This is a genomic window from Lactococcus cremoris subsp. cremoris KW2, from assembly GCF_000468955.1.
Taxonomy (GTDB): Bacteria; Bacillota; Bacilli; order Lactobacillales; family Streptococcaceae; genus Lactococcus; species Lactococcus cremoris.
Genome location: NC_022369.1, coordinates 1,557,126 through 1,614,796 on the forward strand (window position 1 = coordinate 1,557,126; position 57,671 = coordinate 1,614,796).

Below are 57,671 nucleotides of genomic sequence, written 5' to 3' on the forward strand. Positions count from 1 at the left end.
CCCAGTGGAAAAAGATGATTGCAATTCCTGAGAATAGCATCGCAACGATTCCCGTATAAACAAAATAAATCTGATGGAAACCATTATCATAAAGTAATTTTGTATCATTATTTAACCAGGAATTATAATCTTCTTTACTATTTTTTTCAAAATCAGAATAAGAAATTTCCGTCAGAGGTTCAATGATATCCCGGCGTACAGCATTAAGCTGCTTTTGTATGGCAATTTCTTTCCAAACATCACGCGCTCCCTGAACAAAACTATCGACCACCCAGAGGACAATGTCAATAGCCAACCATAAGAAAAATTGATTCATTTCTCTAGCAATCAAAGAATTGAGTACATTGGCCAAAAAGACCGAACTCAAGACCGCAAGAGCAATGTCAATCGTGATAAGTAAGAAAACCATAAAATTTTCAAATTTGAATTCTTTAAGATACTTTACCATTTTTCCTTCTCTTATTTTACTTAAGATTATGTTACCACTACATTGTAGCATTTAAATTTCAAAAGTAAATAGCGCTTACAAAAGTTTTTTAGATGTTTTATTTTCTTAAAAGAACTGAAAATTTTCTCTTATTTTTATCTTTTTTAAGCCTCATTTCTCATTTATTAATAGCCAAATAAAAAAACTTCATCATTGCTGATGAAGTATAATTTGACGAACAACTTCTGGATAGAGTTTATGTTCAGCTTCATGAACTCGCTTTTCATAAACTTCCAAACTTTCGTGATAAGCCACAGGCATTTGCGCGATAATTTCGCCAGTATCCACGCCCTCATCAACATAATGAATTGTAATTCCTAGACCATATTTTGCTTCATGTGACTCCTCAATTGCATGAGGAGAACCAGCAAAATCAGGCAGAAAAGAAGGATGAACATTAATAATCTTTCCTTTATATCTTGCCAACATCGTCGAACCGATGATTTTCATATAACCAGCCAAGAGAATTAAATCAATTTCTTGTGCTTCTAAAATTTCCACCAAAGCCTTCTCATAGTCAACTTTTGAAGTAAACTCTTTTAACTCCAAACTTGCATTTGCTACCCCTAATTTATCAGCACGTTCAAGTACATAAGCATCATGATGATCTGAAAAAACAAATTTCACTTCCTTAGGAAATTGTTCAGCTAGTGTTTGAAAGTTAGAGCCATTTCCTGATGCAAATACTGCAATTTTCATTCTATCCCCTATTCTTAATGAAAAAAGATTATTTTTTAATAACTACTGGTGCCTCTTGTCGATTAACCATTTGACCAATCTCAAAAGCATTCAACTCTTTTTTGAGAGCAGCAGCATTTTCAGGAGCAACAGCGATAACCATTCCAATCCCCATATTGAAAATTTCATACATTTCTTCGTGTTTGATGTTGCCATATTTTTCAAGAGCCTTGAAAATTGGTAAAACATCCCAAGAACCTTCGACAATTTCGGCTGACAAGCTATTTCCGAACATTCTTGGTAAGTTTTCATGGAATCCTCCACCCGTAATATGAGCAATTCCTTTTATTTTATTTTGCTTAATCAAAGGCAAGAGCTCTTTGACATAAATTTTGGTCGGAGTTAAAAGAGTATCAATCAAAGATTGGTCGAGTTCAGGTAATGTTTCATTCAAATCAAAGTCAGCAAAAACTTTCCGAACCAAAGAGTATCCATTAGAATGAATCCCAGACGAAGCTAGACCAAGCAAAATGTCTCCTGCTTCCACATCTTTTTCGCCATCAATTAATTGTGATTTTTCAGCCACGCCAACGGAAAAACCGGCCAAATCATAATCATCTTCATCATACATTCCGGGCATTTCAGCTGTTTCTCCACCAATCAGCGCTGCTCCTGCTTGCAAGCAACCTTCGGCCACTCCAGCTACGACTTGCTCCAATTTTTCAGGAACATTTTTCCCTGTGGCAATATAATCCAAAAAATACAACGGCTCGGCCCCAGCAGCAATAATATCGTTAACGCACATGGCCACGCAATCAATTCCAATCGTATCATGTTTGTCTGCTTGAATGGCTAACATCAATTTTGTTCCCACACCATCTGTCCCTGAAATCAATACAGGCTCTTTGACATCAAGCACAGATAAGTCAAAACTTCCACCAAAACCACCCAGTGCCCCAAGCACTCCTAAACGTTCGGTTTTAGCAACGTGCTTCTTAATACGAGAAACCACCTCATATCCTGCTTCTACATCTACCCCAGATTTTGCATACGCATTCTCAGCCATCTTCATCTCCATTCATAAGAAAGTTTATCTACCTCTATGTTAAAGTATTTGTTCGGAAATAAAAAGTTCTAGCAGAAGTTGCTAGAACTTTTTGGTAGGATTGTTCGGAAAAATCCATAATTTTTTTACTATAAAATATAATCAAATAAATATTGAAAAAGTTTATTTGCGAAATAAGAGGTAGCAATAACAATTATGACAAAAGCAAATATTACCCCTACAGAAAACATCTGTTGCATTTGGCCACTATCTTTTATACCAATGCTGATTAAAAATGATTCCATTGATTTTAATTTTAAATCTTTAGCAGTAACCCCTACTATTCCCATAATGAAAGAAAATGCTGTAACAGGAATTAATGAAGCTTTTGTAAAATCAGAATGCTTGTTCAATAATTTTTGATACTTTTCATTTATATTTTCTTTTGCTTTTTTATTTAGGAGTCTCCTCATCATGCCTACGTTAATTAATACAACATAAAGAATAATAGCAAAAATAATTTCAAAAATTCCATCCAAATTTTGAATCAAATGATTGCCAAAATAATAGTTTTTCGAGAAAAATGATTGTATTGCCGCCCAAAATAACATAATTCTAAAAAAAGATAAGAAATACATAAGAGCAGGTGAGCTATAGGGAAATAAGTCAAATTTTTTAGTTAAAAACCAGTAGCTAACTTTATCTTCTACCAAATTTGGAATAAATAGATCTAACGAATAGGGAATTCCAAAAAGCAATAAAAGTAAAAGTGAATCCAAACTTGAAGAAATAACAACTGGTAATATCATTTCTATTCTAAGATAGCAAATAAATATCAATAAAAAAGCAAATGTAATCACTCCTGATTTATGATTGATTATAAAATTTTTAACTAACCCAAGTCCTATTCTAAATCCACTTTCCATATAGCTCCTTTAATATTTTTGTAATGTAGTATTTCTTGAAAATAAAGAATTACCTAAAAATTTTTAAATAAGAAATCATGCTATTTAACCTTAAAGTTTTACACTGTACCGCCAATTCCCTTAAATTTCTCAACAAAAGCACTTATCTTTTCAAAAACTGTTTGTTTTTTCGTATGATAAGCTGGATTTAAAGGACTCATTTTTGGCAATGTTTCATTAAGTTCATTCCCATTTTCACTCGCATACTCTCGTTTAAGAGAAACCTTAATATAGCGTTTTGCACTTTTTTCATTTAATCCTTCTTCTTCAATGAGCTGAGCCATTTCTTTTTGCTGCTCTTTTTGCGCAAAAGTATAAAACTTCTCAAGAATTTCAGGACGATTTTTAATCGCATTGATATTCGTGTTCCTGATAAAATCTACAATTAGACTTTCTTTCGCTCGATTTCCAACGCTTGCACGGATTGTCCGAATAATTTCATCAATCAGCTGGTCCTTATCCGAAACTTTCTTATTTGTTTCAAAAATCAATTCTAAAATATAATCTAAATTGATTTCTTGCGATTTCAAAAGTTCCACTTCAAAAGTAACAGAATCCCAATCTACTGTTGATTCTTCTTGCTTTTGGTTCCGTCGTTCATTCGTGTACCATTCTCGAATATCGTTATAGGTCGAGCGATAGTCTTGAATTTCTCGAACATTTGGAATTTCTAGCTGTTCAAGTTCCTGAATCTTTTCATCATCTAAATAAAATTTTGTTTTTAGCTCCTCAACCGCCTGCTCATCTGACAAATCAATTTCTTGTAAAGCCTGCAATCCTGCAAATTCATCATAGTTTTGCAAAATGTTATCCAGCTTCAAAAATTCCCCGAAGAGTTTAACAAATTGCTTCTTATCTGCTTCTTTATCAATTTTATCTGGTTCTGGGAATTTCTCTTTTAGCTCATGAACAACATCTAAATAACCTCGTCTAGCTTCATCTGTTTCATCATCTTTAAAACCATTCATGTATTCATTATAGGGACGTTCAAGGAGCACTTCTGCAGTTTGAGATTTTCCAAATAAAGTAATCGCCGCTTTTGTTTTACTTTCCAAATCACGGAAGGTCACAATATTACCAAAAGATTTTGTCGCATCATAAATTCGGTTAGTCCGTGAAAAGGCTTGAATCAAACCATGATATTGCAAATTTTTATCCACGAATAAGGTATTTAATGTCGGTGCATCAAAACCTGTCAAGAACATTCCTACAACAATTAGTAAGTCAACTTCTTTATTTTTAACACGTTTGGCTAAATCTTTATAATAATTTTGGAAGCTCTTTCCCTCGACAGAAAAAGAACCATTAAATTTCTTATTATAGTCGTTAATTGCACGCGTTAAAAACTCTTTCGCACTATAATCTAAGGCTGTGGGTTCAAAACTTTCATCTTCAATGTCACCAATCGCATTTTGGTTTTCATTTGCTGCAAAAGAAAAGATGGTTGCAATCGTCAGTTTCTTCTCAGCTTTTTCTTGCAATTTTTGGAGTTCTTCATAATAAAGTTTTGCTGCTTCGACACTTGACACAGCAAACATACCATTAAACCCTTTTCCTGCTGTTCGGTGCGTTTTCTGCGCAAAATGATTTAAGATATAGTCTGAAATTTCATGAATTCGGGTGGGATGAAGTAAGGCTTGCCGATTTTCAGCCGCTGATAATTTTTGCTCATCTGTTTCAGCTTCTAGCCTTGCAAACTGCGGACGAACATCGTTATAATCCACCATAAATTTGAGGACTTTTTGGTCGCGAATGGCATCCGTAATCACATAAGCATGTAATTCCCGCCCAAAGACAGAAGCTGTTGTTTCACTCCCCAAAGCATTCTCAGGAAAAATTGGTGTCCCTGTAAAGCCAAATTGGTAATAATGCTTAAACTTCTTTTTCAGATTTTTTTGTGCCTCACCAAATTGACTACGGTGGCATTCATCAAAGATAAAGACCACTTGCTTCTCATAAATCTCGTGTGCCTCTGTCGTTTTCATGAGATTATTGAGCTTTTGAATAGTTGTGACAATGATTTTATTGTCTTCTTTTTCAATATTTCGTTTCAAACCAGCCGTGCTATCAGAACCATTCACACTGTCTGGTGAAAAACGTTGATATTCTTTCATGGTCTGATAGTCGAGGTCTTTTCGATCTACCACAAAGAAAACTTTGTCAACAAATTCCAGTTCCGTCGCAAGCCGAGCAGCTTTAAACGAGGTCAACGTTTTACCAGAGCCTGTAGTATGCCAGATATAGCCACCTGTCTCAGTCCCCGCTTTTAACTTTGAATCATGAGCAGACTTGATTTTCCAAAGAATACGCTCCGTTGCAGCAATCTGATAAGGACGCATGATTAAAAGGGTGTTGCTTGAATCAAACACCGAATAGTTCATCAAAACATTGAGTAATGTCCGTTTACTCAAAAAAGTCGCCGTGAAATCTTTCAGGTCTTTAATCGGTTCATTGTCTTTACGCGCCCAATTCATGGTAAAATCAAAGGAATTTTTATCCCGCTTTGTGGTATTCGCAAAATAACGGGTGTCTGTCCCGTTTGAAATCACAAAAATTTGTAAATATTTGAAAAGGGAATTTTCTCCGTTAAAACTTTCTTTACTATAACGATGAATTTGATTAAAGGCTTCACGGATAGAAACTCCACGTTTTTTCAGCTCAATCTGTACCAAAGGCAAACCATTTACTAAAATCGTCACATCATAACGATTCGCATGACTCCCTTTTTGTTTCATCTGGTTGATGACTTGCACTTTATTACGCGCAATATTTTTCTTATCCAATAGATAAATATTTTGAATATGTCCATCATCAAAAATAAAGTCATAGACATGGTCATCATGAATTTTACGTGTGCATTCGACAATGCCATCACTTGCTTTATTGAGATACTCTGATAAAAGGCGCTCCCACTCATTATCAGAAAATTGAACAGCATTCAATTCTTCTAGTTGAACACGTAAATTTCCAAATAACGCTTCTGGCGTTACTAAATAATTAGCATAATCATAGCCTTGCTGCTGTAAATCTGAAATCATCTCATGTTCAAGATCTGACTCGGATTGGAAGTTCCCTTTTTGTTCAAGTTTTGTCCATTTATCTAAGACGATGAAGTTATTGGATTCGATGATAGATTGTGTGTCCGTTATTTCTTGCATATTGGTTCTATCCTAATTCTTTATCTCTAAAAAATGATAAAGTTGAATAATCGGTTATTGATGAGTGCAATTTAGTTTTCATAAAAGCTGAAAGAGTATATGCACTGTTCATGATTCTCCTTATTGTATCTTCACTTACTTTTTTTCTTGTTGACTTATTATTTAAATCTCTTAAGATTTCTATAAAATCATGCCCTTGTGTTAGATTTAATAATTCACCCTCAGTTCTATCTTCTCTAGCTTCTAGCCTAGCTTTCATATATATCTTCTCCTTTTTATTAAAATCTACTTTCGGGGTACACGAATCAATCATCTTAATAAGTTCATCCAGAATGATTTTTCTCTCTTCACTACTAATGAGTTTTGACAGAGTTACCCCCTTAAAATTCAAGCCACTTCCGTTCTCAAAGTTACATTTTCTCAATATAGTTATACTTTCAAATCTATGTAAAACTTTACACCTAGAGTTCTCATCGACATCAACATCAATTTGTTCGAGAACTTTTTTATACACCCCATCGTTTGAGAACACCATCATCTCCAAACAAGAATAATCATAATAAAATATATTTTCTTGTTCTGAATTTTTTTGTACGTCAAAATCTCTATCGCAAATTCCTATCACGTTCCTATTAATAACCCTTTCGCATTTTTCAATGATTTCAAAAACCCCTGACTTCCCTGTTGATGATTCCAGAATTATTGTTTGTTCTGACTTTACAGTTTTAAGTAAATTTATGTCATCTATCCCCTCAACAACAATAATTGGTGTTTTGGGCTTTGCATTCAAAGTCATTATTATTTCATTGGCGATTGAGTCTGATGTAACTGCATCAAAAACTGAGTTACTGCTCATTGTTATAGAGTCCTCCTAAATCTACTTGTATATCCCGGTGATTTCCTATGATCTGAGGAGAATGTGTAGCAATAATTACTTTCAAATCATTCATGTGAGTAACTTTTAATAAATCATCTAAAAACTTTTGTTGCCAAATAATATGTAAAGATAGCTCTGGTTCATCAATTAGCAATAGGTCATAATTATCTGTATTAAAAATTAAATCAAAAAATAACACAATTTCTTGTTTTTCTCCTGAGGATAATTTATTTAATTCAAGCTCTCGATCATTATCTCTTATTATTAAACCCACCTCCCGTGAAATTTCAAGTTTTTTAAAAGTCAAACGACTATTGATTATATTAGTAAATAAATCTAACTGATTAATCAATTTTTCAAAAACTTTGTATTTTTCAGAGAAATCATCAAAGTATATTTTCAGAGCGGTTGCATATTTTTCATCAAAAATTCCCTCTTCTAGTAATGATATCGTTGTCAGATTATATTCTTTTAATTTTTCAAATTTTAAACGAGCTTCTGATAAATTTTTTTCATACTCTGATTTACTAATTCCATCTACTGATTTTAGTAATCTGCTAGGATAGGTACTATCAAGTTTATTTGCTTCAGTTGAATACTGACTTGATACTTTTTCTATGATTTCCCTCAATAATTTTGGAAGTTCAACAACGGCATCAGAGTTATCCTCTTCTCTCCCCCTTCTATCATAAGTACGTTTTATTAATCTCTGGTCTGAAACTAATCTTGTTTTACCACTTAATTCTGTCATTTGAGTTAAAATCTGAACAATTTCATGTAATCTAGTTTTTTCTGGATCCATTTCAACACTACTGTTCATGATATCAAACATATTTTCAACATCATCTTCATCAAAAAAATCATATACTGACATAATCCTATCATTTCTTATATCAATAATCTCTGTATCGCTAAATTGTCGATAATAAGGCGCTCTATGCCTTATATTAAAAAATAACTTTCGAAACCCAGGGTCTTTAGGAGTAAAAGGAATAGCGTTAAAAAATATTTCCCCTTTCTTTTTCGAGATTTCAAATTTCTTTTTATCTTCAAAATAAATTCTTATTTTTGAAAATTCTAGTTTAAAGAAAAATCCTATTTTTTTATTGCTGATAGCATCTATTATATTAAGAATAGTCGATTTCCCATAACCGTTCGGTCCCGTAATAATAGTTACTCCTCCTTGTTCCATTCGAATAACATATTCAAATCTCCCAAACAAATTTTCAATTTCTAATTTTTTTATCATTTAATTTCCCTTTTTCTTTTTTAATATGTTTAAAATTCAACAACTGTTCACGGTAATAGGCATATTGTTTCTGACGAAGAGTGATTTCCTCAGGCAAAAGTCCTGACACGTTCTCTGTCAGAGCTTGGAATTTGTCGAGGATTTCGACGATTTTGGACTGGAGTTTGAGAGAGGGTAGAGGAATTTCGATTTTATTCAAATTTTCTTGCGTTAATTTTGGCTGTGCAGCTGTTGAGATATATTTGCTAATATCAATTTTACTAAAATAATATTCTACAAATTTTCGAGTTGCATAATTATCAAACTTGACAACATGAACATGATTATTTACCCACATTCTACCACTTGCTGAAAATGCAATCGGTGTTGAACGCGCAAGTAAATTCGCACCATCTTCCGAAATCAAAAGATAGTCTCCGTCAAAAATATAATCTTTAACATAATCTACAATGCCAGAAGCTCCATAATATGGATATTCTCCAGCTTCACGATTATTCTTAGTAATTGGCTTTCTTTTAGAGTCAAGATTTTCACCAATTTCCCCCAATGTCGTCCAACGAACCATGAGTGACTCATCAGAGTCACTCTGACTTGGGAAAGTCAGTAGCTGGTCGCGATAGTAAGAATATTGCTTTTGACGTAACGTCAGCTCCGCCGTCAGCTCCGCCGTCAGCTCCGTAACATAATCTGTCATTTTGTCAAGTATTTCGACCACTTTTTGCTGGATTTCGAGGGAGGGGATGGGGATTTTAATTTTTGACATGTCAGTTGCGGAAACATCTATTACCTTTGTTCCTTTAGCCAATTTTCGTTTTTCTTTTTGAAAATCGTTAGTTTTTGTAAGATAAACAAGATATTTCCCGTCTAAGATTTCTCTATTTGGACTGATAACCGTTGCGTGTCCGCCAGTTGCAATTTCATAATCGCCCAGCCAGCCGACAGCAGTTCCTACATCTTCATAGTTTTCAGAGGTATTTGTAATAATCACATCGCCTTTTTCCGCTTTGACAAGTTTGTCAAAAAGCTCGGACTTCACATACGAAATTACAGAATCTGCAAAATTCCCATAGTGTGTATAAATTTGACCATAATGAATTACTGGTTTACCAATTTCCACAAAATCTTTCTTTTGTAAACCATTGCCACGTTTTAGTTCTGCTATTTCTCCCAAAGGTTTCCATTCCACATCAGCACCTTGTATCAGTTCCAAAAGACTACTGTTCATTTTGCACCTCTTTCCAATGAGTCTTGAAATGGTCCTCAGCATTATTGTCAATGAAAAGTTGTTTGAAAAGTTGCTTTAATTCCTCTGCAGACTCCGTAAAAGATTCTGCAGAGATATTTTCAATCGCTAAATGTGAATTTACATTAAAGAGCTTCAAATATTGCTCCTTTCCTTTATAAAATTCATCTCGATTCAAAGAATTGAAACCAATATAAGTTTCAATAATTCTCCTCATTGAATTAAGCATTGAGTTTCGTAAATCATTATCAACTAAGGACTGTAATTCGTACCAAATTGCATCATAATTAGTCTTGAAATCATCTGTTTCAGTTTTTATCAACTTAAATTTTCCGTCTTGTAGTCGATAAAAATTGTTTTTATCATATTTTGAAGTTTCTATTAATTTTGGCTTTCCAGCTCCATTTAATTTAAGAGAACCATCTTCATTTTTATCTATTTTATTCTCTTTATAATATCCTTGGGGTTGAACATTCAAGTAGAAATGAACATTGTGAGTTAAAATAATCAAATGGTCTCTTTGTAGATTAAACTTAGTCTTATACCCATCTTTTGTCGATTGATACAACTTTTGAAGTTCTGTGATAATCAAATATTGCATCGTATCATCATTAGAGTTCATTGGGTCATCAAAAATAATAATTTTGGGCTTACCATTCTGTTCTTCTTTTACTTCTTCCAACTTTTCAACGAAATAAAGAAAGGCAATAATATTTTTCTCTCCCGTAGAAAGAAGCTTAACACTTCTTTCTTTAGCATCTTGGAGAACATTATAGTAACCCTCATCTTCGCTTCCAGCAAAATGCAGTTCCCACGGAACACTCTGTCTCAGCTTCTCATTAATATGGTCTATTGCCTGTTGCTCAGCCTTGGGTTTCAGTTGCTCAATTTCAGCTTGCAAAGTTGAAATTTCTAATTCGAGCGCTTTTGCCTTTGCGGTTTGATCATCTACTGCTTTTTGAGCTGCATCTTGTGAGCTTTTAAGGTTTGCTAATTTAGAAATTTCGACTGCATAATTTTCATTATCAAGTAAAACCTTTATTTCATGGTAACGCAATTCGTTTCTTGCTTTAATTTGTTCATCAGTAAAATTTTGGGTAAATGTATCATTCTCATCAACTAAATCATTATAATCATCAAAATTTAGGTTTTCAGGTAGAGAAATAAGTAAATCATCTGAAACCTCAAATAAATTCTTTTCCTTATCATCCAGTGCTTTAGATAATATATCCCAAAAATTATTTAGTTGTTCTCGCTTAAGTGTATCAATATTAGCTTTCTGCTCACTTGCTTTGCCTTTAAGTGATGGGTAGAAGTCAGATACTACAATATTAACCTGATTTAATTTTTCAATTTCTTGACTTATTATAGACTTTCCATTTATAATTCTATCCTTCAACGCTTTAACTTTATCTGCATCAAAGTAACGTTTTAATTCCTCAAGTTTGGTATCTTCAATGACATTGCCACAAAACGCACAAATTTCATTATGAGTATCTTTATATATCGCTAGTCCCTGTTCAGCAAAATGGCGTTTAGCTTGATTGTCGCTGATTCGTTCTATAGCAATTTCTTCCTCAACTTTACTTGCAAGGATTTCATTCACAGACTTCAAATACTTGTCGAAATCAGGACTATGATAAATTATTTTATTTGCCGTTTTTTCTTCCGTTTTTAGCGTTTGTTTGAATTGTTCAATCTCAGTATTTTGGAGGAGTTTCGCTTTTGATATTTCACCTTTAAACTTGGGAGCCTGATAGCTTCTAGCATTTTCAACGATTACAGGATTATGTTTCTCACTAATTTGTTTAGCTGCACGAGTACGGAAAAATTTTATTGTTTCATCTTTGTTTTTGAAAACTTTTTGTGCCTTTTCAAGTTTCGTAAACAAATTTTCGCCATCAGCTTCAGGTTTAGTGATTTGCTCATTTATAGAATTCCACTCTTTTGTCTTTTCCTCAACTTGCTGAGATTTTTCTTTGATTTTTTCTTCATTTTCCCCAGCATTCACAGCTAATGCAAAAGCATCAAGATTTTCATTTTCTCCAATCAATGATGAAAAGCCATTAAAAATCTGTACATCAAAATCTGCTTGTTTCTGTGCTTTGATAATCTTTGACAACGTTGATTTCCCCGAGCCATTCTTAGCAAAAATAAAATTTTTATTTTTCAGACAAATATCTGCATCAGAAAATATTTTACTTCCATCATCAAACTGATGTTGAGCCAAATTTATTGTTAATTCACTCATTTTTTCCACCTTCGTTCGTTCCAATCTCCGGATAAAAATACTCCACCCACTCTTTATAAACGTCTTGCGCCACCAAACAAGTTTCAATCAAATAGCCTGGCTGAGTCGCAAACTCAAGTAAACCGCGATAATAAAACAACTTCTTATCATTATCAATCACAAAAGGCACAATGTTCTGCTTCAAACATTCCCGAAAAAGAATCAAACGTCCAACACGTCCATTTCCGTCTTGAAAAGGATGAATCCGCTCAAAATGCTCATGAAAAGCAATTAAATCATTGAAAGTGGTTGCTGACTTTGCCAAATAATCATCAAGAAGACTTGAAATGTCCTGCTCCACATTTTCTGGCAGACTGGTTTTAATATCGCCCACTTCATTAGGAATTTTCTTCCAGTCGCCAACATTAAAATAAGCTTTGTGACTGTCGCTCGTGCCTTCTTTTAGAATTTTATGAAAAGTCTTAATGATTTTCTTGCTCAAACCTTCGTCAATCGTGTCAAGTAGATAGTCAAATGCTCGAAAGTGATTGCTGGTTTCGATGATATCATCGACTGGCAAACCGTCCGCATCAAAACCAATCGTCTTCGTCTCAAAGACGTAGCGCGTCTGTTCTTCGGTCAGCTTACTACCTTCAATTCGGTTAGAATTGTAAGTCAAGCTGACTTGCGTTTTGTGATAGAGCCCACCTTTAAGCCCATTTTTTCGTTCTTCTAGCAATTTCTCTAAAATCTGATTTTTCATTTGCTCAACTCCTGCACAATCTCATCAATCTCAGACCGGAGTTTTGTTATTTTCTCAACAGTCGTCTTAATCTCTTGATTAAGCACGTCAATATCAATCTTCTCTGTCAAATCCTCTGCTTCCACATAGCTAGAAACTGAGAGATTATAGTTGTTTTCGACAATCGCATCAAATTTGACAGCTTTTGAGAAATAACCTAACTCCTCTTTTTTATCAAAATGAGTAAGGATTTTACCAATATTATCTGGCGTTAAGATGTTATTATTGGTTTCTTTTTTGAACTCTTTACTGGCATCAATAAAAAAAGTATCAGTATTCGGCTTATTCTTTGCCAAAATCAAGATACAAGTGGCGATACTTGTTCCAAAGAAAAGATTGGCGGGTAATTGGATAACGGCTTCCACAAAGTTATTATCAATCAGATATTTACGAATCTTTTGCTCAGCCCCCCCACGATAAAAAATCCCTGGGAAAGTGACAATAGCTGCCCGTCCTTTCGCTGACAAATAACTTAAGGCGTGCATGATAAAAGCAAAATCTGCTTTTGATTTGGGTGCTAAAACACCTGCTGGACTAAAGCGGTCATCATTAATCAAAGTCGGATCATCTGAGCCAATCCATTTGATGGAGTAAGGAGGGTTTGACACAATCGCATCAAAGGGTTTGTCATCACTATGCAGCGGATTGATAAGCGTATCCCCACGTTTAATATCAAATTTATCATAGTTGATATTATGTAAAAACATATTCATCCGTGCAAGGTTATAAGTGGTCATATTGATTTCTTGACCAAAGAACCCTTCTTCAATGATGTGTTCTGAGAATTGTTTTCTGGCTTGGAGCAAAAGAGAGCCTGAACCACAGGCAGGGTCATAGATTTTATTAATTTTATTGTTTTCATCTTTACCCAGCATGACAATTTTAGCGAGGAGTGCTGAGACAGATTGAGGGGTAAAAAACTCCCCACCTGATTTACCTGCATTTGAGGCATAGTTTGAAATCAAAAATTCATAAGCATCACCAAAAAGATCGATTTGATTATCTTCAAAACGACCAAAATTTAGTTTAGCGATTCCTTCAAGAACATCAGCTAAGCGTTTATTCTTCTCTGCAACCGTATTTCCTAAGCGATTACTTGTCGTGTCCAAATCATCAAACAAGCCTTTAATATCATTTTCAGAAGCATAGCCCACCGCACTTGCTTCAATGGCGGCGAAAATTTCTTTTAGCTTTGTATTTAAATCATCATTTTCACGTGCAGTCTTAACAACATTTGAGAAAAGCTGACTGGGTGCAATGTAATAACCTTTCGTTTTTACTGCGTCATCAATAATCTCAGTGCTAATCGCTTCATCTGGGTAATCCGCATAGTGAACTTCTGGGTCACCTGCTTCTATATAATTTTGAAAGTTTTCACTGATAAAACGGTAGAACAAAATCCCTAGAATGTACTGCTTAAAGTCCCAGCCGTCCACAGCACCGCGGACTTGGTCAGCAATAGACCAGATATTTCGTTGTAGTTCTTGTCTTTGATTTTGTGTGGTCATGTTTTTCTCCAGATTTCTTATACTGCTCTTATTTTACCATTTTATCAAATATTAGTCAGCTTGAAAAAGAACCAAAAAACCGCCAGCATCAGCTAACGGTTTGAAATATTTATTCAGCAATCGTTTGAATATCAAAGTCAATTTTGCCATCTACAAGCCTTACAATAACTTTTGATTTTGGTGGAATTTTTCCACCGATAATCAATTTGGCTAATGGATTTTCGATGACTTTTGTCAAATAACGTTTGAGTGGACGTGCACCATAAGCAGGTTCATAAGCATTTTCAGCAATCCAAGTTTTTACTTCTTCACTCAACTCAAGTTGAACGTCCATTTCTTCAAGACGATGTGAGAGTTGACTGGTCATTTTAAGGATAATGTTCTTGATATCTTCAAGCGCCAATGGTTTGAAAAGGATGGTATCATCAATCCGGTTCAAAAACTCTGGTTTGAAATGCGCGCGAAGTTGAGACATCACATTTTCTGTTGTTTCTTCAGAAATTTCACCATTTTCTCCAACATTATCGAGCAGATATTGAGAACCGACATTTGAAGTCATGATCAACACTGTGTTCTTAAAATCGACCAAAACACCCTTAGAGTCGGTCAAACGTCCGTCATCTAAAACTTGCAACAAGATATTGAAGACATCTGGATGTGCTTTTTCGATTTCATCAAGCAAGATGATGGTATAAGGATTACGGCGAACGGCTTCGGTCAATTGACCTCCTTCATCGTAGCCGACATATCCTGGAGGAGCTCCGACTAAACGTGACACGCTGTGTTTTTCCATATATTCACTCATGTCAATCCGAACCATATGTTCTTCTGAATCAAAGAGATTTTCAGCCAATGCTTTCGCAAGTTCGGTCTTACCTACCCCAGTTGGTCCAAGAAAGAGGAATGAGCCAAGTGGACGGTTAGGGTCTTGAATTCCTGCACGCGCACGGATAATGGCATCAGATACGGCTTCAACAGCTTCATCTTGTCCGACAACTCTTTGATGAAGTGTTTCTGGTAAGTGAAGTAATTTTTCACGTTCACCTTCAACCAATTTGGTAATTGGAATACCAGTCATCCGTCCAACCACTTCGGCGATTTGTTCTTCAGTGACTGATTCTTGAACTAAAGATAAATCATCTGATTTTGCTTTTTCTTCAATGGCTTTGAGTTCTTTTTCAATTTCAGGAATTTTACCATAACGAAGAGCTGCTGCTTTTTCTAAGTTTCCTTCATTTTGGGCTTCTTCCAATTCGTGACGAGCATGTTCTAATTCATTTCGTTTATCAGAAATATTACCCACTTCTTTTTTCTCAGCCTCCCATTGGGCTTTGAGTTGATTATTTTCTTCTCGAAGTTCAGCAATTTCACCACGTATAATTTCAAGACGTTTCTTAGAAGCATCATCACGTTCTTTTTTGAGGGCTGCTTCTTCAATTTCTAATTGCATCAAGCGACGATTGGCTTGGTCAAGTTCAGTTGGCAGTGAATTCATTTCTACACGAATTGTTGCACTGGCTTCATCAATTAAGTCGATGGCTTTATCTGGTAAGAAACGGTCTGTAATATAACGATTTGACAATGTGGCTGCTGCAACTAAAGCATTATCATGAATGGTCACCCCATGGTGAATTTCAAAACGTTCTTTTAGACCACGCAAGATTGAAATTGTATCTTCAACGGTAGGTTCAGTAACCAATACTTTTTGGAAACGACGTTCAAGGGCTTTATCCGTTTCCATGTATTTACGATATTCATCAAGGGTAGTTGCCCCAATCAAATGGAGTTCCCCGCGCGCAAGCATTGGTTTTAAAAGGTTACCAGCGTCCATTGAACCTTCTGTTTTACCAGCACCGACAATGGTATGAAGTTCATCAATGAAAAGGATAATTTGTCCATCAGCTTTTTTTACTTCATTGAGAACAGCTTTCAAGCGTTCTTCAAATTCACCACGATATTTTGCACCTGCAATCAAGGCACCCATATCCAGTGAAAAGATTGTTTTATCTTTTAGATTTTCAGGAACGTCTTTTCTGACAATCCTTTGTGCCAATCCTTCGACAATGGCCGTTTTACCAACCCCAGGTTCACCAATAAGAACGGGGTTATTTTTTGTTTTACGAGAGAGCACTCGAATGACATCACGAATTTCTTCATCACGTCCAATGACGGGATCTTGATTGCCTGATTTAACTTGAGCAACGAGATCAACCCCATATTTTTCAAGTGCTTTGTATGTTTCTTCTGCATTTTGACTGGTCACTTTATCACCTCCACGTAATTTTTCAATCGCAGCTTGCGCTTTTGCTTTTGTTAGTCCATGGTTGACCAAATACTCGGTCAATGGATTTTGTTTTAATTCAAATAGGGCAAGGAGAATAATCTCAGTTGATAGGTATTCATCGCCCATTTTTTGCGCAATTTTATCTGCTTCAGTAAATACTTGGAACAAATCTGGACTTAGGTTTTGGCCATAAGTAATATTTGAACCTTCTACTGAATTAATTTTATCAATTTCTTTTTCAATTAAATTTGTAAAGTCATCTAGGTCAATCCCTAAATCTTTATAAAAGTTCGCCCCAAAACTATTAGGTTGAACAAAAATTCGCCATAAATGTGGAACTTCAATCACTTGGTGATGACGAACTTGCGCAATTTGTTGCGCTGAACCAAGTGCTTCTTGCATCGTTGTTGTCATTTTTTCGATGTCCATAAAAACACCTCATTTCGATTTCATAGTTGGTAGTGATTGTTATCTTTTTCTCACTACATTCTAATTATAATACATTGGTCAGTAATGGTCAAACTTTTTGACTCGTTTTTTGGCTTTTATTATAGACAAAAACTACTGACAGAATTTTTGTCAGTAGTTTTAATATTTATAAGTAAAATAAGTTGTTTTAAGGATAAACAATGCTTGCAACAAGGCTTCCATCAGGGTTTCTGAAATTATACTTAATTGATAAATTGGAAATCCCCGCATTTTGGAAAATTGATTGATTTTCAGTAAGTAAAGGGGTTAATTGTTTTTTCAAATCTTGAATTTTATCAGGACTGAGTGAACCAAGATTTCGAGAAAAAGTAAAATCGACAACAAGCATGTTACCGCTAGCGCTAACATTCACCTTGTTAAATATTCCCCCACTTTCATTCACAATGTTTGAACTTGCTGTGTTCAGTGCATCAGCAATTTCCTGCAAAGAATTATTTGAAGGATTTACTGACAAACTGACAGCATTCCAAGCGACTGCTTTATATTTCCAACCAATATTAATTAAGTTATTTTCTTCATATAAATTTCCCGTGTAATTATGAGCTCCAGATTGAGCATTGGGGTTGTAAGCAACATATATCGGCAAATTTCCACCTGAATAAAAAACTGCTTTTCCTTGATTATCCCACTTCCAGCCTTTATTTACTAAAGACTGCGCTTCATACTTACTTTTAGTGTAGTAATGGTCTCCACCCGCAGCATTGGGATTATAAAGGCGATAAACGGTTATCCCTTTATCTGGTGCTACCCAACCCAATCCTTCATCAGTCCAACCAGCACTAATATCAACTGCTCGCTCAGTTGCACTCGTAGTATAAAAATGCTCTCCGGTATTATGATTATAGAGACGATAGACCATACTATCGGCACTCACTCGAAATCCTACTGCGAGGGTGGTTCCAACTATTAATAAAGTCAATAATATTTTTTTCATAATCTACTTCCTCCTTAGAAAGCGCTTTTATTATGTTGCTAATATTATATTCTTTTATAAATTTTTTGTCAATTTAATTTTTTTATTTTACAAAAAACTGGGAGACGTCACTTATTTTTTTTATATAAAAAAGTGAAGCTGTCTTTTTAATACATTTTGCCCTATAATGGACTTAGATGTCATATTTAACAAAGAAAAGATAGGAGAAAAATGACTCAACAACTAAATTCTTTGGGAAAGTCTGCCCTCTTAATACTAAGTAATACGATTATTGTTCTTCCATTCATGATTTTTATTCAAATTGCCAAAGGAATCTCACTTCTTGCTCTACTTCCTTTTCTGCTCTTTTATACTTTCAGAATGACTGGCATATTCTTTATAAGGGGAATAAAAACAAGAATCAACAGCTATAGTCTTTTAAAAATTTCATTGTACGCCGGTTTATTGGGTTGTTTACTTGGATTTATTGGTTCTTTTTACTTTCCTTTCTATACTTTGGCCGGTATTTTTCTAGGAGTAAGTGCAGCTTGGTTGCCGATGTCAAACACTTCCGTAAACTATTATCTAAAAAATACTAACCAGCTTATCAAAGGAAAGACCTTAATTAGTTTACTTTTGTTTTTAGCCCTTGGCTTTTCTTTTGTCTTCCCGCCTTCTCTAAAATATCCCCTGTTCTTTGTCTTCTATGGAATAGTTTATCTTCTCTCCTTCCAATTAGTTGGAAATTTGGACAATTACAAAGTTGATCCAAATGACTTAGAAAAAGCCTCCTATAAATATCTTATTTTATTTGCTTTATTTTTTGTTTGCCTCTTTCTATTACGCTCAAGTCGACTACTTGCCAATAGTTTAGAATTTGATTATTTCATTTTCGGATTTTTCTTTTTGGTCACCCTCTATATTGTCGCTACGAATTTTTTCAAAAATAAAATTCAAAGAAATATTCCACGTAAATTATCATATTTGACAGCTATTAATGGGGCAGTGGGAAATTATTTATTTCTTTTTTGTTCTTTGTATGTCGCTGGCTTTTATGGTCATCAGCATTTATTTTTACAGTTTTATCTCCCTTATGTTTTAGGAATTATCTTCACCTCTAAGATCAAAAAGTCGCTTGGAAAAAATGTCAAAACCTATTCTTTAATCGGAATTTTTCTAGGGTTACTTTTGATTGTTTTTAGTCCTCTATTTGCTCTAGGTTTATTTCTTACCAGCTTATTTAAAGGAAGTTTAAATTCAAGCTTAACTCAAGACTATGAAAGTACTGTTAACATCGTTGAAGATAAACGCATCTGGGTAAAATATACCATTCAAAATATCGGAAGTATTCTTCACCAATTTTTGTTAATGCTTTTAGGTTCACTTATCATCATGAAAAACGGCTTATCTATCAAGAGTTTGTTCGTTATTACTTCAACTCCTATTCCTACAGCTCGAAGTATTGAACTAATGAAATCATGGAATCTTATTGCTACATCATTGATTATCTTAATTATCATCGCTTATCTTATTTATCCAAAAATAGTTCCACTTCTTAAAAAATCAAAGTAAATTAGAAAAAACTCATGTCTAAGCATGAGTTTTTTATTTAATACGAGTGGTCAATTCACTTTCTTTTCCTTCGATAATTTTATGAATCTCTTTAGCAAATTGGCTTCTCTTAATCGGACGATAGCTTTTTAAGAAAGAAAAAATCGGAATTTTCACGAGCAGCTCCAATAGGCGTGCTGGAAAATAACTGCTTTTTCGCGAAGCATCATAAACAATTCCTGGAAAAACCGAAATAAATCTTGAATTTAAATATTTTTGACCATAAGCTTCCACTTCTTTTTTGGCTTTCATATAGTCATTCATAAAAAATGGACCATCGTTTGCTGAAATAAAAAGACACTGATTTTTTGAGTCAACTATTGTATCAATAATTATTTTTGCTGGTTGAAGGCTATTCTTTTCATAAGTTGTTCCCTTTGATTTGCTAGGAAATAGAATTCCTACCGCATCAATCACCCAATCTGATTTTTGTAAAAGTTCTTGCCAATCACCGGTTTCATTTAGATTAGCAGCATGGTAAATGACTGGCTCAACTAGATTCTCTTTAGATTTACCATGTCTTGATAAACTGTGTAATTCATAAGCTGCAACTTGGGCAAGTTCCTTGAAAATACCTTGACCGACCAGTCCAGTTCCTCCAACAATCGTAATAATCATTTGCTCACCTCACTTGCTTTTATTTCTTATCCTAACATATTAAGGAAACTAATAAAAAATAATCGCTTTATGGATTTGACCAAATTAAAAACTAGAGAAAATACTCTAGTTTTTATTTCAGACCATTTTTTGCCAAAGATTCCAAATAGTCAGCTTCATAATCATAAAGCGGCGTTGGATATTCGCCATCAAAATATGACAAGCAAAGTTTATCATGACCAATCGCCTCGACAAGTCCTGTCTGGCTGAGATAGGTCAGACTATCCGCTCCGATAGCTTCTCTGATTTCATCAGTCGTGTGTGTGGCTGCGATGAGTTCGTCACGGTCTTGAATGTCAATGCCATAAAAACAAGGATATTTGAGAGCGGGACTGGCAATTGCCACATGAACCTCGGCTGCGCCTGCATCTTTAAGGAGCTTGACAATGCGACGGCTAGTTGTTCCACGCACAATGCTGTCATCAACCATGATGACACGTTTCCCTTCTACAACACCTCGAACAGCACTCAATTTCATGCGAACGCCTTGTTCACGAAGTTCTTGAGTCGGTTGAATAAATGTTCTTGCCACGTATTGATTTTTAATCAGCCCCATTTCGTAAGGCAAACCAGATTCTTCAGCGTAGCCTGAAGCAGCACTGAGTGATGAATTGGGTACACCGATGACAATATCAGCGTCAATTTGAGCTTCTTGGGCTAAAATTTTTCCTGAACGTTTTCTGGCAGTATGAACATTAACTCCAGCGATATTACTGTCAGGACGGGCAAAATAGATGTATTCCATTGAACAAATGGTCATGTTGGTGCTGTCAGTAAATTGGTCCACATGAATGCCATCGTCATTAATTTCAATGATTTCACCGGGTTGGACATCTTGAATCCAAGTGGCACCAACGACATCAAAAGCACAAGTTTCTGATGCCACAACAAGCGCACCATTGCTCATTTTACCGATTGAAAGTGGCCGAAATCCATTAGGGTCAAGGGCTGCGACAATTGATGTCTCAGTCATAATGAGATATGCAAAGCCACCTTTTACTGTGTTAAGTGCTTCTTTGACCCTGCCCATAAATTCTGGATGATGACTACGACGAATCAAGTGCATGAGGATTTCTGTGTCTGAATTACTAGAAAATATTGCTCCAGATTTTTCAAGTTCACAGCGCAAGGATTGAGCGTTAGTTAAATTTCCATTGTGGGCAAGTCCAAGTGATCCGTCATGAAATTCAAACTGGAAAGGCTGAATATTATTAATATTTGCCGAGCCAGCCGTCGCATAGCGGACATGACCAATGGCAGATGAACCTGTCAGTTCTTCCAAATCTTTTTCGTCACGAAAAACTTCGGTGACCAAACCTAAACCACGATGACGATTGAGCTTGCCGTTGTTATTGACCAGAATTCCTGCGCCTTCTTGCCCGCGATGTTGCAAAGCGTGAAGACCAAAATAGGTCAGACGAGCGGCATCAGGATGTCCCCAAACGCCGAAAAGTCCACATTCCTCATTTAATGTCTTCGATTCAAACCGCGACCAGTCTTGTTCAGTAAATGTTACACTTGTCATTTCATCAGACATGGGAGGGCTCCTTCATAAATGCTGACAGCTTCGTCAGTAGAAATAGAAAGTTCATTGATTTTCAAAATTCCGTTGTCAGTAACTTTTCCGATGACTTCGCTACTAGCAGAACTTTCTGTCAGTAATTTTTCAAAAGCAGCTTGATTTTCTGGTGAAATTGAGATTACAAAGCGACCTTGCGTTTCTGAGAATAATTGAGCATTGCTTAAATCAACTTTCACATCAACGCCTAAGCCATTTGCAAAAGCCGACTCAGCTAAGGCAATCGCTAATCCACCTTCTGACAAATCGTGCGCTGAATTGATTAATCCGTCAGTAATTGCTTTTAAAACAAAGTATTGATTGACTTTTTCAGTTTCTAAATCAAAATCAATCTTGCCAGAAATTTCGCCTGTCAGCATTTTTTGAAGTTCAGAACCTGAAAAATCATCAAAGGTTTGACCGACTAGCACAATCAAATCACCTGCTTTTTTAAATTCTTGAGTCGTAATATTTTTTACATCCTCAATCAAACCAACCATTCCAATCATCGGTGTAGGTAAAATAGCTGAACCGTTTGTTTCATTGTAAAGACTGACATTTCCTGAAATAACAGGCGTATCAAGAGCCAAACAAGAACGTGAAATTCCATCAGCGGCAGTCGTCAATTCCCAAAATTGTTCTGGTTTTTCCGGATTTCCAAAGTTCAAACAGTCCGTAATCGCAAGTGGTTTTCCACCAGAGGCTACGATATTACGAGCCGCTTCGGCAACCGCAATCGCTCCTCCTTTTTCTGGATCAAGATAGAGATAACAAGCATTACAGTCCGTTGTCATCGCAAGAGCCTTGTTCGTACCACGCACCCGTAAAACAGCGGCATCCGAGCCGGGCGCGACCACAGTATTGGTCATCACGCGCGAATCATAAGTTTCATAAATTGATTTTTTGCTGGCAATTGTCGGTTGAGCCAAAAGTTTTTTGAAAATTTCACTGACCGCGCTGTCAGTAATTTCTGGAAGATATTTCTCGCTGTCAGTAAATTTTTGAATGCGCTCAGGGACTTTTGCTTCACGGTAATAAGTTGGTGCGTCTTCTGCCAATGAATCAACAGGAACATGAGCTACCATTTGCCCTTTATGATAAAGCGTATAAAAACCATCATCAGTCACTTCCCCAATATTCACAGCATCAAGGTCGTATTTTTTAAATAAATCAATAATTTCTTGTTCATGTCCTTTTTTGACACAAAGCACCATACGCTCTTGTGACTCAGACAACATCATTTCATAAGGAATCATTTCTGTTTCACGCTGAGGCACATTATCCAAGTTAAGACGCAGGCCTGACCCAGCTTTTGAAGCCATCTCTGAAGTCGATGAAACCAAGCCAGCGGCACCCATATCTTGAATTCCAACTAAAATATCGCCATGATTTTGGATAACTTCAATACAGGCTTCAAGCAATAGCTTTTCCATAAATGGATCACCGACTTGAACCGCTGAACGTTGTGTTTCTGAGCCCGAACCAAATTCTTTTGAAGCAAAAGATGCCCCATGAATGCCGTCACGTCCTGTTTTCGCTCCGACATAAAAAATAGAATTTCCCACACCTTTAGCTTGTCCTTTTTGGATATGTTTATGCTCAATTAAGCCCACACACATAACATTCACTAAAGGATTCCCAGCGTATGATTCATCAAAAGCCACTTCGCCACCGACCGTTGGAATGCCAATACAGTTTCCGTATCCCGCAATTCCAGCCGTTACTTGGTCCACAATATGACGTGTTTTTCCATTGTCAATTGGTCCAAAACGTAAACTATCCAAAATTGCAATTGGACGAGCCCCCATTGAAAAAATATCACGAATAATACCACCAGAACCTGTTGCTGCACCTTCATAAGGTTCAACATAAGACGGATGATTATGAGATTCAGCTTTGAAAACCACTGCCAAATCATCTCCAATATCTACAACCCCAGCCCCTTCACCAGGTCCCATCAAAACTTGTGGACCAGTCGTCGGGAACTTTTTTAAGACAGGTTTTGAATTTTTGTAGCAACAATGTTCTGACCACATCACGGCGTACATTCCTGTTTCCGTATAGTTCGGCAAGCGTCCACCAAGAATCTCATCCTTGATTTTCAAATACTCTTCATCCGTCAGTCCCCACTCACGGTAAATTTTGCTTTCTTGAATCTGTTCTGGTGACATCTCCAAAGTCATGTTCTTCTCCTATAAGATGTGAGCCCGACTGTTTTGAAATGGTGAAATTTAGGAAAATTGATGGTTCTGCGCTCGTGCAGTTTTTTAATTTTGTCTAATTTTACTCATTTCAAGGAGGGCGAACTCAGTTAATTTCAAATTACAAACTCACTGACAGTTCTGTCAGCAAATTTTACAAGTTTTCAGCTTACTGACAAAGCTGTCAGCAAATTTTTCTTAATTTTTTACAGTCACTAGAAAATTTTTCAACAAAGAGGCAAACATTTTTCTTCCGTCAGCTCCACCAAGCAATTCTTCCATGGCCCGCTCAGGATGAGGCATCATCCCAAGTACATTTCCTTCTTTATTGACAATTCCAGCAATATTTTCAACTGAACCATTAGGATTTTCATCTGCATAAGTGAAAACGATTTGACCATTTTCTTTAAGTTCAGCAAGCGTTGCTTCGTCAGCAACATATTGGCCTTCGCCGTGGGCGATGGGTAAATTAATCAAGGCATCTTTAGCATATTCAGTCGTAAAATTACTTTGATTATTTTCAACTTTAAGGACTTGCCATTTGGAAACAAATTTCAAACCCTCATTGCGAATCAATACACCCGGTAAAAGCCCAGATTCAACCAAAATTTGAAATCCATTACAAGTGCCAAAAACAGGTTTCCCTTCTTTAGCCAAACGTTTGATTTCAGGCATAATGTTAGCAAATGAAGCAATGGCACCACAGCGCAAATAATCGCCATAAGAAAATCCACCAGGAATCAATACTCCATCAAATCCTGCAAGTGACTTCTCGTCATGCCAGACAAATTCAGCTTCTGCCCCCATGACATCACGAATTGCCCAAAGTAAATCAAAATCACAATTTGACCCTGGAAATTGAATGACTGCAAATTTCATTTTTTGACTCCTTCACTTTGTTCAGTCAAAATTTCAACTTTGTAAGTTTCCATATTTGGATTCGCCAACAATTCATTGGCAATTTCAGTCGCTTTTTCTTTAGCAAGCTCAGCTTCCGCATCAAAATCAAAATCGAAAAACTTACCAACATTCAAGTCTGAAACTTCTTGATAACCCATTTTATGAGTGGCTGCTTTAATTGCTTGAGCTTGAGGATCGAGAATTGAGGCTTTGTAAGCCACGTAAACACGTACTTTTGTCATTTTTAAATTCTTTCTATATAAGATGTGAGAGCTGCCCTAAAGACTAGAACATTCTTATTTTGTCTTTTCCAGTAGATTTAAAACTTCAGTATAAGTTTCAATCAAATCTCCAATATTTCGTCTGAAAACGTCTTTATCCATGTGTTGCCCTTTCGCGTCCCAAAGACGTGAAGTATCTGGTGAGATTTCGTCAGCAAGAATAATGCTTCCGTCAGCAAGACGACCAAATTCAAGTTTAAAATCAACCAAAGTCAAGCCAATTTCAGCCCATGTTTTTTTCAAAATCTTATTAATTTTACGTGTTTCTTTTTTTAAAAACTCAATTTCAGAATTACTTGCAATGTTCAGGAATTTGACATGCTCATCATTGATAAATGGGTCATCTAAAGCATCATCTTTATAATAAAATTCAACAATAGGTTCTTCCAAAACAATTCCTTCTTCAAGACCAAATCGTTTGGCAAAAGACCCAGCAACAACATTTCGCAAAACAACTTCCAAAGGAATTATTGATACTTTCTTATTCAATTGTTCGGTTTTTGATAACTTTTTAATAAAATGCGTTTCTAATCCTTCAGCATTTAATTTTTCAAAAATCAATGAAGTAATTTGATTATTTAGAGCACCTTTCCCAGTAATTTGTTCTTTACGAGCACCATTTAATGCTGTCGCTTGGTCACAATATTCAACCCAAAGCACATCAGAATCGTCTGTAAAATACAGTTTCTTGGCTTTTCCTTCATAAAGCAGCGTTTCTTTTTCCACAATATCCTCCATCCATTTAAGGAATTCTTTATGCTTCTTATTCTATTCTAATGAGACAAATAAAAAAAGCTCTAGCAGATAAAACTAGAACTTTTTCATTTTATTGTTCGGTTTTGCTGAATGTTCGGAAATAACTTTTTATTTACTGAGATTTTCATATTGTTCATCAGAAACTTCTTCCAACCAAACAGCTTCCCCCGCTGTAATGGCGACATGACTAAACCAACTATCCTTAGTCGCTCCATGCCAATGTTTAACTCCTGCATGAGTGACAATCATATCTCCCGCATGTAAAAGTTGAGCTGCCTTACCCTCTTCTTGGTACCAACCCTCACCGGCTGTAACCAATAAAACTTGATAGCCATCTTTATGAATATGCCAATGATTACGGCATCCAGGCTCAAAAGTCACATTTCCCACCCCAAAAGGCAGTGAGCTATCCGCAACCATTCCTTGTAAATAAGACTGTCCCGTAAAATAGGCTCCATAAGGATTTTTTTCACCTTGCGGGAAAATAAGTGCTTCTTCTAGTTCTTTTTTGTTCATTCCATTCTCTCTTTCTTAATCAATCTCTTGATAGCGAGTCACTTTCAATCGAAGCTGATATTTTTTTCTTAATTCAGCAATTTGAGCCATCATCTCACTTTTATGATGAAGGTCAATAGCTTCTTGGTTTTCCCACTCATCAATCAATAAAATCGCTTGTTCATTATCAAAAGGAGCAAAATACTCATAACGCAAATTTCCACTTTGCTGACGAATTTTATCAACAAGACCTGAGCTTATCATTTCATCAGCAAAAAGATGGGCCTTATTCACGTCACCTTGATACAAAATGTTGACCGTTATTGTCATAGTTTCCCTTTCTTATTTCCAAATCGTTTTAGCAATATTAAAAGCTGACCAAGACTTTGGCCATCCCACATAAAAGCTCAGATGGGTAATTATTTCTGAAATTTCTTCTTGACTAATTCCATTTTCTTTTCCCTTAGCCATATGAAAATTTAATTGTTCAAAATTTCCACCAGTAATCAAAGCCGTAATCGTAATGACACTACGTTCATGTGCCGAAAGTTCTTTTTCACGACTCCAGACTTCTCCAAAAAGAATATCGTCATTTAATTCAGCAAATTTTGGGGCAAATTCTCCAAGTTGTTCATGTCCTGCGGTTTGTTTTTCCATTCTAGCCTCCACATCTCTTCAATATCTAATTTTTTTATCTTGTACTTCTTCCAAGCTCTTCCAAAAATTTCAGACGCATCACTGTCGGTCTAAAATTTTTCTCCCAAGCAGGATCCCAGCTATAGCCTGAACGTTGTCGATAAGAATCAATAAATTTATCAATACTTACTTTATCTGTCACTGGCTCAAATTCTACTTGATAAACTTTCCCATCCATGTGAACTTGCCCCTTTTTTGAAATCATAGCCGAATTCCACCAACTTGATGCCGTTCCGCGACCTGCTGCTACCGCTAAATCATCATCGATATAAGCAAACCAAATCCAAGCAGGACGATGTTCTTGTGGGTCTGGGCTAATATAAATATCTTGTATCTTAGAAAACTTTTTTACATCAATTTCCATTTTTTCTCCTTTTACCTTACCAAGGTTGGCTTGTAGGTCCAACAGTAAACTCGCTGACGTTAACATCTGCAGGTTGTTCAAGTGCAAAGGCAACAATTCGAGCAATGGCCTCTGGACTAATACCATACTGTTCATAAAGCGCGGTCATTCCTTTGGCTGCCTCTGTGTCCGTAATTGTATTCAGTAACTCAGTATTTATAGCAGCCGGATATATAGTAGCCGTTCGAATATTTGTCCCTTCTTGAGCAGATTCCATTCTAAGCACTTCCATTAATTCACGAACTGCCCATTTTGTTGCCCCATAAACGCCACCATTAGGGTAGGCTTTTAGACCGGCAACCGAACTCGTTGTAATCACATGCCCAGATTTTTGAGCTGTAAATTCAGGAAGTACAGCAGCGAGTCCATTAAGTACACCTTTTAAATTAATATCGACCATACTCTCCCATTCTTCAACATGAAGTGCTGACAAAGGGGAACTTGGCATAATTCCTGCATTCAAGAAAATCGCATCAACTTTACCAAATTTTTCTTTGGCATATTGCACCAATTTTTTACTGTCTTCTGGATTAGTCACATCTGTCACTTGATAAATCGCTTGACCACCAGCCTTATTAATTTTATCAGCCAACTCTTTCAAACGACTTTCTCGTCTTGCTGCTAAAACAATTTTAGCTCCTTTTTTAGCAAGCAATTCGGCAGTTGACTGACCAATACCACTTGATGCCCCCGTGATTAATACTACTTTGTTTTCAATATTGTTTGACATTTTTTCTCCATTCATTTTTAACTTCTATTTTCATTATATTCCTTGAAGTCCACTTCAAGTCAACTTAAAAGTCTCACATCGTTTCATCTTTTCGATGATTTTATTATAAAATAATTTTTTACTGACGTGAAATGCTTTTTATATCAATAATTATGCTTTTTAAGCATACTATATTAAATTATAAAAAAAGCTTCGTATAATTACGAAACTTTCATCAAAATTTATTTTATTTTTTTATTCAAAATCAAAGTATAGAAAACAAAGTTAAGTAAAGCAAGGCAAAGGAAAAACATAAATACATGTTGAGTTCCGGTTGTTAAATTACTTGATTTTGTTGCAATCAGACTGGCCGTCGCCGTCCCTGCTGATGCCGCAAATTGAGAAGTCGTAGTAAACCAAGCATTTCCAGAAGCGGCTTTATCATGCGGGAGTTGAGCTAGACTATTGGTCATTGTCGTTGCAAAGCTTGACGAACGTCCGATTGTGAATACAACATAAAGTCCCATCACACCCAGTAAAGTTAGATTTTTAGTAAAAATCGTTAACAATACAAGTGCAATGAAGAAAACAGTGTTCCCGCTATATAAGATACCCTTGGCCCCTTTTCGGTCATAAAGTGCACCGATTGGTCCTTGCGCCGCTGAACCAATTAATGAACCAGGTAATAAAGCAAAACCTGCCAAGGTACTTGTGGCACCAAGAGAAACCTGTAAGAAATTAGGGATAATAAAGTTAATACCCAAATTTACAAATTGTAAAATACAATAAACAAGGACTGACAAAGTAAAGGTTGGACTCTTAAAGACATTGATATCGATAAAATTCAAAGAACTTGTTTTTGAACGCCAAATAAAGGCAATTAATCCAATAATAAAGAGGATTAACCAAATCCATGAAAAATGAGCACTTGATAATGAATCTAAAGCTAAAAGGGCACTGGTCATCACAAGTGATAAGAAAATAAAAGCGATAAAATCAAATTTACCTGGACGAGTTTTTTCACTCTTTTCAATAGCCCAAGCTCCCAAAGGAAATAAGCAGATTGGGATAATTAAAATAATTGCAAAAATCATTCGCCAGCCAAGAGTTCCCGTTAAAAGCCCCCCATAAGTTGGGCCAAGTGCGGGTGCAATACTCAAAATCATACCAGCAAATCCCATCCAAAGACCAACCCGTTCACGAGGAATTTTAGTCAAGACAAGATTAAACATTAAAGGAATTGCAATCCCAGTCCCAATCCCTTGAATCAAACGTCCAGCCATCAAAATAGTAAAATTTGATGAAATTAAACTCAATAAATCACCGATAGTAAAGAAGATTAATCCTGCAAAAAACAAGGTTCGGTTTTGAAAACGTTGGCTGATGTATGAACTTGTCGGCATAACAATAGCAACAACAAGCAAATAAGCTGTCGTCACCCATTGAACCGTACTTAGTGGAAGTCCAAAAGTTTTCTCAAGCGTGGGGAAAGTCACATTCAGACTTGTTTCCGCCAATATCCCCATAAAGGCCACAAGAGCCACAGCGACAATCGAAAAGCGCGTTTTCGCGCTAATTTTATGATTGGCTGTATTTGTTTCTAATTCTCTATTCATTCTCTTCCTTCCTGCACGCTAAAATTATTAAGAAATTTTTCAACCGCAGCAATCTCTTCTGTTGATAATCCTGTCAAAGCTTTTTTATTATGTGCTTGGATATAAGCCCTGATTTCAGGTAAATACCTTTTTCCTTCTTCAGTTAATTCAACTGATTTTTGGCGGGCATCGGTCAGGCTTGCTCTTCGATTAATTAAGAGCCGCTTTTCCATGCGCTGTAAAATTTCCGTCGTTGTTGAACGTCGGATATTAAATTCTAATTCAATCATCGTCTGACTAATTTCTTTTCCTGAACCTTCTTCACTTTGATTTCCAAGAAAATCTAAAATTGACATTTGCTGACCCGTCAAATCAAGTTGAGCTGCAAAATTATCAAATTCTCGAGACATTTGGTTGCTGGCCACTTTTAAAAGTCGACCAATCGCTTCTTTTTTAGTTCGCATACGAATTATTATAGCATAGTTTTTTTTGTTCGTCAACGAACGTTTTTGTGTGATTTTGATAAAAAAAAATTACTGACAAAATGCTGTCAGTAATTTCACATTATTTTATTATTTATTTTACGGGTGTAAAAACAACCGTTTTAGCGTTTCCTGATGTAATAATGGTCACTTCCATACCAGTGGTAAAGTTGATAGATGTCGCCTTGCTAGTAATATAAAAGCCTTTTCCATCATAGTTGGGTGCCCCTGTTGAATATTGGAGATAAGTGTCAGTACCACTTGCTCCTGGTGAGGTCACATTATAAGTTCCAGCCGGAATATTCTTTCCTACAATATAATCGCCACCACTTAAAGTAATAGTTCCTGTTGCTGGTTTACTAGGTGCGATACCGTACCAAGCCACTGCCCCATATTTCCAACCAGTATTCAATAAGCTATTTTGCTCAAAGCCACTTTCTGTGTAATTGTGAGCGCCAGATTGTGCATTGGGATTATAAGCGACATATACGGCTTGAGAACCTCCAGAATAGAAGACCGCCTTTCCGTTATTATCCCATTTCCAACCCTTATTTACTAAACTTTGAGCTTCATACTTACTCTTTGTGTAATAATGGTCTCCGCCCATAGCATTTGGATTGTAAACACGGTAAACTGGGCTTGAACTTGTTGTTGGTGCAACCCAACCGACACCTTCATAAGTCCAACCCGCACTCACATTTGCATTCTTTTCTGTCCCACTAGTTGTATAGAAGTGCTCACCAGTATTATGATTATACAAACGATAAACATTTGTATCTGCATGAGCAACCCCACCAATCAGTAAACTAGCCCCTATAAAGGCTGTTCCAAGTAAAAGTTTGTTCATCTTTCTTTCTCCTTTATAAAAATAAAATCGGTTACAAGTCCTATTATACTCATTTTAAAACATTTGTCAATTAAATTTAAACTTCGTCATCAAACAAAAATACAAAAACTACATTTAGAGCGTACTCTTTAAAATATTTTGTCGTTAAAGCCTATTCTAGTCGATTTTTATACGAATTCCAGACTTCTAATGACAGATTCTTTACGGTAATAAAAATACATTTTTCCCACAAAAAAAGTTACTGACAGTTTTGTCAGTAACTTATAGATTAATCTAAATTGCTAAATCAAATTTCAATTGAGGTTTTACCGGTTCATAGTCCACAAGTTCAAAATCTTCAGGTTTAATATCGAAAAAATTAGTACCATCAGGAACATTAAGGACCAAACGAGCTTCTTTTTCAGAAGCTATTCGCTTCATTAATTCATTTGCCTGCTCAAACTGATTGTCATAAATATGTAAATTATTTACAAAATAAAAGAACTTCCCAACTTTCCAAGAAAAATGTTTTGCAATCATCATTTGCAAAGCAACATATTGCATCGCATTGATATGGTGGGCCACAAGCATATCGTTTGAACGTTGAATCAGTGTGGCATCCAAATAAATCTGACCATCTTTTTCTCGACGGACATCAAACATCGTTTGGAAAGCACATGGTAAAAGACCTTCTGTTTCCTCAAAATCTTCATACTGCCAAAGGTTGATGATATTACGACGATTCCATGGATTTTTCGCCAAGCCTTCTAATAATTTACCAATGATATTATATTTTTTGACTGTTGCACCATAACGTTGCCCAATCGTACCATCACCAATTCCCCATTCTCCCCAGTATTTGACTCCATACTTCTCTTCAAGAACAGAAAGCTCACTTGTTTGGTCTTGGTATATCCACATCAATTCTTTAATAGCAGATTTGATTGGAATTGGACGCAAAGTGGTAATTGGAAACTCCCCCTTTTGCAAATCATAAGTAACGAATGAACCAGTGACATATTTGCTATTCGCCATTTGACCATCCTTATACTTTGGTCTTGCATTTTCTGAAAAAACACCATTATCTAGGATATTTTGGATATTTTGTTTAAAAACTTGATCTGCGTAAGTCATGAATTTTCCTTTTCTTTTTTATTCATTATATTATATCACAACCAAGGTTGGAAGCAAATGAACTGTCGACAATTATTTTCATTTTACGAAACAAAAATTTCACCAAATTGGTGAAATTTTATTGTTTTTTATTTAACCTTCCGAAATTTTCAAAAGGGACTTAATGGCTGTGCGTTGGTCCATTGCTTCATAAGCCTTTTGAATTTCATCTAAGGAAAATTCTGCTGTAAAGACACGTCCTGGGTTAATTTGTTCATTTAAAACTGCTTCAAGTAAGATTTCTTTGTCCCACCGTGCAACAGAAGCCACTCCACCACCAAGTTGAATATTTTTCCAAAAGAGAGAATCAATCCATTCATTATAGTCAACATCATGAGGAACTCCCACGCGACCTACACGTCCTCCCGCTCTTACTGCTTGGAAAGCAGATTCAATGGCTTCTTTTGTTCCGACACACTCTAAGGCAGCATCAGCACCATAACCATTGGTTAAGGCCATAATTTTTTGAATCGCTTCTGCACCACGCTCAGCAATGATATCTGTTGCCCCAAAATCACGCGCCAATGCCGCTCGATCTTCATGGCGACTCATTGCAATAATCCGTTTTGCACCTAAAAGTTTAGCCGAAATCACTGCGCACAGACCTACTGCTCCATCGCCAAAGACAACTACTGTGTCCCCTTCGTGAACATCTGCTGCTTTAGCCGCATGAAAACCTGTGGGCATGACATCCGCTAAAGTTGTCAACGAAGCCAGCTGTTCTTCTGAATAATCACTTGGTCTTCCCGGAATTTTAACAAGTGCACCATCAGCATTAATTGCTCGATAGAATTCTCCTTGATATCCCCCGTTAACTCCATCTTTAGCATTGGGGCAATTAGCTTCAAATCCTGCCAAACAGATTGGACAGTGTCCACAACCATGAGTAAAGGGAACAATGACAAAATCTCCCTCTTTAAAGTTTTTAACTCCCGCTCCAACTTCTTCAATGACACCAATAGCCTCATGACCTACTGGACCTGGATGACGTTCAGAAATCCCACGGAACCACCATAAATCAGAACCACAAACGCAGGCACGAACGATTTTTATAATGGCATCTGTTTCTTTTACAAGTTGTGCTTTGGGAAATTCTCTAACTTCCATCTTATTTTTTTCGACAAAATAGGCTGACTTCATTTTTTTACTTCCTTTTCATTTATTGAATTCATTATAAAATGAATTTAGCTTTTTGAAAAATACTTTTTAAAAAACTTCTTATGCTTTGAAAGCATAAGAAGACCTAAATAACTCACAAAATTCCACCAACTCCTCGTCCAAAGAGGTTGTTACTAGAAATTTTTTGATAAAAATCGGCAACTTTTGGTGTGAGATTATAGCGTAATGCCAAGGGCCTAAGGGTTGCTTCTAATTTAGCAAGTTCATCAGCAAGTCGCCCTTGATTCTCTAATTGAACTTTCGTATGAAGTAAACACTGACGTTCCCAGTCACGAATATTTCTATCTAATACCAGATTATAAAGTTCATTTAAAATTTCTTGCTTTTCAAATGTTTTATTCATGAATTTATTATGCCACGAAATCACTTTTAAGACCACTAAAAACGCTTACGATTTTAAAGCTAGCGTTTTTTTGTCAAATTCATGTTTGGATAATTTTTAAGAATTCTTCGTAAGTTATAGTGTTTTAATTTCAAAGGACGGTTCTTCAGAAGTTCCAATACTTTTTTGCGGTTTGGTGCGGTTTCATGATTGGTCAGCAAATGTTTAAGACGAAACTCTTTGATAGCCGCATTTTCTTTATCAGAATCATCAATCATAGCCAATACTTCTTTTTTGGTTGAAATCGTAAAGATAAACGTTGACAGAAGGTCAGCTCCAAAAATAATTAATATGAGAAGCACTCCCCAACTATGCGTGATTGCATTAAAATCATGAATCCAATTTTGGACGGGCGGATTAACTAATTTAATCAAAATAATACAACCTACACCCCAAAATAATGAAACGGGAACAGCTACTCTACCTTCAATATTGAAAGGAAGTGTTGAATAATCCCATAATTTCATATTAAAGAATTTCTCTAAAATCCAACTACCGATAAATTCGACCACAGTCACAATCACTATTGTATTAAGATAAAGACTAAATAAATTTCCAGTATTTGGAACTAAAAGTAAGACTGCTGACACACCAAAACCGTAGACAGGGCAATAAGGGCCTAATAAAAAACCTCTAAAAACAAAATGTCGGTCTTTAAGTGAACAATAGAAAGTTTCCCAAAGCCAACCAATGAAAGAATAAACGATAAAAGTCATAAAAAGTTCCATGTGTTTCTCCTTGTTTGTTTAATCTTTTACATTATATCATCTCTTCTAGTATTTTTTAAATTTCATTAATAAGATAAGAAAAAAGCTGTTTAAATTTAGCTTTTTATGATAATTTTTTATAATGATTTTAATTTTCCGTGGAAATCAGCAATTGATTGATAGCCTTTTTGATTCATTATTTCTTCTAATTCTTTAATGATTCTATCAAAGATTGCAGGTCCCTCTTTATGTAAGGCTGTCCCGATTTGAAGCATCGTTGCTCCACATAAAAGGTGTTCAAAAGCATCCTGTCCTGTTTCAATCCCACCCGTTCCAATGATTTGAATTTCAGGTTTGAGTCGAGTATAGAAAGCACGGACATTTGCAAGCGCTGTTGGTTTGATGTAAGCTCCACCAATTCCACCAAATCCATCTTTAGGCTTAATAACTACGCTTTCTGCTTCTGAATCAATAAAAAGTCCATTCCCAATACTATTGACTGAGTTAACATAAGTCAACGGAAACCGATTGAGGATTTCTGCCATAATATCAAAATGTACAAGGTCAAAATAAGGGGGAAGTTTGACACCTAGCGGTTTTGTAAAGAAAGTAAAAACTTCTTTTAGGAGCTTTTCAGTGGCTTCAAAATCATAAGCAAGTTGTGGCTTACCAGGAACATTTGGACAAGAAAGATTCAACTCTGTAATTCCTGAAAAATCACTTTCTTGAATTTTCTTGAGCATAGCGATATTTTCTGCTGCACTCATACCCGCAATGGAAAAGAAGATTGGCCCTTCTTGAGCATTTTCTTTTTGATTTTTTAAAACATAGTCTAAGTAGTAATCAAATCCTAAATTAGGCAGACCCATAGAATTAATTGATCCTAATTCTAAGTCAACATAACGTGGGAGTGGATTACCTTCTCTTTTTTCTAATGTGGAACTTTTGGTGATATAGGCCCCTGCTTGAGAGGCTTTTAATTCTTCTAAATCCTCAATCGTCATACAATGGACTCCTGAAGCGTTCATAAATGGATTAGCGAATTTGGCATTTGCAAAAGTTGTATTAAGCATTAAAAAATCGTTCCCCTTTTCTATTTTTAACTATTCTATCACAAAAAAGCCAAATTCAAAATTTTTAAAATTCGAGTCAAATGATGAGGCGGCATTTTTTTCACATGATATAATTAAATTAGAGCAAATGGAGGTGTAAGATGAGTACAGAAAGAGCTATTTTTGCTGGTGGTTGTTTTTGGTGTATGGTTGAACCTTTCGAAGAACGTCCAGGTATTTTGGCTGTAACAAGCGGCTATACAGGCGGACATATCGAATACCCTACTTATGACCAAGTTCTCTCAAAAGCTTCTGGCCATACAGAGGCCGTTGAAATTTTATTTGATAATGAACTAATTTCTTATGATGAGCTTTTAGATATTTATTGGTCTTTGATTGACCCAACGGATGCTGACGGTCAAATTTATGACCGAGGCGCAAATTACCGTCCAGCAATTTTTGTTGAAAGTGAAGAACAAAAAACTGCTGCTCAAAAAAGTAAAATCGCCTTAGAAAAATCTGGAATTTGGGACAAACCAATAGTTGTTCCTATTGAAGAAGCTAAAACTTTTTGGCCAGCTGAAGAATATCATCAACAATACTATAAAAAAGACCCTAAACGTTATCAAGCGATGCACAAGGCACGTGAACGTTATTTGGCCTTACAACGTTTCAAAGGAAAATTTAAATTTTTAAGAAAAAACACTAGATAAGCTAGTGTTTTTATTTTATATTTGGCCAATCTTTTCCAAACCATTCTTGGTATAGATCTTCTACAATTTTAACAGTCGTCATTGTCATTTCAGGAGAAAGTTTTTCACTTTTTTTCTTACCACTATTGATAAGTTCCGCGATTTCATCAATCTCATAACTGAATTCACTTGGCATTGGATGTGAAAACTCTTCAATCATTCCATCATTTCTAATGAGACTTGCTTGATTTGATTTCCAATAATTTGGAACAGAAATTTCTCCTTTTTCCCCATAAATTACAAAAGTATTTGCTTTATCCAAACGGGTGGTAAGCGAGATATTAATCATAATTTCTTCTTTTTTCAAAAGAATTTCGTAATCTAAATCTGCTTTATTTTCTTCAGGGGACCAGTAAATTCCTTTTGCTTCATCAAAACCTGTTCCAAATAAAAATTGTAGCACGGAGAGTGGATAGCTGGCATGCATGATAAAGGCTCCGCCACCTTCTTTTAAATCTAAAGCCCAACTCTCACGGTTGGTATGAGGTCTAAAATCGTTAATTGCAAGGCGAGATACTTTACCAATCTCATTGGCACCAAGCCATTTTTTGATTTTGGTCATCACAGGAAGAAAAACAGATTTTTGGGCTTCCATCAAAAAAAGATTTTTTTCATTTGCAATCTTAAATAACTCTTGAGACTCTTTAAGCGTTAAGGTAAATGGTTTTTCAAGAAGCACATTTTTACCTGCTTCTAGGGCCAGCTTTGCTTGAGGATAATGTTGTTTATTGATAAGTGGAATATAGATTAAGTCAATTTCTTCTGCCTTTACTAAACTTACATAATCATCATAAACTTCTGGAATTCCTAAATCCAAAGCGGCTTTTTCTGCTTTTTCTTTATTTCTGGCAGCAATTCCGATAACTTCTGCTTGCCCACTTTCTTTTACACCTGCTACAAATCGGGGAACAATCTTAGCAGCACCCATGATTCCAATTTTTAACATTTAACTTCCTCCTGTGACTAAATCCCGATAATCACGGTTTCTACAGTTTCAACTCCTGCAGTGGTAACACGGACTCTAGCAAGATTTTCTACTGTATTAACATCAAAAAATCGGTCTCCACTGATATCATTTTGAATGATTTTTACAGTTGCTTCTGGTGGAAATTTTTGTAAGGTTTCAATAAGTTCTTGTGTCGTCATAATCTTTTAGTCGGCCCTTTCTGATAGATATTCCCAACGTTCATATTTTTCTTCAAGCTCTTTTGTTTTATTGTCTAATTCTTTTTGTAAATCAAGTAAGAGTTCAGTATTAGAACCATTTTCATTCATTTCTGTGTCTATCTCAGAAATTCGTTCTTCAATTTCAGCAATTTGACTTTCAATAGTTTCCCATTCTTTCTTTTCCATATAAGTCAGTTTGGCTTTGTCCGTATTATCTCTTTTGTCAGCAATTACGGGACTTTCAGTTTTACTGACAGCTTTGTCAGCAATTTTTTCTTCCATTTTGACCGCTAAATAGTCACTGTAAGCACCAAAATAATGGTTGATTTCTCCATTTTCAAAGGCAAGTAATTCATTACTTACTTTGTCTTGGAAATAACGGTCATGTGAAACGGTCAAAACAGCACCAGGGAAAGACCCTAGGAAATTTTCAAGTACGGTTAATGTTGCAATATCCAAGTCATTGGTTGGTTCGTCAAGTAAAAGCACATTAGGTTGTAATAGTAAAATCTTTAGTAAATAGAGTCGTTTTTTCTCACCACCAGAAAGTTTAGAAATGAGTGTTCCGTGGCTACTTCTTGGAAAGAGAAATTGCTCTAATAGATTAACAATTGAAATATTCTCGCCACTATTATTATGAGCAGCCGAAGCCACTTCTTCAAGGAAATTTATCATGCGTTTATTTTCATCAAGTCCGCGAATTTCTTGACTGAAATAACCAATTTTGACGGTTTCCCCAATTTCTAAAAGCCCATCAGTTAATTCTAATTCTCCAGCAATGACATTGAGGAGTGTTGATTTTCCAACGCCATTATCCCCAACAATCCCTAAGCGCGAATGAGGTTGAACAATTAAATCAAAATTGCTGAAAATTTGGCGGTCTGGGTAAGAAAATCCTGCATTCTTAAAATTAATCACTTTTTTACCTAAGCGACTTGAAGCAATATTTAATTCCAAATCCTCTTGATTTTTTGAAGTTTTCATTGAATCTTTGAGATCTTCAAAGCGGTCAATACGTGCCTGTTGTTTGGTTGCCCGAGCTTGTGGTGATTTACGAATCCAAGTTAATTCGGACTGGTAAAGTTGTTTGGCTTTATGACTCGCTGCGGCTTCACGTTCTTCATCTTCTGCTTTTTTCGCTAAATAATCTTGATAATTTCCTTGATACTCTTTTAATCCGGCATCTTCAAGCTCAAAAATTCGTGTTGCAACATTATCCAAAAAATAACGGTCATGGGTCACAAAAAGAACTGTTCTTCGAGAATTTTTAAGATAATTTTGTAACCAAGCAATGGTCTCAACATCAAGGTGGTTGGTTGGTTCATCAAGTAATAACAAATCTGAATCATTGACTAAAGCTTGAGCCAATTGAACACGTCTTTTTTGTCCACCAGAAAGACTTTCAATGATTGTTGTAGCTTCTGGAAGTTGAAGTTTAGTTAAAATTGTTTTGACATCTGCTTCTACTTGCCATGCATTCAAGGCATCCATTTCTGACTGAGCACGCTCTAATTTAGACAAATTTTCAAAATCCAAAAGCGCCGCTTCATAGTTTTTAATTGCCCTCATTTGTGGAAGTGAATCATCTAAAACACTATCTAAAATACTTGCTTTCGGATTAAAATCTGGTTCTTGAGTTAAATAAGTAATTTTGTAATTTTGTGGATGGTCAAAAGGGGATTTATCTCCATCAAAACCAGAAAGTCCTGAAATAACATTTAAGAGTGTTGTTTTACCTGTTCCATTTACTCCTAAAAGTCCAATTCGATCAAGATCATGAATGATGAAATTGATTTTATTGAAAACCGTTTTTTCTCCAACTGATTTACTTAAATTTTGTGCGATGAAGTCTGCCATTTTTTGCCCTAATTTCTCTTATATTACTTTTGATTATATCATAAAAAAGCCTGTCAGTAACGACAGGTATCATTTTTACTAGCAAAGTGAGCGATTCTTTGATGACTCCTTTCCGTCAGTAAAAAATTACTGACAGAAAAGATTTGATTAGTCGTCACTATTTTTTTTACTCTCACGAATATCAAAAGGATGAACAATCTCTTCTAATTCTTTGATATAGAGTTCAGCTTGTCTGGTTAGTTGAAAATCGTTGAGTGAAATCCAGCCAATTTCTATATTATCATCAACTGCTAAAGGAATAGCGACAATATTATCACCATTTAAATCCTGACTGACAATACCTGTTGAAATGGTATAACCATTTAAGCCAATCATTAAATTAAAAATTGTGGCTCGATCTCCCACTTTTATGTCTTTTTTAGCGTAAACAGTCGATAAAATCTCTTCAGAAAAATAGAAAGAATTATGCTCGCCTTGCTCATAAGACAAGCGTGGAAATTTTTCTAAATCTTCTAAGCTTACAAGTTGTCGGTCAGCTAAGGGATTGGTCGAACTTACAAAAATATGAGGCTCAGCCAAAAACAAGGAATGAAAGGTTAGCCGATTTTCTTTTAAAATTTTGTCAATCACATTTGCATTATAAGAGTTTTTATAAAGAATGCCAAGTTCACTGCGCAAGGCCTTCACATCTTCTATAATTTCATAAGTGCGGGCCTCTCGTAAAGTATATTCGTATTCGTCAATCCCTTGACTTTCTGTTTTTTTAACCATATTTACAAAAGCATTGACGGCAAAAGCATAGTGCTGTGTCGAGATGGCACACAGTTTTCTTGATGGCTTTTTGTCCAACCACCGCGCTTCTAATAAATCAGATTGTTCAACAACTTGTCTAGCATAACCTAAAAACTCGGTTCCTTCTGCAGTCAGCGAAATTCCTTTGCTTGAACGTTGTAAAAGGGGCAATCCTACTTCCATTTCAATGTCTTTGATTGACTTTGACAGACTAGGCTGTGTAATATAGAGAATCTCAGCTGCCTGATTGATTGAGCCAATCTTAGCCACTTCAATAAAATATTTGAGTTGTTGTAAACTTATCGTCATTATTTTTTTCCTCATTAGATTTTTAAATCAAAAATCTGGTCAGTAACTTTGTATTTACTGACAGAACTTTCAGTAATTATTTTTTACTGACCAAGCTTTCCAGTACTTTTATCGCTGAGATTATTTTTTCCCCGCTCACTTTTTCATCGATTAAGCGATAAGATTCAACAGGACTAGCTGCAAATTCTGCCGCTTCTTTCAGTTTTTTCAAATTAGGATTGGATAAATTTATTTCTGCTAAAGAAGCAGGCAAATGGTTTTCTCGATAGAAAGGTAATAGTTTCTCAATTTCTAAATAGTCCCTTGTATAAGCCAATTGAACTAAAACACCATAAGCAACTTTTGAACCATGTAAAATAGCGTGCGTTTCTGGACAAAGCGAAAGTCCATTATGGAGCGCGTGAGCACCTGACATCCGCCCATAAGTTCCGGCAAATCCGCCCACTGTGCCCGAAAGTTCAATGATTGTGTCTACAATACGTCCAAAAGCTGGACTTACTTTTTGCATACTTAAATCCTCCAAAGCCGCCCTTGAATCTGCAAATAATATTTTAAAAATTTCTTTGGCACTGACAAAACCTAAACGAACGGAAGCTGACAATTCTTCTTGGGGGACTTGACGAATAATTCCTTCCATTTCATACCATTTTGCGAGTGTATCTCCAATTCCAGCAACAAAATAATCATAGGGAGTCGCTAATAAAAAATCATAATCCACTAAGGTCAAATAACTGACTTTATTTAAATATCCGACTTTATCAAAAGTATGGTCTGAATGATAAAGCGCAGCAACCGGTGTATAAGGTGCACAATTCGATACTAAAGTAGGAATGATTATCAACTCACAATCAAGCTCTTGTGCCACTACTTTACAAGTATCAATCAAACGCCCGCCCCCTATCGCAAGAATAGCCTCAACATTACCGATTTCTTTGGCTAGCTTTTTCCCGTTTTCAACAGATGCTGTGCCGTCATAATGAAAAATAGGATAAGAAAGAGTTTTAGGATAAAAATCTTGAAAAACTTGAAATGATTTCTCGCCAGTAATCACGGCAAGTTCCTTAAATGGCGCAAGGTAAGCTTCTAAATCTTGCAAAATTCCTTGACCACTCACGTATCTGTTTGCTCCGGGACGGACTTCTTCTGAGAGTTTCATAATTTTCCTCCTAATTAAATAATTATTTAGAATATTCTATCACTTAAGGCACAAAAAAACAACATTTAATTAAGTAAATGTTGTTTTTATTCTAAATCAATGTTTTTAGGCACTGTAATCCAGAGTTTTGATTATATTTCCCTTGTCATCTGTCAAATCAATTTGCAGTTTGGGTTGAGCTACTCCAGCCTTCTTCATTGAGTCTAAGACTTTATCTGCAACGTCCTTAACTTGATCACCACTTGCAAGTAAAAGGGCACCAACGGTTGCTTTATTAAGCTTAGAAGATTCTAAAGTATAGGTCAGCTTTGAGTCAGTACTCGTCGCTTTTGCCGAATTGATTAATCCCTGCGATTGACTCTTGATAGTATCCGAATTCTCATTTAATTTGCTTGCAATAGCCGACGGAGTAGCCGAACCAATTTGATCCGCTGCATCCGTTAAGTTTTGAGAATCTGGTATAAATTTTGCTGCAATATTATCTGTTTGACTGGAAATAACGTGTCGTCCTACCATTACAATACCAAAAACAATCAGAGCCAGAAATATAATAAGGGAGAGTAATATTGCAAATACTTTACCCCCTCTACGTTTCTTCTCTGTTTTTCTTTTTCTAGAATTCATTTATTTTCCTTTTCTAGCTTTGAGCTGTAATAGTATTATAGCATTTTGAAGTTAAAATAAAACTAAAAAAAGTAGTTTTTCAACTACTTTTTAAGATCTTTTAGATAAAATTAATCATTAAAGTCAAAACGTAATTTCATATTAGCTGAACCAAGAACAACCATACGTCCCAAAAGTTCCGTTTGTGCTTTGAAAGCAGTCTCTGCTAATTTTTCATTGGCTTGTGTCAAATACGCAATTTTATCTTCTGCAAACTCAAAGTTTTTATCAGTTTCATTTTGAATTTCATGGAATTTCGCCATGGTGTTTAATTCAAAAGTGTTGCGTAAATCAACAAATAAATCATAATTCGCATCACCAAGAACAGCTGTTGTTGCGCTCAACCAATACATATTTGTTGGATCATATTCTCCCTTCGCGTCACGATAAGAAGCTGGCGTATCATTAATTGCTGTGTAAAATGGTACAACATGATTGAAAGTATTTGCACCAAAAGCAAGCCATTGTACACCTGCGAGTTCAAAAGGAACATTATTTCTAACTTGCAAAATATGAACACTGTGATTTCGATTGATTCCGATTGGACGGAAAAGTTTTCTTTCTTCTGGACGATTTGTTGTGCCATAAGGGTCATATTTTGTATTTTCAAAATGACTTGACAAGACAAATTTCACATCTTCGACAGTGATTTTACGGCTAGCTTCACAAATGAATGGAAGTTCTTGATTTTGTGGGTCTTCAGATACATTTCCCAAGAAATTTTGACCATACCAAGTTCGAGGATTATTATAAACAGAGTCTTTGATTGAAGATGAACCAAAGATATGACGAAGATTATAATGACTTTCATAACCTTCAAAATCAGGGTTCAAATGATTTTCATCAATTAACTGTTTCAAATCATCAGAACACATATAATCATCATTATCAAATTTGAATTCGTCAATATTCATTCGATTTGGTGCCACCACATAAGAATCATCAGGAATGCGAACCGCTGCCCAATGATGTCCACCGATTGTCTCCAACCACCAAACTTCTTCATTGTCAGCAAAAGCAATCCCGTTTGGTTCATAGGTTCCGTAAGTTGTCAGTAATTGGCCTAAACGTTCGACTCCTTCGCGAGCACTTTTGATATAAGGCAAGACAAGAGTCACAAGGTCTTCTTCGCCCATCCCATTTTCCACATAAGGGTCAAGTCCGAGAATTCTTGGATTCGTAGTAATTGTTTCTGTTGCTGACATCGCAACATTTTCACTATTAATTCCTGCTGCAGGCCAAATACCTTCTTTTAGGACAGCATTGGGTGTTGAAGTATAGCGCAGAGGATTATCTGGCAAATCTAATTCTAAACCAGATAAGACTGCCTTATAATGACGCACTTGATTTTCTGGTTCAATGACAATAAAGCGTTGTGGATCAAGCGCTTCATGACCGTCATCATTACGGGCAATCATTGTTGACCCGTCAATTGAGGCTTTTTTCCCAACAAGCACTGTTGTACATGACCCTTTACGGCGATTTTCAATTTTCATATTAGTTCTCCCTTTATATTTTATAGAATACATTGATAGGAATATCAAAAATTGTGTCTCTAACAGAAATACAATATTAATTGATTTTTTTCAGAATTTCTATCAGTAAAATTTGTTAACTTTTATTTTTCAAGTTCAAGCATTTTTTTAACTTCTGTTAAAATTGCAATTTGCTCATTTTTCAACTCATTTTTAACTATTTTTTCTTCAATAGTTTTTAATATTTTTCCCAACTCTGGTCCGGGCTTAAGGGAAAATTCATCCATCAAATCTTTTCCAGCAATAACAATTTCTGATTTATCATGAATTTGCAATTGGTCATTAATAAAAACTGCTCGTTCTCTGTCAATATTCCTTCCAAAAGCAATTTTCAACTCATCAACCAGAAGTGCTTTTTCCAAACCAAAATGATAAAGACTGACCAAATCCCAATTTTCAAGTTCATAGGCTGAAACAAGGTCAGCTACATATTTTGAAAATTCATTTGATACCTTCCATTTGCGTAAAAAAGCCTTCACATCAATATTTGAAAATCTAGTCAGTAAGGCTGCCCATGCTTGTTCTGAATTTTTAAAGTGAAAATCTACTGACAGCTCTGTCAGCACTTTTTTTAAGGCTAAATCTTGAAAATCTGGTAAGTATTTCCATGCCTCTGATTCAATCAATAAAGTCAAACCATTGCGCCATTCACTCCCCAGCAATAATTTATCTAATTCGATAAATATTCGCTCAACCGAAATTTTTTCTAAGAGGTGAGAACGCTCACGCATGGCTGAAAAAGTTTTCTCTTCAATTTTAAAATCCAAAGTGGAAGCAAAACGCATGGCACGCATAATCCGTAAGGCATCTTCATTGAAACGCTCCAAAGCGCTCCCAACAGCTGTCAATCTTCGTTCTTTTAAATCTGTTAAACCATCAAATAAATCAATGATTTGACCCTCAAAATCACAGGCAAAAGCATTAACCGTAAAGTCGCGCCGTTTTAAATCCTCTCGTAAATCTCTGACGAAATCCACATGATCAGGTCGTCTGTAATCTGTATATTTTGATTCTGTCCGAAAAGTAGTAATTTCATAATGCTCGGCTTCCGATTTTCCAGCTAAAACAAGAACGGTTCCATGCTCAATACCGACATCGATAGTATAAGGAAAAATATCTTTTATCTCCTCAGGGTAAGCACTCGTTGCAATATCTACATCGTGAATCTCTCGCCCAAGCAATACATCCCGTACAGAACCTCCAACAAAATAAGCTTCAAAACCATGCTCGCTTATTTTTTCTAAAACCGGCTGAGCCTGTACAAACTCCTCGGGTAATTTTTCTAATTTCATATCTTTTATTTTATCATTTTTTATAGAAAAAGGGGCATAGCCCCATTATAGGCTTCCAATTTTACTGACAGAATTTTTGAATACTATTAAAATACTGACAAAAGCACATAAACTTCTAAGTAAAGACTAGTCAGTAAGAAAAAAGCACGCAAGCCCAAAAAAGGGTTGACGAACTTTTTCCGATTTTTATCAGTAATTTTTATTCCATTGACTTTTCCAAATTAATCCAATAACGACAAATTTCGTCTCCGTCAATTTCCACAGTATTTTCTAAGATTCCACCATTTGCTTCAATCGTTTTACGACTGGCCACATTTCCCTTGTCAGCAGAAATCATTACTTGAGAAATCAAACGTTTTTGATATTTGGGCAGGGCAAAATTGACCATTTTTTCAGCAATATGCTGACCTCTAAAATCAGGAGCGACACCATAACCAATATGCCCGCCCCATTCTAATAAAATTCCCTTTTCAATTTGCCAACGACAAGATATTTCACCAGCAATTTGTCCATCAACAAAAGCAAAATATTTAGTAGCTGTTGACCAGTCTGGCTTTTCGGCACTTATTTCCTCTTTCCGAATTTTTCCCACATATTTCGAAAAATTATCCAAATTAACCTCGGCATAAGTTTTTACAGCATCAATCTTAAAAGGACTTGTATCTGTTGACCAATTATGAATATAATCCATAAATGGCTCAGCATCACTTAAGTCTAATCTACGAATTTCCAAATTACTCATAAAGCACCCCACTAAAGGTTCTATTATAGAAAAGCTCTTGCAAACTTACTCTATCGTCAAAAAAATTATAAGTCTAAAAAGTGTTCTAAGCCATATTTTAGCTCAGAAACGGTCATCACTTTACGAATTCCAAGTGCAATTCCAGTCATAAAGCTTGAACGGTCGTAAGAGTCATGGCGCAAGGTCAATCCTTCACCTTTTGAGCCAAAAATGACTTCTTGATGAGCCACCAGACCAGGTAAGCGAACTGAATGAATCCTCATCCCCTCAAGAACAGCTCCCCGCGCCCCAACTAATGATTCTTTTTCATCTACTGCCCCTTGATGATGAGCCAGACGTTCCTCAGCCATCAATTCTGCCGTTTTTACAGCAGTTCCAGAGGGCGCATCCTTTTTACCATCATGATGTAACTCAATAATTTCTACATCTGGGAAATATTTCACGGCCTGTTTCGAGAATTGCATTAATAAAACCGCACCTAAGGCAAAATTAGGTGCAATTAGTCCACCCAGTTCTTTCTCCCTAGAAAATTTTATTAAACGTGCCACTTCATCCTCAGTAAATCCAGTTGTGCCCACAACAGGTCTTAAGCCATGTTCCAGCGCAAAATAAGTATTCTCATAAGCAACCTCTGGAGCTGTCAAATCCAGCCAAACGTCTGCTTCAATATTCTCTAGCTCCTCTTTTCGATTGAAGACAGGAACATCAAATGCCTCAGAAACTTCTTCTTTTCTCCCTAATAAAGCGACAAGTTCAAAATTAGGAGCGTTGAGAATCATTTGCACAGCCGTCGAACCCATTTTTCCACGAAATCCTGCCACAACCACTTTAATTTTATTCAAAATCATATCCTCACTCAAACATTTTATTATAATAAAAGAATTAACTAAGTAAATAAATCAGTATTTGTTAGTAACCGCTATTATTTCTATTATTCAGAATATTTCTCTTTACATAAAAGCACGTTTTTACGTGCTCTATTTTTTTGGAGAAATACCATAAGCTACAGTATTCAATCCTAAATGTGTTGCAATAACAGGACCAAAAGTAACTATTTCAACATCATCAAAACCTTGTGATAAAGCAAAGTCATAGAGCTCTTGTGCTCTTTCTTCTGCTCTAGTTTGAATGACATAAACCTTGTAGTCTGAAGGTTCTTGTACTTCTTTTAGTAAAAGTTCTTTCATGCGACTCATTGTTTTTTTCACAGTCCGAACTTTTTCAAAAACTTCTACTTTCCCTTCAGTACTAAAAGTTAATACTGGCTTAATATTCAATAAAGTACCAAGAACAGCCGCACCATTAGATAAACGCCCTCCTTTGGCTAACCAATGCAAATCATCAACGAGCATATAGGCGCGGTCGCCCTCTCTTTGTTCTTCAAACTTTGCAATAATCTCATCAAATTCTGCACCTGCTTGCGCCAAATCCAAAACAGTTTCAACCATGTAACCCAAAGGACTAGAGGTAATAAAAGTCTCAGGAAATAGAACTTTCATTTGTTCATATTCGCTTTGTAAGTAGAAAATATTTTGATAAAATCCAGAAATTGCAGCTGGCAAAAAGAGACCTAGAACGTGAGTATATCCTTGTTTTTCTAAATCTTTTAAAAGACTATCAAGTTCAGCTACACTAGGCTGTGAGGTTTTAGGTACTTCCTGAGCCTTGGCCATAAGGTCATACCATTCTTCATGAGAAATCTTTTGTAAATCGTAATCCACTCCATCAATTGAAATCGGAATATCCAAAACAAAAAGATTTTGATAAGTTTTATATTTTTCGGCAAAATCTGCCGACGAGTCAGTAATAACAGCTAATTTCATAAGTCAATTCTATTAATTAAAATTCTAAGTTAATTCCAGGCTGATCTAAAGCAACCTCGGTTGTTTCATAAACCAAACGTTGAAGAAGATCAAACAAAGGTGCAGCAAGTTGAGCTAATTCTTCTTGTTCAAGTTCTTCTTGTTCTTTGATGATTTTTCCGCGTACATAATTCAATTGACTTACAAAACCTGAAAGTACGATATTATCCAATACAATCAAGTAGGTTAAGACAGCATGAATCCCAGTATCTCCGTCACCCAATTTTTCAAGTTGTTCTTTAGGAACAAGTTGAAATTGAACATTTAGATTTGTTTCGGGCGTTCCATTTTCTTTTTCCCATTCATAATTACGAGCATCATAATGAAATTGGTTAACAAATTCTTGTTCTCTTTCAATTGTCAAAGTCATTTTAAAATTCCCCTATTTTTATTTTAAATTTAGTCATATTCCAATTCATGAACAATAAGAACACACATTTCATTATCCTAATTCAATAGGCATCCCCAATATTCACTAAAATTCTTAACACTACTTCATTCTACCACATCTTGAACATTTTCACGCAATAATTGTAGCATTTTTAGTTCTTCGTCATTAGGTTCGTATGTATCCAATAAATCTGGACGGCGCTCTAGTGTTTTTTTCAAAGATTCCCTCAAACGCCACTTGCGAATATTCTCATGATGACCGCTCATCAAGACTTCGGGAACCTTCATTCCTCTAAAATCTTCTGGGCGAGTGTATTGGGGATACTCTAAAAGCCCACTAGAAAATGAGTCATCTTCATGACTAGCCGCTTTCCCCAAAACACCAGGTATAAGACGAACAACAGCATCAATCATTACAGTTGCCGCCACTTCTCCTCCTGTTAAGACAAAGTCTCCCAAAGATACCTCATCTGTCACCAAAGTTTTAATTCGTTCATCATAGCCTTCGTAGTGTCCACAAATAAAGATTAATTGTTCTTCTTCTGACAATTCCTCAGCCATTTTTTGATCAAATTTTTTTCCGGCTGGATCTAAAAGAATCACCCTTGCAGGCTTTTCAGCTTTTTGTGGAATTTTATCCATCGTATCAAAGATAGGTTGAGGCATCAACAACATCCCTTGTCCCCCACCATAAGGCATATCATCGACATGTCGCTGTTTATTTGTGGCATTTTCGCGAAAATCATGAGTGTGTAATTCTAAAATACCTTTATCTTGAGCCTTGCCAACTATTGACTGGTTAAGTGGACCAAACATATCAGGAAAAATACTTAAAATATCAATTCTCATGCTCTTAGTCATCCAATCCTTCCATGATGTCCACATCAACTCGATGCTGAGCCACATCTACTTTCAGGACAACAGGTGGGATATAAGGTAAAAGTAAATCACGTTTTCCTTTACGTTTAACGACCCAGACATCATTGGCACCTGGTTGAAGAATTTCAGAGATTTGACCAATTAAAATGTCATTTTCATAAACATCACTTCCAATAATTTCATGATAGTAAAATTCCCCATCATTTAACTCTTCTTGATTTTCTTGCGCAATTTTAACAACATAACCTTTATATTTTTCGACATCATTGATATGATAAAATCCTTCAAATTTGACCACATAAAAATTCTTTTGTAATCGACCAGATTTCACTTTTAAATCTTGAATATAGTTATCTTTATCATCAAAAAGTGCTAATACTGCCCCTTTTGAAAAGCGTTCATTAGCAAAATCTGTTGATGGTAGTACTCGAACTTCACCTTGAAGTCCCTGTGTATTAACAATTGTTCCTACTTTGTAAAAGTTTTCCATTCCCTAATTATAACATATCAACTAAGCCCTGATTTAAATGAAACTATTTTTGAGCAGATTTCTTTTAAAGAATACAAAATTTTAAAATTTTTGAAATATAAAGGGTTCAATTTTCAGCAGCAAATATAAAATCATAAAATAAAAAAGCTATTCAAAATTAAATAGCCTTTTATTTTACTCAGTCTTATTCAAGCAGGAAAGCCTTCATTTTGTCAATAAAAGCATCTGCTTTAGTATCTAAATGAAGGGCATGATAGCCCTCAGCAACTTCAACTAATTCCAAATTAGCACCAGCATTTTCAGCAAAGGAACGAATCGCTAACGGTGAACAAATTTGGTCTTCTTCTCCACAAAATAATAAGGTCGGTATCTTTAACTGCTCGGCCTGACTTTGGGCAAAACGTCCTGCTTCCATAATTTGTGAAAACAAACGTAAAGATAATAGTTCATGATATATTCCATCTTTAGTCACTAAATCAACTAAGTCACTCCGATGAGAGATTGCATCAACTTTAAGTCCCGTACGAACTCTAATTTTTGAATTAAATTTCCCTAAAACTTGAGCCAACTTTTGTAGGGGAATAGCCGGTGGATTTGTCAAGGCAAGCCAAGGAGATTCAATAACTGCTTTTTGATAAAGTTTTTGATTTTCAACATTTCTCAGCAGAACATTCAGTGAAATATTTCCTCCCATACTGTGTCCGAAGAGATAAACTGGTAATTTGGGATATCTTTTGCCAATTATTTTTCGGACTTCTAAGGCATCACTAATAAAGTTTTCATAATTTCTTGCTCGTCCTTGAAGTTTAGGTTTAGCTGCTGCTAGAACCCCATGTCCTCTTTGGTCGTGCATAAAGCAAACAAAACCAGCATTAACTAATTCATTGATTAAATATAAATAATGACCCGTATATTCGCCAAAACCATGAACTAATTGCACCACGCCTTTTGCTTTTTCTTGTGGTTCAAAAATTCCAAGACGAATCCGATAGTGATCTTTCATTGAAATAATTTCATACTGTTTCTTCATTAAGCATTTCCTTTTACTCTAAATTTTAAACTTCAACTTCAACTTTATTTTTCTCGATTACTTCACTTAGTACTTTAGTAAATTCTAAAGAATCGTTAAATGGATGGACAAAATCAAAAGTCTCGCCCCCATTTTCCACAAAGACTTCTTTATTTTCAATTTCTAATTCAAATAAAGTTTCCAAACAATCCGCCACAAAAGCTGGAGAACAAATTAATACCTTCTTTGTATCTTCTTTAGGAAGTTCAGCAATTCTATCGATTGTTGCAGGCTCTAACCATTTCTCAGGACCAAATTTTGATTGGTAAGTATGCTCGTATTCTTCTTCCTTTAAGCCTAATTTTTCAACAACTAGCCGTGTAGTTTCTATACATTGTGCCTCATAAGCATCTTTCTTCTTCGTTACATACGATAGTGGAATGCCATGGTAGCTAAGAATAAGCTTATCATAATGATTGGCTTGCCATTTTTCTCTGATAGACTCTGCCAGTAAGTCTGTATAAGATTCAATCTGATGAAAATCTCGAATAACATTAATTTTGTCATCTATTTTCTTAACTTGTTGAATAATTGGCTCAACGGTTGTTAATGAGTATTGAGGATAGAGTGGGAGTACAGTAATATCCTCAACTCCTGATTCTTTCATCTCTCTAATGACCTTATCAATGCGGGGCTCTCCGTAGGTCATGGCAAAGCGAACATCAAAGTCTTCACGAAGTTCTTGTAATTGTTCGGTTTGAGCTATTGTGTAGCTCATCAAAGGTGAACCCTCGTCAGTCCAGATTTGTTTATACATCTCTGCTGATTTTTGCGGTCTTACTTTTAAAATAATACCATTCAAAATTGGAAGCCAAAGCCATCTTGGTTTTTGAATGACGAGTGGGTCACCCAAAAATTCTTTTAAATATTCCCTTACATCCTCTGTCTCACAAGAACGAGGCGTCCCTAAAGCTACTAATAAAATTCCTTTTTTCTTATCCATTATCCACCTATATAAAAATCAGTTAATTTATATTTATCACTGATTATTTCTACAATTATTAATCAATATTTTTTCATTCTAGCATATTTTTGGGGACAATAAAAGGAAAGTCTAAATAACTATTTTATTTCTCAAAAGAACGTTCCGTTTTCCAAAAATAAAAGAACTCATCAATGATGAGTTCTTTTATTTTTACTTATTATTGGTCCACGAGGAGTCGAACTTTTTTCCCTTCAACAGGAACAAAGTATACAACTGTACGAATGGCCTGAATAATTCGACCTTGACGTCCAATTATTCTTCCAATATCTCCGTCAGCAACTTTGAGATGGTATTCCATAAACTCTTCACCTTCAATAATTTCCAAAGAAACTTCATCAGGCTGAGTCACCAAAGGTTTTACAATAGTTAAAACGAGTTCTTTCACATCTTTTTGCATTTCTTACCTCTACTCTAACTTGAAAGTTATTCAAGTCCATTTTATGTGATTTTTAGATTCACGAAAAGCTGCTAAAAAGCAGCTTATCTCAAAAATTATTTAGAAAGTTTTGATTCGTGGAATTTTTTCATAACGCCCGCTTTTGAAAGAAGGTTACGAACTGTATCTGAAGGTTGTGCTCCGTTGCTCAACCATTCCAATACGCGTTCTTCTTTAAGAGTTACTTGGTTTTCAGTTACAAGTGGATTGTAAGTTCCAACTGTTTCGATGAATTTACCATCACGTGGTGCACGTGAATCAGCAACATTAATACGGTAGAAAGGTTTTTTCTTAGAACCCATACGAGTCAAACGAATTTTTACAGACATTTTATATTTCCTATTTCTTTTTTATTATATTTAATATTATAGCAGACTAATTTCATGCTGTCAAGAAAAAATCTTGACAGGCTATTATTTTCTCAAATTTTTTAGTAAATTTTGGGCTACTTCTTGATTCATCACTTTTTCTTTGCGCAATTGTTGACTTAATATCGCGATTTCATCCGCTTGTGCTCCTACACTCAAAGCCAAAGAACGAGCTTGTAGACTCATGTGTCCCTGTTGAATTCCTTCTGAAACTAGAGCACGTAAAGCGGCTAAGTTTTGAGCTAGTCCCACTGCAGCAATAACTTTTGCGAGTTCCTTAGCATCACTAATATCCAGAATCTCCATGGCTGCTTGTGCTTTTGGTAAAACCTTGACTCCCCCTCCGACAGTTGCCACTGGTAAAGGAATTTCGAGTTCACCAACCAACATTTTCTCTTGAAGTTCCCAGTTGGCTAACCCTTGGTAGGCTCCATCTTTTGCCGCATAAGCATGAATAGCAGCTGAGATGGCCCGAGTATCATTTCCTGTAGCTAAAATGACCGCATTGATACCGTTCATAATCCCTTTGTTATGGGTACTAGCACGATAAGGATCAATTTTTGAATATTGGGAAGCAGCCATAATTTTTTGACCAATTTCATATCCATCTGCTTTTTTTGAAAGGCGTTCAACCGGAATTTCACAGGTCACTTTCACTAGTGATTCAGTAGCATAATTTGATAAAATACTAAACAGAATTTTTTCATCAGGAAACCAACTCCCAAAGAGTTCAGCAATTCCTTCTAAGATTGAATTAATAATATTTGCACCCATGGCGTCTTTAACATCAACCTTGACATCAACAGATAAAAACTTTTGACTAGAGAAAATCCGACTAGAAACCTCTCTCAAACCGCCCCCTCGTTTAACGATTGACGGGTAAGAAAGTTCGGCTTGTTCAAAGATTTTTTCTTGCTTTTCAAGTATTTCATTTGCAATCTTATCTGAATTTTTAACATCATAAAATACAATTTGACCACGCATTAAACGTTCTTTAATTTCAGCTACAAAATTTCCGGCTATTTTTGCTCCATTACTTGCTGCAGCAATCACTGACGGTTCCTCTGTAACCATTGGTATTAGAAAACTTTGTTCATTAATAACAAAATTTTGGGCAATTCCCATTGGCAATTCAAATTCAGAAATTTGATTTTCTATGAGATTGTCCAAAATAGTTGTATCTAGGGCCATCTCACTTAAAATTTCTTGACTCTTTTCGGATAAGTTTAACGAATTCAATCGCTCTTGTGGCGACATTTGATAAAATTTTTTTCTCATATTTCCCAAAAATGCCCAGAAATACTGGGCAATTCCTCCATCAATTTTTAAAAGTCAGGATTTTTCAATAAAATAGCAAGCCCTAGACCACCGCCAATACAAAGACTAGCAATTCCATAACGCTTTTGTTCTCGTTTCAAAGCATATCCCAAAGTTGTCAGGATTTTGGCACCACTTGACCCAATAGCATGTCCAAGAGCAATCGCTCCTCCGTAAATATTAACTTGAGAATCTTTTAAGCCCAATTCACGATTAACAGCAATACTTGATGCAGCAAAGGCCTCATTAATTTCAAAAAGATCTATTTCTGAAAGCTGAACGCCTGAGCGTTGAACTAATTTTTGAATTGCATCAATCGGTGATACTCCCATAATTGCAGGGTCAATACCAACTTCCGCACTCTCAACTAATTCAGCTAAATAAGAAATTCCATGTTTTTCAGCGTAATCTTTAGTAGCCAAAATTAAAGCAGAGGCTCCGTCATTAACTGGTGAAGAATTCCCAGCTGTAACTGTTCCATTTTCCTTAAAGGCTGTCCGTAATGTAGCCAATTTTTCCAAGCTAGATGAAGGTCGAGGAGTTTCATCAACAGAAAGTTTCCCAAGAGCTACAATCTCGTCATTAAAAATTCCTGCTTGACTGGCTGCTACTGCCTTCTCTTGAGAATTTTGTGCGAATAGGTCTTGGTCAGCACGACTAACATCAAACTGCTCCGCAATTGTTTCTCCAATAATTCCCATTGAAATGCCAGAAAAAGCATCAATTAACCCGTCACTTAACATGCTTAATGTTTCTTCTTCAGTTTTACGATTTTTAAGAATAGGCGCATTAGACATTGATTCCGTTCCACCAGCAATAACAACTTCTGCTTCGCCCAACTGTAAAAGTTGCTTAGCTAGAATTACTGCCTTCATCCCTGAACCACAAACTTCATTAATGGTTGAAGCTGGAACACTGGTTGATAAACCACTATTAATCGCAATTTGGCGCGCAATATTTTGACCATTACCAGCTTGAAGAACATTACCAAAAATAACTTGTTCAACATCTGATTTTATATTTTTATTTTTTGACAATAAAGCTGAAACAACGTGTGTTCCGAGCTTTTCTGCCGAATACTCAGCAAGAGCACCATCATATTTTCCGACTGGTGTTCTTAAGGCGTCAATGATTACAATTTCTTTCACGAATGAACCTCCGAAAGTCATTATAGCATATTTTAAACTACTTTTGTCAAAGTATCTTTACATTAAATTGTGGAAAGATGTCTACTAAGTGACGAATTATCTGCCTTAATTTTTTCAAAGCATCTGTCATTTGTAATATCTGTTCTACAAGCTTGTTAGAGTAAACTTCCTTAGTATTTTATAGATAAAAAACATCTTAGCTAAGAATTTAACGTATTTTTATGATAAAATTAAAGCATTCCAAAGACATTTGAAAGGAGTTCCTTTCTTCTATAATATTAGTAGATAAGGAAATTTTTAAAATATGAAAGTCGGTATTGATAAACTTGGATTTTTTGTTCCCAGTACTTTTGTGGACATGAGGGATTTAGCAGAAGCTCGCAATGTTGATCCAGCAAAATTCCAGATAGGTATTGGTCAAGATGAAATGGCAGTGAATCCTGCTACTCAAGATATAATTACTTTTGCGGCTAATGCAGCAGCTAGTATTTTGACTGATGAAGATAAAGAAACGATTGACATGGTTATTGTTGGAACAGAATCAAGTCTTGATGAATCAAAAGCTTCGGCGGTTGTTGTTCATGATTTACTCGGCATCCAACCTTTTGCTAGAAGTATCGAGATGAAGGAAGCTTGTTATGCAACAACTGCTGGCCTTGCTTTGGCCCGGGACCATGTTCTTTTGAACCCCGAAGCTAAAGTTTTAGTCATCGCATCTGATATTGCTAAGTATGGTCTAAATACTGGTGGGGAACCTACTCAAGGGGCTGGAAGTGTTGCAATGCTCATCACTGCTAATCCTAAAATTATGACCTTAAATAATGATAATGTTGCTTTAACTCAAGATATCTATGATTTCTGGCGACCTTTTGGTCAAGCTTACCCTACTGTTGATGGCAAATTTTCAAATGAAACTTACATTGATGCCTTTGCTAAAATTTGGAAAGAATACAGTCACCGGACAAGTTTGCACTTTGAAGATTTTGCTGCTCTTGCTTTTCATACCCCTTACACAAAAATGGGTAAAAAAGCTTTGTTGCCAATGCTTGAAACAGAGAAACCAGCTAATGCTGAAGAACTGATGGAACAATTTGAACGTGGAATTGTTTATAATCGTCGTGTTGGTAATTTATATACTGGTTCTCTCTATTTAAGTCTAATCTCACTTTTAGAAAACTCTGATAAATTGAGCGCTGGTCAGCGTATTGGACTTTTTAGCTATGGCTCTGGTACGGTTGCGGAATTTTTCTCTGGTGAACTCGTCGAAGGTTATGAAAAGCACTTACTTAAAGTTGAACATCAATCAATGTTAGATGCAAGAAGTCGCTTGAGCATTCCTGAATACGAAACTATGTTTAACGAATATTTAGACCTAAATCACAACATTTCATTTAGTGATGATACAGCCTATTCTGTTTCAGAAGTCGTTGATAACCATCGTAAATATAAAAAAATATAAAAAAATACTGACAGCTTTTCTGTCAGTAAATTAAAAAGTCCTGATAGGACTTTTTTTATTTTATTTACTCAACAATGATACCGCAGCTTCGTCAGCAATAACAGTAACATTCGCATGGTTTTGCAAAATTGATGCTGGAAGTTCAGTAGTCACTTCACCTTCAACCATTCCTTTAATTGCTTCTGCTTTTTCTTTTCCGTAAGCCATTAAAACAATGTTTTTAGATTTCATAATTGATGCAAGCCCCATTGAAATTGCTTTACGTGGAACATCTGCTTCTGATTCAAAGAAACGAGCATTAGCTTTGATTGTGCTTTCTTGAAGGTCTACAACATGAGTTGTAATTTCAGCTGGTGTTCCAGGTTCATTAAAACCAATGTGTCCATTTTGACCAATTCCAAGAATTTGCCAATCAATTGGGTTTTCTTCAATAATTTGGTCATAATGTTTTGCTTCAGCTTCAAGGTCAGTTGCTTTACCATTTGGCAAGAAGTTTTCTTTAAATGGTTTTTCTCCAAACAAATGTTTAGTCATAAAGTAACGATATGATTGTTCATTAGAACCATCAAGCCCTACATATTCGTCCAAGTTTACTGATACCATGTTTGTAAAATCAAGGTCTGAATTAACGATTTGATTATAAAATTCTACTGGTGTTGAACCTGTCGCAAGTCCCAATGTTTTTGCACCATTGTTGATTGATTTTTTAAGAAGATCAAGTCCGATTTTTCCACCTTCAAGTTGGTTTTTTACTACGATAACTTTCATTTTTATATGCTCCATTCCTAAATTGGTATATATCAATTTTTCTACACTTTCATTATATCATAAAATAAGACCATGTCAACTAAAAATTGTCTTCAAAAATATCAAAATTAAAATAAAAAAGCTCTTTAATAAAGAACTTTTTTATTTTGCTATTTTATTGACTGATTTTATAATTATGACATATATTTTCCAACAAAATTCCAAACATGGCTCCAATATAAATCAGGATTTATTTTTTCTGATTCACCATGTCCTGCTCCGTGAACAACCAATTTTTCCTTTTCGACCTTAGCCGCATTATAGAGAGGTTCTAACATTTTAAAAGGAACAAAAGTATCCTTATCCCCATGAATAAAGAGCATTGGCGTTTTACTCTTTACTACTTGTTTAATCGCAGAAGACTTGAAGATATTATATCCCGCTCTGATTTCTGTCATAGTATTCGCAGCATAAAGGACAGGAAATTTAGGCAAGCCAAATAGTTGTTTTAGCTGATAAGTAAAAACATCTCCAGTTGAAGTATAGCCACAATCTTCCACAATGGCTTTGACATTAGAGGGAAGTTTTTCTCCTGAGGTATTCATGACAGTAGCTCCACCCATTGAAACACCTAGCAGAACAATCTCTGCTTGAGGGTCTCGTTG

Annotated in this window: 57 protein-coding genes (2 of these 57 cut by a window edge); 3 read left to right on the top strand and 54 right to left on the bottom strand. The window is 35.7% G+C overall.

What is annotated here, in order from left to right; all coding sequences use genetic code 11:
• The 13 genes from KW2_RS07340 to KW2_RS07400 all read right to left on the bottom strand — a co-directional run.
• Positions 1-448, bottom strand: the 5' portion of a protein-coding gene (locus tag KW2_RS07340) for an ATP-binding cassette domain-containing protein (protein WP_021037497.1). It extends 1,142 nt beyond the left edge of the window; only the first 448 of its 1,590 coding nucleotides appear in the window; its start codon is at positions 446-448; its stop codon lies beyond the left edge, outside the window.
• Positions 449-637: 189 nt separating this feature from the next.
• A complete protein-coding gene (gene purN, locus KW2_RS07345) occupies positions 638-1,186 on the bottom strand; it encodes a phosphoribosylglycinamide formyltransferase (RefSeq protein ID WP_021037498.1) in 549 nt (182 codons plus the stop codon).
• Between the two features lie 28 nt (positions 1,187-1,214).
• Positions 1,215-2,231, bottom strand: coding sequence for a phosphoribosylformylglycinamidine cyclo-ligase (gene purM, locus KW2_RS07350; protein WP_021037499.1), 1,017 nt, complete (start codon positions 2,229-2,231; stop codon positions 1,215-1,217).
• A 128-nt stretch (positions 2,232-2,359) separates the two neighbouring features.
• The gene (locus tag KW2_RS07355; protein ID WP_021037500.1) at positions 2,360-3,136 is read right to left on the bottom strand and encodes a hypothetical protein; all 777 of its coding nucleotides are present in this window, start codon (positions 3,134-3,136) and stop codon (positions 2,360-2,362) included.
• Between the two features lie 98 nt (positions 3,137-3,234).
• A complete protein-coding gene (locus KW2_RS07360) occupies positions 3,235-6,333 on the bottom strand; it encodes a type I restriction endonuclease subunit R (RefSeq protein ID WP_021037501.1) in 3,099 nt (1,032 codons plus the stop codon).
• A 7-nt stretch (positions 6,334-6,340) separates the two neighbouring features.
• Complete coding sequence (locus KW2_RS07365) at positions 6,341-7,189, bottom strand: DUF4435 domain-containing protein (protein WP_021037502.1); 849 nt, start codon at positions 7,187-7,189, stop codon at positions 6,341-6,343.
• Positions 7,179-8,459 carry an AAA family ATPase gene (locus KW2_RS07370; protein ID WP_021037503.1) on the bottom strand — a complete coding sequence of 427 codons (1,281 nt, stop codon included), beginning with the start codon at positions 8,457-8,459 and terminating at the stop codon, positions 7,179-7,181. Before KW2_RS07370 ends, KW2_RS07365 begins: the two co-directional genes overlap by 11 nt.
• Positions 8,437-9,684, bottom strand: a complete 1,248-nt coding sequence (locus KW2_RS07375) for a restriction endonuclease subunit S (protein WP_021037504.1) — start codon at positions 9,682-9,684, stop codon at positions 8,437-8,439. The genes KW2_RS07370 and KW2_RS07375 overlap by 23 nt, the downstream gene beginning before the upstream one ends.
• On the bottom strand, positions 9,674-11,953 hold the full coding sequence (locus KW2_RS07380; RefSeq protein ID WP_021037505.1) for an AAA family ATPase: 2,280 nt from the start codon (positions 11,951-11,953) through the stop codon (positions 9,674-9,676). The genes KW2_RS07375 and KW2_RS07380 overlap by 11 nt, the downstream gene beginning before the upstream one ends.
• A complete protein-coding gene (locus tag KW2_RS07385; protein ID WP_021037506.1) occupies positions 11,946-12,695 on the bottom strand; it encodes a Fic family protein in 750 nt (249 codons plus the stop codon). The genes KW2_RS07380 and KW2_RS07385 overlap by 8 nt, the downstream gene beginning before the upstream one ends.
• Positions 12,692-14,242 (bottom strand): type I restriction-modification system subunit M, encoded by a 1,551-nt coding sequence (locus KW2_RS07390; protein ID WP_021037507.1) that lies wholly within the window; start codon positions 14,240-14,242, stop codon positions 12,692-12,694. The genes KW2_RS07385 and KW2_RS07390 overlap by 4 nt, the downstream gene beginning before the upstream one ends.
• Before the next feature lie 109 nt (positions 14,243-14,351).
• Positions 14,352-16,955, bottom strand: a complete 2,604-nt coding sequence (clpB, locus tag KW2_RS07395) for an ATP-dependent chaperone ClpB (RefSeq protein WP_021037508.1) — start codon at positions 16,953-16,955, stop codon at positions 14,352-14,354.
• Between the two features lie 187 nt (positions 16,956-17,142).
• Positions 17,143-17,949: a hypothetical protein gene (locus tag KW2_RS07400; protein WP_021037509.1), complete on the bottom strand. Its 807-nt coding sequence runs from the start codon at positions 17,947-17,949 to the stop codon at positions 17,143-17,145.
• Between the two features lie 210 nt (positions 17,950-18,159).
• Here KW2_RS07400 and KW2_RS07405 point away from each other — a divergent pair, with 210 nt between their 5' ends.
• Positions 18,160-19,500 carry a hypothetical protein gene (locus KW2_RS07405; RefSeq protein ID WP_021037510.1) on the top strand — a complete coding sequence of 447 codons (1,341 nt, stop codon included), beginning with the start codon at positions 18,160-18,162 and terminating at the stop codon, positions 19,498-19,500.
• A gap of 33 nt (positions 19,501-19,533) precedes the next feature.
• On the opposite strand, the gene KW2_RS07410 is transcribed toward KW2_RS07405, so the two are convergent.
• From KW2_RS07410 to KW2_RS07500, 19 genes are all read right to left on the bottom strand, one after another.
• A complete protein-coding gene (locus KW2_RS07410; protein ID WP_021037511.1) occupies positions 19,534-20,157 on the bottom strand; it encodes an NAD-dependent epimerase/dehydratase family protein in 624 nt (207 codons plus the stop codon).
• A gap of 112 nt (positions 20,158-20,269) precedes the next feature.
• On the bottom strand, positions 20,270-21,733 hold the full coding sequence (purF, locus tag KW2_RS07415; RefSeq protein WP_021037512.1) for an amidophosphoribosyltransferase: 1,464 nt from the start codon (positions 21,731-21,733) through the stop codon (positions 20,270-20,272).
• Positions 21,718-23,937: a phosphoribosylformylglycinamidine synthase subunit PurL gene (gene purL / locus KW2_RS07420; RefSeq protein ID WP_021037513.1), complete on the bottom strand. Its 2,220-nt coding sequence runs from the start codon at positions 23,935-23,937 to the stop codon at positions 21,718-21,720. Before purL ends, purF begins: the two co-directional genes overlap by 16 nt.
• A 216-nt stretch (positions 23,938-24,153) precedes the next feature.
• The gene (purQ, locus tag KW2_RS07425; protein ID WP_011676477.1) at positions 24,154-24,834 is read right to left on the bottom strand and encodes a phosphoribosylformylglycinamidine synthase subunit PurQ; all 681 of its coding nucleotides are present in this window, start codon (positions 24,832-24,834) and stop codon (positions 24,154-24,156) included.
• Positions 24,831-25,097 carry a phosphoribosylformylglycinamidine synthase subunit PurS gene (gene purS / locus KW2_RS07430; RefSeq protein ID WP_011676478.1) on the bottom strand — a complete coding sequence of 89 codons (267 nt, stop codon included), beginning with the start codon at positions 25,095-25,097 and terminating at the stop codon, positions 24,831-24,833. Before purS ends, purQ begins: the two co-directional genes overlap by 4 nt.
• 54 nt (positions 25,098-25,151) lie before the next feature.
• Positions 25,152-25,862 carry a phosphoribosylaminoimidazolesuccinocarboxamide synthase gene (gene purC / locus KW2_RS07435; RefSeq protein WP_021037514.1) on the bottom strand — a complete coding sequence of 237 codons (711 nt, stop codon included), beginning with the start codon at positions 25,860-25,862 and terminating at the stop codon, positions 25,152-25,154.
• Positions 25,863-26,000: 138 nt separating this feature from the next.
• The gene (locus KW2_RS07440; protein ID WP_021037515.1) at positions 26,001-26,408 is read right to left on the bottom strand and encodes a cupin domain-containing protein; all 408 of its coding nucleotides are present in this window, start codon (positions 26,406-26,408) and stop codon (positions 26,001-26,003) included.
• Positions 26,409-26,423: 15 nt separating this feature from the next.
• The gene (locus tag KW2_RS07445) at positions 26,424-26,717 is read right to left on the bottom strand and encodes an antibiotic biosynthesis monooxygenase family protein (protein WP_021037516.1); all 294 of its coding nucleotides are present in this window, start codon (positions 26,715-26,717) and stop codon (positions 26,424-26,426) included.
• Positions 26,718-26,729: 12 nt separating this feature from the next.
• On the bottom strand, positions 26,730-27,044 hold the full coding sequence (locus KW2_RS07450; RefSeq protein ID WP_021037517.1) for a carboxymuconolactone decarboxylase family protein: 315 nt from the start codon (positions 27,042-27,044) through the stop codon (positions 26,730-26,732).
• A 34-nt stretch (positions 27,045-27,078) separates the two neighbouring features.
• Positions 27,079-27,447 (bottom strand): DUF2255 family protein, encoded by a 369-nt coding sequence (locus tag KW2_RS07455; protein WP_021037518.1) that lies wholly within the window; start codon positions 27,445-27,447, stop codon positions 27,079-27,081.
• A 16-nt stretch (positions 27,448-27,463) separates the two neighbouring features.
• The gene (locus KW2_RS07460) at positions 27,464-28,216 is read right to left on the bottom strand and encodes an SDR family oxidoreductase (RefSeq protein WP_021037519.1); all 753 of its coding nucleotides are present in this window, start codon (positions 28,214-28,216) and stop codon (positions 27,464-27,466) included.
• A 221-nt stretch (positions 28,217-28,437) separates the two neighbouring features.
• Positions 28,438-29,811, bottom strand: a complete 1,374-nt coding sequence (locus tag KW2_RS07465; RefSeq protein ID WP_021037520.1) for an MFS transporter — start codon at positions 29,809-29,811, stop codon at positions 28,438-28,440.
• Complete coding sequence (locus KW2_RS07470) at positions 29,808-30,254, bottom strand: MarR family winged helix-turn-helix transcriptional regulator (RefSeq protein ID WP_021037521.1); 447 nt, start codon at positions 30,252-30,254, stop codon at positions 29,808-29,810. The genes KW2_RS07465 and KW2_RS07470 overlap by 4 nt, the downstream gene beginning before the upstream one ends.
• A 112-nt stretch (positions 30,255-30,366) precedes the next feature.
• A complete protein-coding gene (locus KW2_RS12280) occupies positions 30,367-31,119 on the bottom strand; it encodes a hypothetical protein (protein ID WP_021037522.1) in 753 nt (250 codons plus the stop codon).
• Between the two features lie 273 nt (positions 31,120-31,392).
• On the bottom strand, positions 31,393-32,232 hold the full coding sequence (locus tag KW2_RS07480; RefSeq protein WP_021037523.1) for a thymidylate synthase: 840 nt from the start codon (positions 32,230-32,232) through the stop codon (positions 31,393-31,395).
• A gap of 132 nt (positions 32,233-32,364) precedes the next feature.
• Positions 32,365-33,411, bottom strand: coding sequence for a zinc-dependent alcohol dehydrogenase family protein (locus tag KW2_RS07485; RefSeq protein ID WP_021037524.1), 1,047 nt, complete (start codon positions 33,409-33,411; stop codon positions 32,365-32,367).
• A gap of 112 nt (positions 33,412-33,523) precedes the next feature.
• Complete coding sequence (locus KW2_RS07490) at positions 33,524-33,793, bottom strand: bacteriocin immunity family protein (RefSeq protein WP_011676578.1); 270 nt, start codon at positions 33,791-33,793, stop codon at positions 33,524-33,526.
• Between the two features lie 59 nt (positions 33,794-33,852).
• Positions 33,853-34,560 carry a putative ABC transporter permease gene (locus KW2_RS07495; RefSeq protein WP_021037525.1) on the bottom strand — a complete coding sequence of 236 codons (708 nt, stop codon included), beginning with the start codon at positions 34,558-34,560 and terminating at the stop codon, positions 33,853-33,855.
• A gap of 116 nt (positions 34,561-34,676) precedes the next feature.
• A complete protein-coding gene (locus KW2_RS07500) occupies positions 34,677-35,612 on the bottom strand; it encodes a dihydroorotate oxidase (protein ID WP_021037526.1) in 936 nt (311 codons plus the stop codon).
• 140 nt (positions 35,613-35,752) lie between these two features.
• Between KW2_RS07500 and msrA the strand changes: the two genes are divergently transcribed.
• Positions 35,753-36,304 (top strand): peptide-methionine (S)-S-oxide reductase MsrA, encoded by a 552-nt coding sequence (gene msrA, locus KW2_RS07505; RefSeq protein ID WP_021037527.1) that lies wholly within the window; start codon positions 35,753-35,755, stop codon positions 36,302-36,304.
• A 10-nt stretch (positions 36,305-36,314) separates the two neighbouring features.
• On the opposite strand, the gene KW2_RS07510 is transcribed toward msrA, so the two are convergent.
• The 20 genes from KW2_RS07510 to KW2_RS07605 all read right to left on the bottom strand — a co-directional run bounded on the left by KW2_RS07510 (position 36,315) and on the right by KW2_RS07605 (position 54,800).
• Positions 36,315-37,289, bottom strand: a complete 975-nt coding sequence (locus tag KW2_RS07510; RefSeq protein WP_021037528.1) for a Gfo/Idh/MocA family protein — start codon at positions 37,287-37,289, stop codon at positions 36,315-36,317.
• Positions 37,290-37,306: 17 nt separating this feature from the next.
• Entirely contained in the window at positions 37,307-37,489 is a 183-nt protein-coding gene (locus KW2_RS07515; RefSeq protein WP_011676583.1) for a hypothetical protein, read from the bottom strand.
• A gap of 6 nt (positions 37,490-37,495) precedes the next feature.
• A complete protein-coding gene (locus tag KW2_RS07520) occupies positions 37,496-39,367 on the bottom strand; it encodes an ABC-F family ATP-binding cassette domain-containing protein (RefSeq protein ID WP_021037529.1) in 1,872 nt (623 codons plus the stop codon).
• A 147-nt stretch (positions 39,368-39,514) separates the two neighbouring features.
• Positions 39,515-40,468, bottom strand: a complete 954-nt coding sequence (locus tag KW2_RS07525; RefSeq protein WP_021037530.1) for a LysR family transcriptional regulator — start codon at positions 40,466-40,468, stop codon at positions 39,515-39,517.
• 76 nt (positions 40,469-40,544) lie between these two features.
• Positions 40,545-41,624 carry an iron-containing alcohol dehydrogenase family protein gene (locus KW2_RS07530; protein WP_021037531.1) on the bottom strand — a complete coding sequence of 360 codons (1,080 nt, stop codon included), beginning with the start codon at positions 41,622-41,624 and terminating at the stop codon, positions 40,545-40,547.
• A 105-nt stretch (positions 41,625-41,729) separates the two neighbouring features.
• On the bottom strand, positions 41,730-42,248 hold the full coding sequence (locus tag KW2_RS07535) for a hypothetical protein (protein WP_021037532.1): 519 nt from the start codon (positions 42,246-42,248) through the stop codon (positions 41,730-41,732).
• 110 nt (positions 42,249-42,358) lie between these two features.
• A complete protein-coding gene (locus KW2_RS07540; RefSeq protein WP_021037533.1) occupies positions 42,359-43,783 on the bottom strand; it encodes a C69 family dipeptidase in 1,425 nt (474 codons plus the stop codon).
• Between the two features lie 122 nt (positions 43,784-43,905).
• The gene (locus tag KW2_RS07545) at positions 43,906-45,114 is read right to left on the bottom strand and encodes a CCA tRNA nucleotidyltransferase (protein WP_021037534.1); all 1,209 of its coding nucleotides are present in this window, start codon (positions 45,112-45,114) and stop codon (positions 43,906-43,908) included.
• A 199-nt stretch (positions 45,115-45,313) separates the two neighbouring features.
• Complete coding sequence (locus tag KW2_RS07550; RefSeq protein WP_021037535.1) at positions 45,314-45,856, bottom strand: GNAT family N-acetyltransferase; 543 nt, start codon at positions 45,854-45,856, stop codon at positions 45,314-45,316.
• A gap of 65 nt (positions 45,857-45,921) precedes the next feature.
• Positions 45,922-46,704 (bottom strand): 4-hydroxy-tetrahydrodipicolinate reductase, encoded by a 783-nt coding sequence (gene dapB, locus KW2_RS07555; protein ID WP_011834885.1) that lies wholly within the window; start codon positions 46,702-46,704, stop codon positions 45,922-45,924.
• Positions 46,705-46,833: 129 nt separating this feature from the next.
• Positions 46,834-47,679, bottom strand: a complete 846-nt coding sequence (locus tag KW2_RS07560; protein WP_021037536.1) for a DegV family protein — start codon at positions 47,677-47,679, stop codon at positions 46,834-46,836.
• A 16-nt stretch (positions 47,680-47,695) separates the two neighbouring features.
• The gene (locus KW2_RS07565) at positions 47,696-48,088 is read right to left on the bottom strand and encodes a DUF1149 family protein (RefSeq protein WP_011834883.1); all 393 of its coding nucleotides are present in this window, start codon (positions 48,086-48,088) and stop codon (positions 47,696-47,698) included.
• A 125-nt stretch (positions 48,089-48,213) separates the two neighbouring features.
• Positions 48,214-48,957, bottom strand: a complete 744-nt coding sequence (gene trmD, locus KW2_RS07570) for a tRNA (guanosine(37)-N1)-methyltransferase TrmD (protein ID WP_041168729.1) — start codon at positions 48,955-48,957, stop codon at positions 48,214-48,216.
• 4 nt (positions 48,958-48,961) lie between these two features.
• On the bottom strand, positions 48,962-49,477 hold the full coding sequence (gene rimM, locus KW2_RS07575; RefSeq protein WP_011676595.1) for a ribosome maturation factor RimM: 516 nt from the start codon (positions 49,475-49,477) through the stop codon (positions 48,962-48,964).
• Between the two features lie 184 nt (positions 49,478-49,661).
• Positions 49,662-50,507, bottom strand: a complete 846-nt coding sequence (locus KW2_RS07580) for an alpha/beta hydrolase (RefSeq protein WP_011834880.1) — start codon at positions 50,505-50,507, stop codon at positions 49,662-49,664.
• A gap of 25 nt (positions 50,508-50,532) precedes the next feature.
• Positions 50,533-51,489, bottom strand: a complete 957-nt coding sequence (gene hemH / locus KW2_RS07585) for a ferrochelatase (RefSeq protein WP_021037538.1) — start codon at positions 51,487-51,489, stop codon at positions 50,533-50,535.
• 199 nt (positions 51,490-51,688) lie between these two features.
• Complete coding sequence (locus tag KW2_RS07590) at positions 51,689-51,928, bottom strand: KH domain-containing protein (RefSeq protein WP_011676598.1); 240 nt, start codon at positions 51,926-51,928, stop codon at positions 51,689-51,691.
• Positions 51,929-52,023: 95 nt separating this feature from the next.
• A complete protein-coding gene (gene rpsP / locus KW2_RS07595) occupies positions 52,024-52,296 on the bottom strand; it encodes a 30S ribosomal protein S16 (protein WP_011834878.1) in 273 nt (90 codons plus the stop codon).
• 84 nt (positions 52,297-52,380) lie between these two features.
• Positions 52,381-53,613, bottom strand: a complete 1,233-nt coding sequence (locus tag KW2_RS07600; RefSeq protein WP_021037539.1) for a hydroxymethylglutaryl-CoA reductase, degradative — start codon at positions 53,611-53,613, stop codon at positions 52,381-52,383.
• Positions 53,614-53,660: 47 nt separating this feature from the next.
• On the bottom strand, positions 53,661-54,800 hold the full coding sequence (locus tag KW2_RS07605) for a thiolase family protein (protein ID WP_021037540.1): 1,140 nt from the start codon (positions 54,798-54,800) through the stop codon (positions 53,661-53,663).
• Between the two features lie 304 nt (positions 54,801-55,104).
• On the opposite strand from KW2_RS07605, the gene KW2_RS07610 reads away from it, so the two are divergent.
• Positions 55,105-56,259, top strand: coding sequence for a hydroxymethylglutaryl-CoA synthase (locus tag KW2_RS07610; protein WP_021037541.1), 1,155 nt, complete (start codon positions 55,105-55,107; stop codon positions 56,257-56,259).
• A 60-nt stretch (positions 56,260-56,319) separates the two neighbouring features.
• Here KW2_RS07610 and KW2_RS07615 read toward each other — a convergent pair whose 3' ends face one another.
• On the bottom strand, positions 56,320-57,027 hold the full coding sequence (locus KW2_RS07615) for a glucosamine-6-phosphate deaminase (RefSeq protein ID WP_021037542.1): 708 nt from the start codon (positions 57,025-57,027) through the stop codon (positions 56,320-56,322).
• A 173-nt stretch (positions 57,028-57,200) separates the two neighbouring features.
• Positions 57,201-57,671 carry the end of an alpha/beta hydrolase gene (locus KW2_RS07620; protein ID WP_041168649.1) on the bottom strand. 501 nt of this gene lie beyond the right edge of the window, so only the last 471 of its 972 coding nucleotides appear in the window; the start codon falls outside the window, past its right edge; its stop codon occupies positions 57,201-57,203.

Bases quoted from the DNA above. Each gene is read 5' to 3' on its own strand.
- purN (WP_021037498.1), bottom strand. From the start codon at position 1,186: ATGAAAATTGCAGTATTTGCATCAGGAAATGGCTCTAACTTTCAAACA.
- KW2_RS07580 (WP_011834880.1), bottom strand. From the start codon at position 50,507: ATGAAGAAACAGTATGAAATTATTTCAATGAAAGATCACTATCGGATT.
- KW2_RS07560 (WP_021037536.1), bottom strand. From the start codon at position 47,679: ATGAAATTAGCTGTTATTACTGACTCGTCGGCAGATTTTGCCGAAAAA.
- KW2_RS07385 (WP_021037506.1), bottom strand. From the start codon at position 12,695: ATGAAAAATCAGATTTTAGAGAAATTGCTAGAAGAACGAAAAAATGGG.
- KW2_RS12280 (WP_021037522.1), bottom strand. From the start codon at position 31,119: ATGAACAAACTTTTACTTGGAACAGCCTTTATAGGGGCTAGTTTACTG.
- clpB (WP_021037508.1), bottom strand. From the start codon at position 16,955: ATGGACATCGAAAAAATGACAACAACGATGCAAGAAGCACTTGGTTCA.
- KW2_RS07485 (WP_021037524.1), bottom strand. From the start codon at position 33,411: ATGAAGTCAGCCTATTTTGTCGAAAAAAATAAGATGGAAGTTAGAGAA.
- hemH (WP_021037538.1), bottom strand. From the start codon at position 51,489: ATGGATAAGAAAAAAGGAATTTTATTAGTAGCTTTAGGGACGCCTCGT.
- purQ (WP_011676477.1), bottom strand. From the start codon at position 24,834: ATGAAATTTGCAGTCATTCAATTTCCAGGGTCAAATTGTGATTTTGAT.
- KW2_RS07470 (WP_021037521.1), bottom strand. From the start codon at position 30,254: ATGCGAACTAAAAAAGAAGCGATTGGTCGACTTTTAAAAGTGGCCAGC.
- purF (WP_021037512.1), bottom strand. From the start codon at position 21,733: ATGTCTGATGAAATGACAAGTGTAACATTTACTGAACAAGACTGGTCG.
- KW2_RS07500 (WP_021037526.1), bottom strand. From the start codon at position 35,612: ATGCTTAATACAACTTTTGCAAATGCCAAATTCGCTAATCCATTTATG.
- KW2_RS07530 (WP_021037531.1), bottom strand. From the start codon at position 41,624: ATGAAACTCTCAGAAGAAGTCCGTCCCGGAGCAAACAGATACGTGAGT.
- KW2_RS07410 (WP_021037511.1), bottom strand. From the start codon at position 20,157: ATGATTATTACGATTGTTGGAGGAACTGGACTGGTCGGTCAAGGTATT.
- KW2_RS07460 (WP_021037519.1), bottom strand. From the start codon at position 28,216: ATGTCAAACAATATTGAAAACAAAGTAGTATTAATCACGGGGGCATCA.
- KW2_RS07550 (WP_021037535.1), bottom strand. From the start codon at position 45,856: ATGAGTAATTTGGAAATTCGTAGATTAGACTTAAGTGATGCTGAGCCA.
- KW2_RS07495 (WP_021037525.1), bottom strand. From the start codon at position 34,560: ATGGAACTTTTTATGACTTTTATCGTTTATTCTTTCATTGGTTGGCTT.
- KW2_RS07545 (WP_021037534.1), bottom strand. From the start codon at position 45,114: ATGAAATTAGAAAAATTACCCGAGGAGTTTGTACAGGCTCAGCCGGTT.
- dapB (WP_011834885.1), bottom strand. From the start codon at position 46,704: ATGATTTTGAATAAAATTAAAGTGGTTGTGGCAGGATTTCGTGGAAAA.
- KW2_RS07405 (WP_021037510.1), top strand. From the start codon at position 18,160: ATGACTCAACAACTAAATTCTTTGGGAAAGTCTGCCCTCTTAATACTA.
- rpsP (WP_011834878.1), bottom strand. From the start codon at position 52,296: ATGTCTGTAAAAATTCGTTTGACTCGTATGGGTTCTAAGAAAAAACCT.
- purL (WP_021037513.1), bottom strand. From the start codon at position 23,937: ATGACTTTGGAGATGTCACCAGAACAGATTCAAGAAAGCAAAATTTAC.
- KW2_RS07515 (WP_011676583.1), bottom strand. From the start codon at position 37,489: ATGACGACACAAGAACTTATTGAAACCTTACAAAAATTTCCACCAGAA.
- KW2_RS07465 (WP_021037520.1), bottom strand. From the start codon at position 29,811: ATGAATAGAGAATTAGAAACAAATACAGCCAATCATAAAATTAGCGCG.
- KW2_RS07590 (WP_011676598.1), bottom strand. From the start codon at position 51,928: ATGCAAAAAGATGTGAAAGAACTCGTTTTAACTATTGTAAAACCTTTG.
- trmD (WP_041168729.1), bottom strand. From the start codon at position 48,957: ATGAGAATTGATATTTTAAGTATTTTTCCTGATATGTTTGGTCCACTT.
- KW2_RS07400 (WP_021037509.1), bottom strand. From the start codon at position 17,949: ATGAAAAAAATATTATTGACTTTATTAATAGTTGGAACCACCCTCGCA.
- purS (WP_011676478.1), bottom strand. From the start codon at position 25,097: ATGACAAAAGTACGTGTTTACGTGGCTTACAAAGCCTCAATTCTCGAT.
- msrA (WP_021037527.1), top strand. From the start codon at position 35,753: ATGAGTACAGAAAGAGCTATTTTTGCTGGTGGTTGTTTTTGGTGTATG.
- purM (WP_021037499.1), bottom strand. From the start codon at position 2,231: ATGGCTGAGAATGCGTATGCAAAATCTGGGGTAGATGTAGAAGCAGGA.
- KW2_RS07355 (WP_021037500.1), bottom strand. From the start codon at position 3,136: ATGGAAAGTGGATTTAGAATAGGACTTGGGTTAGTTAAAAATTTTATA.
- KW2_RS07390 (WP_021037507.1), bottom strand. From the start codon at position 14,242: ATGACCACACAAAATCAAAGACAAGAACTACAACGAAATATCTGGTCT.
- KW2_RS07565 (WP_011834883.1), bottom strand. From the start codon at position 48,088: ATGACTTTGACAATTGAAAGAGAACAAGAATTTGTTAACCAATTTCAT.
- KW2_RS07455 (WP_021037518.1), bottom strand. From the start codon at position 27,447: ATGGAAATTGATGTAAAAAAGTTTTCTAAGATACAAGATATTTATATT.
- KW2_RS07445 (WP_021037516.1), bottom strand. From the start codon at position 26,717: ATGACAATAACGGTCAACATTTTGTATCAAGGTGACGTGAATAAGGCC.
- KW2_RS07490 (WP_011676578.1), bottom strand. From the start codon at position 33,793: ATGAATAAAACATTTGAAAAGCAAGAAATTTTAAATGAACTTTATAAT.
- KW2_RS07535 (WP_021037532.1), bottom strand. From the start codon at position 42,248: ATGAATTCTAGAAAAAGAAAAACAGAGAAGAAACGTAGAGGGGGTAAA.
- KW2_RS07510 (WP_021037528.1), bottom strand. From the start codon at position 37,289: ATGTTAAAAATTGGAATCATGGGTGCTGCTAAGATTGTTCCCCGATTT.
- KW2_RS07615 (WP_021037542.1), bottom strand. From the start codon at position 57,027: ATGAAAGTTATCGTAGTAAAAAACCAACTTGAAGGTGGAAAAATCGGA.
- KW2_RS07610 (WP_021037541.1), top strand. From the start codon at position 55,105: ATGAAAGTCGGTATTGATAAACTTGGATTTTTTGTTCCCAGTACTTTT.
- KW2_RS07380 (WP_021037505.1), bottom strand. From the start codon at position 11,953: ATGAGTGAATTAACAATAAATTTGGCTCAACATCAGTTTGATGATGGA.
- KW2_RS07450 (WP_021037517.1), bottom strand. From the start codon at position 27,044: ATGGAAAAACAAACCGCAGGACATGAACAACTTGGAGAATTTGCCCCA.
- KW2_RS07365 (WP_021037502.1), bottom strand. From the start codon at position 7,189: ATGAGCAGTAACTCAGTTTTTGATGCAGTTACATCAGACTCAATCGCC.
- KW2_RS07440 (WP_021037515.1), bottom strand. From the start codon at position 26,408: ATGAACAAAAAAGAACTAGAAGAAGCACTTATTTTCCCGCAAGGTGAA.
- KW2_RS07370 (WP_021037503.1), bottom strand. From the start codon at position 8,459: ATGATAAAAAAATTAGAAATTGAAAATTTGTTTGGGAGATTTGAATAT.
- KW2_RS07600 (WP_021037539.1), bottom strand. From the start codon at position 53,613: ATGAGAAAAAAATTTTATCAAATGTCGCCACAAGAGCGATTGAATTCG.
- KW2_RS07540 (WP_021037533.1), bottom strand. From the start codon at position 43,783: ATGAAAATTGAAAATCGCCGTAAAGGGTCATGTACAACAGTGCTTGTT.
- KW2_RS07480 (WP_021037523.1), bottom strand. From the start codon at position 32,232: ATGACTTACGCAGATCAAGTTTTTAAACAAAATATCCAAAATATCCTA.
- KW2_RS07525 (WP_021037530.1), bottom strand. From the start codon at position 40,468: ATGACGATAAGTTTACAACAACTCAAATATTTTATTGAAGTGGCTAAG.
- KW2_RS07520 (WP_021037529.1), bottom strand. From the start codon at position 39,367: ATGGCAGACTTCATCGCACAAAATTTAAGTAAATCAGTTGGAGAAAAA.
- KW2_RS07375 (WP_021037504.1), bottom strand. From the start codon at position 9,684: ATGAACAGTAGTCTTTTGGAACTGATACAAGGTGCTGATGTGGAATGG.
- rimM (WP_011676595.1), bottom strand. From the start codon at position 49,477: ATGGAAAACTTTTACAAAGTAGGAACAATTGTTAATACACAGGGACTT.
- KW2_RS07360 (WP_021037501.1), bottom strand. From the start codon at position 6,333: ATGCAAGAAATAACGGACACACAATCTATCATCGAATCCAATAACTTC.